This is a genomic window from Salinicola salarius (assembly GCF_002179555.1).
In the GTDB taxonomy this organism is placed as follows: domain Bacteria; phylum Pseudomonadota; class Gammaproteobacteria; order Pseudomonadales; family Halomonadaceae; genus Salinicola; species Salinicola salarius_A.
This window is the reverse complement of sequence record NZ_NHOU01000014.1, coordinates 1-57,402: the sequence shown is the minus strand read 5'-3', so window position 1 is coordinate 57,402 and position 57,402 is coordinate 1. Positions and strand designations below refer to the sequence as shown.

Below are 57,402 nucleotides of genomic sequence, written 5' to 3'. Positions count from 1 at the left end.
TTCGGCGGCGGCCTTCTTCGCGGCCGCTTCCGCGGCCTTTTTCTTTTCTGCCTCGGCTTTTGCCTTGGCTTCGGCCTTCGCCTTTTCCTCGGCCTGGCGTTTCTTCTCCGCCTCGGCTTTTGCCTTGGCTTCGGCTTTCGCCTTTTCCTCGGCCTGACGTTTCTTTTCCGCCTCGGCTTTGGCTTCGGCTTCAGCTTTCGCCTTTTCCTCGGCCTGACGTTTCTTTTCCGCCTCGGCTTTCGCCTCGGCTTTCGCCTCGGCTTTCGCCTCGGCTTTCGCTTCGGCTTCAGCCTTCGCCTTTTCCTCAGCCTGGCGTTTCTTCTCCGCCTCGGCTTTTGCCGCCGCTTCAACCTGACGCTTCTTCTCTGCGTCCGCTCTCGCCCTGGCTTCCGCCTGGCGTTTCGCCTCGGCCGCCTGTTGCTGCTTTTCCGCCGCGGCGCGTTCGGCCGCCGCCTGCTCGGCTGCCTGCTGACGACGCTGGGCCGCCGCTTCGGCCTGTGCCGCTGCCGCTTGCCGCCCGGCTTCCTCGGCCTGAGCTTCTTCCTGCGCCGCTGCCGCTTGCCGCCCGGCTTCCTCGGCCTGAGCTTCTTCCTGCGCTTGCTGCTCGGCTGCCTGCCGGGCCGCTTCCTGCGCCTCCTGTTCGGCCGCCGCCTGGGCGGCTTCTTCGGCCTGGCGCTGTGCAGTACGCGCGCGCGCTTCCTGAGCGTACTGGGCCTGATCCGTTGCCGTCACGTCACTGACCAGTGTCGCCTGCACCACGGACGAAGAGCTCGGCGTGGGCTCGCTGTCCGGCAGGCGCAGCATCGTCATCAGTAGCGCCACCACGTGAACGGCGATCGCCAGGACGACGGGCAAGCCGTAACCCACACGGCGGTTTCGCTTCGCCATGCTGACTCCTTACCCTTTGCCACTCGAAGACGACTCGCCTTGCGGCGGCTCGGAAATCAATCCGACATTCGCCACACCTGCCATCTGCAGCGTACTCATCAGCGTCACGACCTGGCCATACGAGGCATTCTTGTCGCCTCGGACCATGACCGGCGTGTTGGGCTTGCGTTCGAGAATCGCCACCACCTGGTCGCCGACGGTCTGCAACGTAACTGGCTTGTCCTGCTCGCCCAGAGAAATGTAGTACTCACCCTGGCTGTCCACGGAGACGATGATCGGCTCCTGCTCCTCGGTGTCGATCGGCTCCGACGTGACCTGAGGCAGATCGACCTGCACCCCTTGGGTCAGCATTGGCGCGGTGATCATGAAGATCACCAGCAGTACCAGCATGACGTCGATGAACGGGACGACGTTGATTTCGCCCATCGGCTTGCGCCGATGATGGCGGCTATAGGGTCCACCCATGTCGAACCTCCGGCTCAGGCCGCCTGGTTGCCGCCGCGACCTTGCAGGTTACGGTGCAGGATCGAATGGAACTCCTCGGCGAAGTCTTCGTACTCGCCGAGCAGGCGGCTGGCAATGGATGACAGGCGGTTGTAGAAAATGACCGCCGGTATTGCCGCGAACAGCCCCATGGCCGTTGCAACCAGCGCTTCGGCAATCCACGGCGCCACGGTGGAGAGCGTGGCCTGCTGTGCCATCGAGAGACTCTGGAAGGAACCCATGATGCCCCAGACGGTGCCGAACAGGCCGATGTATGGGCTGGCCGATGCCACGGTCGCCAGCAGTGTCAGATTGGCGTTGAGGCTATCTTCTTCGCGTGACAGAGCCACGCGCTGCGAGCGCTGGACGCCGTCGAGCACCGCTTCGCTGCTGCGCGTCTTGGGCATCAGGCGATTGAACTCGCGGAAACCGGCACGGAACACATGCTCGGAGCCCTGGGCCTCGTAGTTCTCCGGGACATCACGGTAGAGCTCGTTGAGATCGACACCCGACCAGAATCGCTCGTCGAACGCTTTCTGCGCCTTTCTGGCTCGGCTCAGCGCGAAACTGCGCTGGAAGATGACGATCCAGGAGGCCACGGAAGCCGCCAACAGCAGGAGCATGACCAGCTGGACCACCAGACTGGCATTCATGATCAGATGGGGGATGGACATGGAGTCGTTCACGAAAAACCTCGAATCACTGGCTTGGAATGTCGGACGTCAGGACCGCGCGTAGTTCGCTGGGCCAACGTATCGGTTTCAGGCGTTGCGCGTCGACACAGGCAATATCGACCGTTGCTTCGCATAATGTATCCCCGTCGTACCGAACTGCCTGCTCGAATTGTAACGAACAGGCAGCAACACGACTGACGCTGGCTGTTACCTCCAGTCGATCGTCGAGTCTGGCCGGACGTGCATAGCGACAGTTCAACGAATGGACGACCAACTGCACGCCCTGCTCGATCAACCCTCGCTGACCGAAACCTAGCGCGTTGAGCCATTCGCTACGCGCACGCTCCATGAATTTCAAATAGTTAACGTAGTACACGATACCGCCGGCGTCGGTATCTTCGATGTAGACTTTCACCGGCAGGGTGAACTCACGCATTGCCGGCTCCGTCGTCGCGGGACATGCCGGCTCGGGCTGCCGGCTCGCCCAGCACATGCTCGTGCGGGACGATGCCGAAATGGGTATAGGCGGAGCGAGTCACGATCCTGCCTCGGGCGGTACGCATCATGAACCCTTGCTGGATCAGATAGGGTTCGATGACGTCCTCGATCGTGTCGCGCTCCTCGCTGATGGCCGCCGCGAGACTGTCGACCCCGACCGGTCCGCCATCGAATTTCTCGATCATCGCCAGCAGCAGCCGGCGATCCATGTGATCGAGCCCGTGACTATCGACATTGAGCATGTTCAGCGCCTGGTCGGCGACGGGAGCGCTGACCTTGCCGTCGCCCTTGACCTCCGCGAAATCGCGCACCCGCCGCAGCAGGCGGTTGGCGATCCGCGGCGTGCCACGCGCGCGGCGTGCAATCTCTCGGGCCCCAGCGACATCCGCCTGAACGCCCAGCAGTCGCGCCGAGCGGGTGACGATCTCGGTCAGCTCGTCGATGGCATAGAACTCGAGACGCTGGACGATGCCGAATCGGTCGCGCAGCGGCGAGGTCAACAGCCCGGCGCGAGTGGTCGCCCCGACCAACGTGAAACGCGGCAGATCCAGCTTGATCGATCGCGCGGCCGGACCGTCGCCGATCATGATGTCGAGCTGGAAATCCTCCATCGCCGGATAGAGCACTTCCTCCACCGCCGCGGAGAGACGATGAATCTCGTCGATGAACAGCACATCTCCCGGCTGCAGGTTGGTGAGCATGGCGGCCAGGTCGCCGGCCCGCTCCAGTACCGGACCGGAGGTCGACTTGATGTCGACCTCCATTTCGGCGGCGATGATATTGGCGAGCGTGGTCTTGCCCAGCCCGGGCGGGCCGAAAACCAGAGTGTGATCGAGACTGTCGCCCCGCTGGCGCGCGGCGGAAATGAAGATATCGAGCTGCTCGCGCACTCGCGGCTGACCGATGTAGTCACCGAGTCGGCGCGGCCGAATCGCATGGTCGACCTGCTTCTCGCCCTGTTGCGGCGGTGCCGCGATCAGACGGTCGGGTTCAATCATGGGGGCGTTATCCAGCCAGCTGGCGTGACAGCGCCGCTTTGATCAGCGCTTCGGTCGGTAGGGTCTTGTCCAGGCCGGAAAGCATGCGTGACGCTTCCGTGGGTTTGTAGCCCAGCGTGACCAGCGCAGCCTCGGCATCCGCCTGCGGATCGGACGCGCGCCTGGTCATGGCGGAGTCACCCTCGAGCAGCGACCCCTGGCCTTCCTGCCAGTGGGGGAAACGATCGCGCATTTCGACGATCAGCCGGTCCGCCGTCTTCTTGCCGACGCCGGGCAGCTTGGTCAACGCCTTGCTGTCACCTTCCATCACGCAGTGTATGAAGGCGTCGGTATCCATCCCCGACAGAATGGCCAGTGCCAGCTTGGGCCCGACACCATTGACCTTGATCAGCGCCCGGAACAGTTGTCGTTCTTCGTCGCGGGCAAAGCCGTAGAGCAGGTGGGCGTCTTCCCGCACGCTGAGATGCGTGTAGAGTCGCACCTCTTCCCCCACGCCGGGCATCGAGACCAGTGTGGTCATCGAGGTTTCGAGCTCATAACCGACACCATGCACATCGATGACGATCCAGGGGGGATGTTTCTCCAGCAGCGTGCCGTGCAAACGTCCAATCATGCCATCCGTATCCTTACTCTGACGGCGTCCACTATACGCATCGCCGATTCAACTGACTAGCTACCTTCATTGCCTCTAATCATCGGGCCTGAAGTCTCGCCACCGCCCGCCTCGCGACGTCTTTCCGCGACGCTGGGGAGACACTGCCAACAATCCCTGACAGGCATATCCGTGGGTCAGCGCAATGGCCAGCGCATCGGCGGCGTCGGCAGGCGGTGGCGCTTCCAGGGAGAGTATCGCCATCACCATATGCTGGATCTGGGCTTTCTCGGCACCGCCATTGCCCGTGACCGCCTGCTTGACCTGACGGGCGGCGTATTCATGCACCGGGAGGCCATGATTGGCGGCGCAAACGATGGCACTGCCGCGGGCCTGGCCCAGCTTGAGCGCGGAGTCCGCGTTCTTGGCCATGAATACGCGCTCGATGGCGAACTCCGCCGGCCGATAGAGGCCGATCAACTCGCTGACGCCGGCATAGACCCGCGCCAGCTTCTGGGCGAGATCCGCGCCCTCGATGCGAATGCAGCCGCTGGCGACATAGCGCGGCTTGGCGGCGACATCGATCACGCCATAGCCGGTCACCCGTGAACCGGGGTCGATACCCAGCAGAATCACGTGTTGAACTCCCCGACCCTCCGGCCGTAAATCGTCATTGCCATGCTTCTCTCCGATCGATATCGATGAACCGCTCCGATCGACACCAAGGAATACATCGCCGAGCATGCCAGGATAGAACGCGCACCCAGCAATGCCCCTCGAAACGACGCCGGCGCCCCTGGGGGCGCCGGCATCTTTGACCACGAGACTCGTTATTCGCCGGCGCTGTCCGGCTTCGCCTTCTGGCGCAGGCGGATATGCAGCTCCCGGAGCTGCTGGCTGCTGACTTCGCCGGGGGCATCGGTCATCAGGTCGGCGGCGCTCTGCGTCTTGGGGAAGGCGATGACATCGCGGATGGTACGCGAGCCGGTCATCAGCATCACCAGACGATCGAGACCGAAGGCCAGGCCGCCGTGAGGCGGCGCACCAAACTGCAGCGCGTCGAGCAGGAAGCCGAATTTCTCCTCGGCTTCCTCCTTGCCGATGCCGAGCACTTCAAAGACGGCACGCTGCATGGCCTGGTCGTGGATACGAATCGACCCGCCACCCAGTTCGGTGCCGTTCAGTACCATATCGTAGGCGCGCGATAGCGCCGTGGCCGGCGAGGCCTGCAGTTCTTCCGGCGAACACGACGGCGCGGTGAACGGATGGTGCAACGCCGAAAGCCGGCCGTTATCGTCCGCTTCGAACATCGGGAAATCGACGACCCACAACGGCGCCCACTCGGCAGTATAGAGATCGAGATCTTCGCCCAGCTTCACGCGCAGCGCGCCGATCGCCTCGTTGACGATGCGGGCCTTGTCCGCGCCGAAGAAGATGATGTCGCCATCTTCCGCCCCGACGCGATCCAGCAGCTGCTCGACGATATCTTCCATGAACTTGACGATCGGCGACTGCAGACCCTCGAGCCCCTTGGCGCGCTCGTTGACCTTGATCCAGGCTAGCCCCTTGGCGCCGTAGATGCCGACGAACTTGGTGTAGTCGTCGATCTCCTTGCGTGACAGCTTGGCGCCGCCGCTGACCTTGAGCGCGGCCACACGACCGTCTTCCGCTTTCGCCGGGCCGGAGAAGACCTTGAAGTCCACCGACTGCATCAGGTCGTCGACATCCACCAGTTCAAGCGGGATGCGCAGATCCGGCTTGTCGGAGCCATAGCGCTGCATCGCTTCGCTGTAAGGCATGCGCGGGAACGTCGGCAACGCGACGTCCAGCACTTCCTGGAACAGCTGGCGCACCATCTGCTCGGTGGTGCCCATGATGTCCTGCTCGTCGATGAACGAGGCTTCGATGTCGATCTGGGTGAACTCGGGCTGACGATCCGCACGCAGATCTTCGTCGCGGAAGCACTTGGCGATCTGATAGTAGCGATCGAAACCGGACACCATCAGCAGCTGCTTGAACAGCTGCGGAGACTGCGGCAGCGCGAAGAAGTGACCGTCGTGAGTCCGGCTCGGCACCAGGTAATCACGCGCACCTTCCGGCGTGGCGCGGGTCAGAATCGGCGTCTCGATATCGAGAAAGCCCTGCTCCTCAAGATACGCCCGCACGCTGTGGGTGATCCGCGAACGCAGGCGCAGCTTCTCGATCATCTCCGGACGGCGCAGATCGATGTAGCGATACTTGAGCCGGACTTCCTCGCCCACCTTGCCATGCTCGTCGAGCTGGAAAGGCGGCGTGGCAGCGGTGTTCAGGACATCGACCTGCTTGGCCAGCACTTCGATCATGCCGGTGGGCATGTTGGGGTTCTGGGTGCCTTCCGGGCGCAGCCGAATACGGCCAACGATACGCAGCACGTATTCGCTACGCGCGCGGTCGGCATTGGCGAACGCTTCTGCGGTATCGGGATCCACCACCACCTGAGCGACACCGTCTCGATCGCGCATATCGAGGAAAATGACACCGCCATGGTCGCGGCGGCGATGCACCCACCCGCATAGCGTGACTTCGTGATCGATCAATGACTCGTTCAATTGGCCGCAATAATGACTGCGCATGCTGGATCCTAGATTGGTAAAGACTGTAACTCAGGCTGAGGCTTTGCTGTCGCCGCTCGACTTGCTGCCGCTATCGCCTGCCGGTGCGGGGCTGGCGCTATCGCCCACGAGATTTTTCTTGCTGCCCGATTTGAAATCGGTTTCGTACCAGCCGCCCCCGGCCAGCCGGAATCCGGCTGCCGACACCAGACGGGACAGCTCCGACTGCTCGCAGGCCGGACAGTCGGTCAGCGGCGCCGCGCTGAGCTTCTGGAGTTTTTCCAGGCGATGGCCGCAGGCCTTGCACTCATATTCGTAGATGGGCATGGTTTCATCACTCTATACGGGATAGCGCCGCTTCATGCTTCGGCACTGCCCTGCTATCGACGCGCCCCGTCACCGGAGCCTCTGCGCGTTGCCCTGCCACCACGACTGATGGGGGCGCCGCGTTTCAAACCGTTCTTGAAAATCGGGGCTACTTCCGCCTTTTCAAGCACGTCTTTGGGTCGATCTCGAAGGCGACCGAGGCGGCACCTAGCGTCGCGCTTTCCAAGCCGCGTTCGAAAGCCGCATAGTATAGCGCGCAGCAGCCGGTCGCGGGCAATATTACCGGCTGATAACGCCAATGTCGTCGTTCGCACGCCAGCGATTGTCATGCCATGCGATTCGAGACAGGAAAGAGACAAGGAAAAAGAAGCATGAAAGCCGTTCTTCTGGATGCCGCCTCACTGGGTGACGATGTCGATCTCACCCCGATTCGCGCCCTCGTCGAGAATCTCGATGTCCATCAGCTCACCTCGCCCGAGCAGACGCGGAAGCGCCTGACCGGTGCCACGATCGCCCTGACCAACAAGGTCGTCATCGATGCCGAACTGATCGATGCGCTGCCGGAACTTAAGCTGATCTGCGTACTTGCGACCGGCACCAACAATATCGACATGGCAGCCGCCGAGCGACGGGGAATCGTCGTGCGCAATGTCTCTGCCTATGGTACGGCGAGCGTTGCGCAGCATACTCTGATGTTGATGCTGGCGCTGGCCGCCCGGCTCCCGCTTTACCAGAACGAGGTCAAGGCTGGCGCCTGGCAGCGTAGCGACATTTTCTGCCTGCTGGATCAGCGTACGCTGCAGCTCGCCGGCAAGCATCTGGTCATCGTCGGCAGTGGCGTCCTCGGCACCGCCGTGGCCAGGCTGGGCGAAGCGTTCGGCATGCGGGTCACGTTCAGTGCCCGCCCCGGTAACGAGGCCAACGATTCCCGCCCGGCGCTTGCCTCGCTGCTCGACACCGCCGATGTTCTCAGCCTGCACTGCCCGCTGACCGACGAGACGCGCGGCCTCGTCGACAGCGCTACGCTGGCCGCCATGAAGCCCGATGCGCTGCTGATCAACTGCGCTCGCGGCGGTATCATCGATGAAGCCGCCGCCCTGGCCGCCCTGCGGGATCAGCGTCTCGGCGGCCTGGCCGTCGACAGCCTGCCCAGCGAGCCGCCGCGCGAAGGCCATGCGCTGCTCGACGCGCTCGTCGAGCCGCTCAATCTCATCGTGACCCCTCACAATGCCTGGATCACGCCGGAAGCGCGTCAGCGCGTCGTCGAGTTGACGGCAGACAATCTGCGCGGCTGGCTGGCTTGAGGAGCAACGAAATGGCACACGAAACACCGGCGGTCTACAACTACGGCTCCATCAATATCGATCATGTCTATCGGGTTCCCCACCTGGTTCGGCCCGGCGAGACGCTTTCCAGCACCAGCCTGCATCAGGTCCTGGGGGGCAAGGGAGCCAACCAGTCGTTGGCACTGGCACGTGCCGGCGGGCGCGTCGTCCATTGGGGCCGCCTCGGCGAGGCCGACCGCTGGGCGCTGGCCCCGCTGATCGAAACGGGCGTCGAGGTGAGCGATGTCGAACTGGTTGCCGGAGCCAGCGGTCATGCGCTGATTCAGGTCGATGACGCTGCCGAAAACGCGATCATCCTCCACCCCGGCGCCAATCACGGCTTCGAGGAGAGTCGTCTGAGCGCGCTGGTCGATGCTGCCGAATCCGGCGACTGGGTCCTGATGCAGAACGAGTGCAACGCCGCTGAGCGTATGCTGCGTCTCGCGGCAGAGCGCGGACTTTCCGTCGCCTTCAATCCCGCACCGCTCTCCCCCGATGTCGTCGACCTGCCGCTGGAGCTCTGCCGGATCCTGTTTCTCAACCGTGGCGAGGCGGCAGCGCTGGTGGCGCAGGACGAAAACGCCGATGCCGACACCCTGCTGGCAGCATTGACGACACGGCTGCCGGACGTCGAGATCGTGCTGACGCTGGGTAGCGAGGGCGTTTGCCATCAGTACCGTGGCGAGCGGGTGACGCTGGCCGCTCATCGCGTGGAGGCCGTCGACACGACCGCTGCCGGCGACACCTTCATCGGCTATTTCATGGCGGCCAGGCAACGGGGCGACGGCATCGAGCAGGCTCTTCGTCTGGCGACGACCGCATCGGCGCTGTGCGTCCAGCAGGCCGGCGCCGAGCCGAGCATCCCCATCGTCGCCGCCGTCGAAGAGGCGCTGACGACGCTGCCTGCCCTCACCCTCGAGCAACGGAGCGGCTGATCGAGGGCCGTCATCGATGATCATCAACCCTTCATGGCCAGCGCCTTGGCTGGCTTGCAACAAGATCGAACCCAGGAACTAGCATGCCCATACCCATCATTTTCGACACCGATCCCGGCGTCGACGACGCGCAAGCCATCGCCATCGCGTTGGCTCACCCCGAGATCGAACTGCTGGGGCTGACGACGACTTTCGGCAACGTCACGATAGAGGTCGCGACTCACAATGCGCTGCTGCTCGCCGAGCTGGCCGGTCAATCGATCCCGGTCGCTCAGGGCGCGGCGGGCCCCATGGTCAAGCGCAAGAATCCGCCGCCGGGTCACATCCATGGAGACAACGGCCTGGGTAATATCGCGCTACCCGAAATCACGACACAGGCGCTGAAACAGAGCGCCGCCCAGTTCATCGTCGACCAGGTCAATGCCCGCCCTGGTGAAGTCGTTCTGGTGGCCGTCGGGCCGCTGGGGAATCTCGCTGCTGCGCTGCAGCTCGACCCCGGTCTGGTCGACAAGGTCAAGCGAGTGGTGGTGATGGGGGGCTCGATTCGCGAAGGCGGCAACGTGACGCCGGTCGCGGAAGCCAACATCTTCAACGATCCTCACGCTGCCGCCAGGGTCCTGCAGGCGGACTGGCCGCTTACGCTGGTCGGGCTGGACGCGACGCATCGCTGCGTGCTGGACCCGCAGAGCATGGCGCGGATCGTCGAAGCCCAAGGGGCGCTGGGAAAGGTGCTGGATGAAAGCTATGCCTTCTACCGCCAGTTCTACCAGCAGGCGCTGGGCATCGATGGCTGCTGCCCCCACGACAGTTGCGCGCTGGTCTGGCTACTTCGACCCGATCTCTTCAGCGTCGAACGAGGCCATTTGAGCGTGGTTACCGATGGGCTGGCCGAAGGCCAGACGGTGATGGCGCCGGAGCAGCGCGAGTTCGTGGACACGCGTTGGTCGCAGGGTACGGCGGCTGAGGTCTGCCTGAGCGCCAACGGCCCGGGCGTGATCGACTGGATCGTCGAAACGCTCACGACCTACCCATCTCCCTGATGCGCGCTCGCCCGGTCGCTATTCGTGGCGATCGGGCGAGTTCGTTGCCGTTCGGCTTCAGCCCGTAGTGAAGCTCGCCGGCGCCGCGAACGTGGCTTCTTCCACGGCGACGTCGGTCACGTCGGCCGCTGGCGAACCTTCCCACAGCTGATCGATCAATTCGGCGATGGCGACAGCTTCACCGCAGGCAACCACTTCGACCCGGCCATCCTCGAGGTTGATCGCATGTCCGGTGATGCCCCAGCGTTCCGCATGGCGACGCACATGCTCACGATAGCTCACGCCTTGCACTCGCCCGCTCACCCGAGCCTTGATCGTCCGATGGGTCATGAGATGAATTCTCCTTTGTAATCACTTCATGGCGTATCACTACCGCCGTGTTGCGAGGCACGATATGACCGCCCTTGGCAAGGACATGCGTCCGGGTAAACGCGGCGCCAAACAGCAGAATCAGCGATGAGTAATACACCCATAGTAGAACCAGCACGACCGAGCCGGCCGCCCCATAGGTCGATGCCGTTGCGGTATGTGCCAGATAGGCGGCGATGGCATTGCGCCCGATGATGAACAGCACCGCCGTCACCAGAGCACCCAGCAGCACATCGCGATAGGAAAGCACGACATCTGGCAACACCTTGAAAATCGCGGCAAAAAACAGCGTCACGACCACGATGGACAGGACGAACTGGGCCGTGTCCAGCAGGAATACGCTGCCCGGCACCCAGTCACCCGCGTAGTCGAAGGTCACCCGCAGGATCACGCCCAACACCAGGGACACCATCAGCACGAAGCCAATGGCCAGTACCACCGCCATGGATAGCAGGCGCTTCTTGGCAAACAGTAGAACGCTGTTTCGGTCCGGGTTGGGCGCGACGCCCCAGATGGTATTGAGCGAGAACTGCATCTGGCCGAAAACCGTGGTCGCACCAATCAGCAGCGTCACGAAGCCGATGATGGTGGGCAGAATGCCTGAAGCCTCGATACTGGACTGCGCTACGGCATCCTCGATCGCGTTGGCTGCGGAAGGCCCCAGAGTATTCTGCAACCGCGCCACGATTTCCCCGCGGGCAGCATCTTCACCCAACCACAATCCGACCACGCTGACCGCAATGATCACCGTCGGTGCCAAGGAAAAGAGCGTGTAGAACGCCAGCGAACCGGCATAGCTGAAGGCATTACGATCGAGCCACAGCTTGACGGAATCGCGGACCACGGCGACCCAGTACTTGAAGAAGGAGATGGCGTTGGAATGGAGGGCTGTCACGTTGGTTCCTTGTTGTTGGCTGTCACCCGGCGAGGTGCAGACGAACTCCGGGAATCACTGGTCATGGGCTGTTTTGTCGATACATCAACAGTCTAGACGAGATCGCGGCCGTACCCAGCCCATAAGGCAAATCCCCGACGCTGGGCGCTTTCCCGACGTGGCTCGGCCTAGGCCCGCAAGACTCAGGCCCGCAAGAAGTCGCTCGGCAGCTTCATCATCCGCCGCCACAGCTTCTCCACGCCGGGCTTGTGTACCAGCGAGCAACGATAGAGGCGAATTTCCAGCGGGATATCCCAACTGTCCCCCGCTGCACGGACCAGCTTGCCGTTGGCCAGTTCGTCACGAATGCAGAAATCGGGTATCCATGCGAGACCGACACCCTGAAGCGCCATCCCTTTGAGCCCTTCTGCCATCGCGGTTTCATAGACCGTTTTCAATCGCATGCGCCCAGGCTCGTTCTTGAGTAGCATGCGTACGCTGCGGCCAAGAAAAGCGCCCTGAGTGTAAGAGAGAAACGGTATCGCACCTTCTTCATCGAAGGAAAATTTCGGCCCGCCGGTAGCGTCCGGCACGCTCACGGGAAGCATCTTGACCTGACCAATGGAGAACGAGGGAAATATCTCCGCGTCCAGCTGCATGGTGGCATAGGGATCGTGATACGCCAGCATCAGATCGCAATTGCCCTCGCGCAGCACGTGGATGGCATCGCCGACATTCATCGCCACCAGGCGCGTCGGCAGTTCACCTACCCCCTTCTGCAAGCGTGAAATCCAGGGTGGATAGAAGGCCAGTGCCAGCGAATGCGCGGCGACGATATCCAGCGCCTCGTTGTCCATTGCCAGGCCGCGAAGATGGGCCAGGCTATCGTTGAGCTGCTCGACGATGTTGCGCGCGGTGACCAGAAAGAGCTGGCCTTCCGGTGTCAGACTGACCGGTGTCGTCGAGCGGTCCACCAGAGTGGCCCCGATCGCCTGCTCCAGCGAGCGAATCCGACGGCTGAAAGCCGGTTGCGTGACATGTCGTTGACGCGCGGATCCCGAGAAACTGCGCGTATTGGCTACGGCAACGAAGTCTTCGAGCCATTTGGTTTCAAGATTCAATGAAGCCTCCGGCATCCATTCTGCTACACGGCTGCCAAGCCGGTAGTAAAGGCTGCGTCATCATTGTACGGGTGACAGTAAGTAAGTGGCCCGCGAGAGCAGCTTGCGCCAGAGCGGACGCTCGGCAAGCTCTCGCTGGCTGACTTGGCGGCTGTTGGAGAAATCCTTCTCGAGCATATCGAATACTGCAGCGGCAAAGATCTTATCGGATATGTAAGCAGTGACCTCGAAGTTCAGCCTAAAGGACCGATTGTCGAGATTGACCGTTCCTACCATTGATGTATGGTCATCCACGAGTAGGACTTTTTGGTGTAAGAAACCTGGTTGATAACGGTATATTTTAACACCGTTACGAATCATCTCCGGCAAGAAAGCAAACGCCGAGAGAAACACCAGCAGATGGTCCGGCCGCTCGGGTATCAGTACTCGCACATCGACTCCCCGCAACGCGGCCAACGTCAGTGCATCCTGAACGCCATGATCGGGAACGAAATACGGGCTGGTCACCCAAAGACGGTGCCGGGCCCCGTGGATGGCATGCTGCACCAGCAGGCTTGCCGTTTCGCGTCCATCGGCCGGCCCGGAAGGCACGACGGCAACGTGCTGGGACACGCCCGATACGGGCTGGGGTTTCCAGCCCAGTGCCAGAATATCGCCGGTTGCCCAGTACCAGTCTTCCCAGAAGGCTTCCTGCAATGCCAGCACGCTCGGTCCCTGGAGCTTGAGGTGCGTGTCGCGCCATTTGCCGTATCGCTCGACGCGTCCCAGGTATTCGTCGGCCACGTTGAGTCCGCCGGTCCACCCTTCGCGCCCGTCGACCACCACGATCTTGCGATGGTTGCGGAAATTGATCTGGAAACGATGCCGCCAACCGCGAGACGAATTGAAGGCCGAAACGCGGACGCCCGCCTCTTCGAGATCCCGTAGATAGCCACCGGATAGCCCTCGACTACCGATCTCGTCATAGAGAAAGTAGACGTTGACGCCACGCTCGGCCTGATGGATCAGCTTCCGCTTGAAGACCATGCCGATCTCGTCGGCGCGGACGATGAAGAACTGGACCAGAATGTAGGTTTCGGCACGATCGATGCCATCGAACAGGCTTTCGAAAGTCTCGTCGCCGTCGATCAGCAGCTCGGCCCGATTGCCCCGGGTCATCGGCATCCGTGCCAGCTCCTCGACGGCGCGAATGCGCCCGCTGACGGTCTCCGGCCGGGAAATGTAAGGTTCGGTCTGCGGACGATAGCGCTGCAGCACCTGGCGAAGCACGGTATCGCGTTCGCCCCGAGCGGAGACATAGCCGTAGAACCGCGGACGACCGAAAGTCCAGAAAATGGGCACGGCGATGTAAGGGAAGCTGATCAACGTGACGATCCATGCGACGGCGCCTTGAGAAGTGCGGCTCGACATCAGCGCCACCACTGCCGTAACGATGCCCGCAACATGGGAGACGAACAGCAGCATACCGATCAGCCAGGTCATGTCCGCCATCGTTCACCATATCGCATCATGTCATCGCTCCCGCCGAAATCGTCAAGCCAACCAGCATCATACCGAAAAAAGAAGAGAGCCCCACAGGGCTCTCTTCTTTCAGCGTTTCCCTCTCCGATTGACGCTTCGGCCAGGGTCCCGCGCAACCACGATGATGCCGTGCGTAGCCGTCAAACTCGCTCGGCGATGATCTCTTTCCACTTGGCAGGTCCGGTCTGGTGGACCGATGTTCCCAGGTGATCCACGGCGACCGTAACCGGCATGTCCTCGACCTCGAACTCGTAGATCGCTTCCATACCCAGGTCATCGAAAGCGATGACTTCCGCTTTCTTGATGGCCTGTGCCACCAGGTACGCCGCACCGCCGACAGCCATCAGGTACACCGCCTGATTATCGCGAATGGCTTCGATCGCCACTGGCCCGCGCTCCGCCTTGCCGACCATGCCAAGCAGGCCGGTCTGTTCGAGCATGGTACGCGTGAACTTGTCCATGCGGGTGGCGGTGGTCGGCCCTGCCGGCCCAACCACTTCATCACCCACCGGATCGACCGGCCCGACGTAGTAGATGAACCGGTTTTTCAGATCGACCGGCAGGCTCTCCCCCTTGGCCAGCATATCGACCATTCGCTTGTGGGCAGCGTCACGCCCGGTCAGCAATTTGCCCGACAGCAGCACGGTATCGCCAGGCTGCCACTCGCGCACGGCTTCGGGAGTGATCTCGTCGAGGTTGACGCGGCGCACGCCCTCGCCCACCTCCCAGGTGATTTCCGGCCAGTCGTCGAGCTTCGGCGCCGGCAGTTCGGCAGCACCGCTGCCATCGAGAGTGAAATGGACGTGGCGCGTCGCCGCGCAGTTGGGAATGATGGCGACCGGCTTGTTGGCGGCGTGGGTCGGGTAATCCTTGACCTTGATGTCGAGCACCGTCGTCAGACCGCCCAGCCCCTGGGCACCGATACCGCTCTGATTGACCTTCTCGAACAGCTCGAGACGCAGCTCCTCGGCCCGATTGCTGGCGCCACGAGCCTGCAGTGCCTGAATATCGACGGGATCCAGCAGCGCTTCCTTCGCCAGTTCCATCGCCTTTTCCGCGGTTCCGCCAATGCCGATACCCAGCATGCCCGGCGGACACCAGCCTGCCCCCATCTTGGGCAGCTGTTCCATGACCCAGTCGACGACGCTATCCGACGGATTGAGCATGGCGAACTTGGATTTCGCTTCACTGCCGCCGCCCTTGGCGGCGACATGAATTTCCACCGTATCGCCCGGCACCAGCTTGTGATGGATGATCGCCGGCGTGTTGTCGCCGGTGTTCCGGCGCTTGCCATCGGGATCGGCCAACACTGACGCGCGAAGGACGTTATCCGGCAGTGTATAGGCACGCCGCACGCCTTCGTTGACCATGTCGTCGAGGCTCATGTCCGCTTCCCAGCGAACATTCATGCCGACGTGAACGAATACCGTGACGATGCCCGTGTCCTGGCAGATCGGACGGTGGCCGGTGGCACACATCCTCGAGTTGATCAGGATTTGTGCGATGGCATCGCGCGCGGCGGGATTCTCTTCCCGCTGGTACGCCGCGTGCATGGCATCGATGAAATCCTTGGGATGGTAATAGGAGATGTACTGCAGCGCATCGGCCACGCTTTGGATGAGATCCTCCTGGCGGATCATGGTCATCAAGGTACTCCTGGCTGGTCACGGTAACTGCCCGACGGGTTCATCGCCCGTGAGTCGGTGATTTCAAGCGCGGGAATTATACCTGAGCAACTGGAAATTGGCAGTTTGTTACAAGGTGTCAGTATAAAAGATAACGGTATAATCTTTTACTTCATCTGATTCTCTAATACGACCCCATGCGATTTCTTCAGCCCTGCTGGCAAACAGCACAATAATAGAACCGGCGAGACGCGACAGACTCACGCTGGATAGTGGCGCCGCAGGCGTGGCAAGGCTTTCCATCACGATCGAAAACGGCGAATCGCCACTGGGCGCGACGCTCACCGGCTTGCTGCATTCGCTTTCGCCAGACCGGCCGATTGGTCACGCCCGCTTCGCGATACGCCTGGTGAATCGTCGTCAGGATGCTGTTCGCGAGTTTTTCCCGCTGGGTATCAGACAGATCCTTGGGCCGCTTCATGGGCCTGAGCCCGGCATAGAACAGGATCTCCGAGCGCAGGTAATTGCCGATGCCTGCGTAGAACCCTTGATCGAGCAACAAGCTGCCCAGGCCTCGGCTCGCGAACCGACGCTCGCCCAGTCTCGCGACGATATCCCCTGTCGAGACATCATGCGTCAGCAGGTCCGGGCCTAGTCGCGCCAGAAATGGCTGCCGCTCCAGGGTTTCTGTGGTCCACAACGAGATATCGGAAGCGCTGTAGAGGCTCGCCGTATGCCGAGAGGTCGACAACCGGGCGCGCAGGATGCGATTTGTCCGAGGCGGCTGGTCGCTCCGATGGAGACGCCAGACGCCATAGAGCTGGTTATGGGAATAGAGCACGTGACCGTCGGCAAATATCACAAGCAGCGCCTTGCCCCAGCAATCGACCGCGGTCACGTGAGTCTGCCGCAAGCGCCCTGCCATCGCTTCAAGCTCAGGGAAGGCAAACCAGACCTGCGTCAGCGGCACACCAACCAATACCTTGCCTAATCGATCCGCGACGCGACGGATTTCTGGGCCTTCCGGCATAAAACAACGCTACCTCGATGCAGATTCGTCTATCCCGACGTCGATTTATCCCAGTTCCAGCAGACGCGCCTTCAAGGTCTGCAACTGATCACGCAGCTTCGCGGCCTGCTCGAACTCCAGGTTCTGTGCAGCCTCGTGCATACGATCCTCGAGCTTGCCGATTTCCTTGGTCAACTGCGGCGCGTTCATCGCGCTCAGAGCTTCGCGGGTATAGTCGCCCGGGGCTTCCGCCACCAGCTGCTCGGTACGCTTGCGGCCGCCCTTGCGGCTGCCCGGCGCTTGCGCGCCTTCCATGATATCGGCGACGGACTTGGTCACCGTCATCGGCGTGATTCCGTGCCGCTCGTTGTGCTCGATCTGCTTGTTGCGGCGGCGTTCGGTTTCATCCATGGCTCGACGCATCGAGTCGGTAATGCGATCGCCATAGAGAATCGCCTTGCCATGGGCGTTACGGGCGGCGCGGCCGATCGTCTGGATCAACGAACGTTCGGCGCGCAGGAAGCCTTCCTTGTCGGCATCCAGAATCGCGACCAACGAGACTTCCGGAATATCGAGCCCCTCGCGCAGCAGGTTGATGCCGACCAGCACGTCGAACTTGCCCAGCCGAAGGTCACGGATGATCTCGACCCGTTCGACGGTATCGATATCCGAATGGAGGTAGCGGACGCGAATATCGTGCTCGTCGAAATACTCGGTCAGGTCTTCCGCCATCCGCTTGGTCAAGGTCGTCACCAGCACGCGCTCTCCGACGTCGACGCGCAACCGAATCTCCGAGAGCAGATCGTCGACTTGCGTGCTCGCCGGGCGCACCTCGATGTCGGGGTCGACCAGCCCCGTCGGACGCACCACCTGCTCGACCACCTGGCCGGCGTGCTCTGCCTCATACGGTCCGGGCGTCGCCGAGACGAATACCGTCTGCGGGACGATGCCCTCCCACTCTTCGAAGGTCATGGGGCGGTTGTCCAGCGCCGAGGGCAGGCGGAAGCCATATTCTACCAGGGTTTCCTTGCGCGAACGGTCGCCCCGATACATACCGCCGACCTGGGGCACGCTGACGTGCGATTCGTCGATGAACAGCAGCGCGTCATCCGGCAGGTAGTCGAAGAATGTCGGCGGCGCCTGCCCCGGCGCTCGCCCCGACAGATAGCGCGAGTAATTCTCGATACCGTTGCAGTAGCCCAGCTCCAGCATCATCTCGATGTCGTAGAGCGTGCGCTGCTCGAGACGCTGCGCCTCGACCAGACGTTCGTGCTTTCTGAGATATTCGAGCCGGTCCGCCAGCTCCTGCTTGATCGACTCGATCGCGCCGAGGATCGTGTCGCGGGGCGTCACGTAGTGGCTCTTAGGGTAGATCGTCATGCGCGGTACCTGCCCGCGCACTTCTCCCGTCAGCGGATCGAACAGTCGAATCGAGTCGATTTCGTCGTCGAACAGCTCGATGCGCACGCCTTCGTCCTCGGCATCCGCCGGGAAGACATCGATGACATCGCCGCGCACACGATACGTCCCGCGCCGGAAGTCCGAATCGTTACGCGTATATTGCAGCTCAGCCAGCCGGCGCAGAAAGCTGCGCTGGTCGATCTGCTCGCCCCGATTGAAATGCAGGCGCATCTTCATGTACTGCTCGGGATCGCCGAGACCGTAGATCGCGGAGACCGATACCACGATCAAGGCGTCTCGACGTTCCAGCAACGCCTTGGTCGCCGACAACCGCATCTGCTCGATGTGATCGTTGATCGAGGCGTCCTTCTCGATGAAGGTGTCGGAAGAAGGCACGTACGCTTCCGGCTGGTAGTAGTCGTAGTAGGAGACGAAATACTCGACCGCGTTGTCCGGGAAGAAGCTCTTGAATTCGCCGTAGAGCTGGGCCGCCAGCGTCTTGTTGGGCGCGAGCACGATCGTCGGCCGCTGCAGCGTCTCGACGACGTTAGCCATCGTGAAGGTCTTGCCGGAGCCGGTGACGCCGAGCAGTGTCTGGTGCGACAAGCCGGCACCGAGGCCGCGAACCAGCCCTTCGATGGCGGCCGGCTGGTCCCCGGCCGGACGATACTTGGATTGAATCTTGAAGGGTTTGTTCATGATCACTAATTAGGGGTCAAAGTATCTACGTTCAAGGGCAAGCCGGTTCATTCGACCATTGTCGCGTTGCGGACTAACGTCTCACTGCGCCGTTGAATCAATCATTGTGCGGTGAAACCCGCCTTCAACGAGGCAACGGCCTTGATCAGCGCGTCGCGGGTGACACGCCCCTCGACTTCGGCCCATTCTCTTCCGATATCGACGCTTTCGACGCCCTCCACCATCATCAGGGCCGTGGTAACGCGGTTGAGATCTTCAGGGGTGGATACCCCTTTCAGCGTCAGGTTGATCCGGGACATGCAAGGTTCTCCACTGCGGTCTTTTTACGATGGCCTTTCTACAACTCAGGTAATGAGACTCAGATAAGGTTCAGACAACTTTCAGGCCAGCAGCATAGCGTAGCACGTCGTTTTCGGGACCGACGTTGCAATGCAAGGGAATCGACGCCATCTTGACGCCAGACTTGTACCGACATCCAGGCACTGGATATCCCGGTACGCCACCAGCATTGTTACGGGAGAGTTTGGATGGACGATTGGCTGGCACATCTCACGGCCGCAGGCGGACGCCAGTTGAACGATCACGACTGGCACTTCCCGGAAGGCAGCCATCGGCTTACCGAGGGTAACGGCCTGATACCGCTGACGCATTTCCGCATTCTGGAATGCGAAGGTCCCGATGCCGCCCGCTTTCTGCAAGGCCAGACCAGTGCCAACATCGATCACGCCGATGGTGCGTTTGGCCCGCTGACGGCCTTCTGCACGCCCAAGGGCAGAATGATCGCCAATGCCGAGATACTCAAGGTCTCTGCCGAACGCTACTGGCTGCTGCTGGATGCCTCCCTGGCGGGACCGCTGGCCACACAGCTGGGAAAATACGCCCCTTTCTACAAGATGACGCTGCGCCATCGCGAGGACCTGGCAATCATCGGCATGGTCGGCGAGCCCGAGTCATGGGCCGAGGCCGATCTTCCCGATCTGCCCCGCCTCGACTGGCATATGGCACAGCAGGACGACGTTCTTGCCTTGCGTCACCCTGCCAGCCGATCACGCTTCGTATTGATCCTGCCCACGTCTCAGGCTGCTGCCCGTTGGGATACGTTGCGTCGCCATGCCGATCCCGCCGATACGGCCCTGTGGCGGCGCGCGGACATCGGTGCCGGCGTCGCCTGGCTAACCGCCGAACACAGCGATGCGTTCCTGCCGCAGATGATCAACTGGGAAGCGTTGGGCGGCATCAGTTTCCGCAAGGGCTGTTACACCGGGCAGGAGGTCGTGGCGCGGGCGCATTTTCGCGGGCAGGTCAAACGACGCTTGCAGATCGCCACCCTGGAAGGCGCTTCGGTACCGGCCATCGGCGACGAGATCCGTAGCGCGGAAGACAAGCGCGTGGGCGAAATCTTCCAGGCCACGGCCGGTGACGACACCAAACACTGCGACATCCTCGCTGTCATCAATACCAGTGTGGATGGCGAATCGGCGCTGTTCGTGGGGGATCGCAAGCTGACCCTGCGTGACTTGCCTTATCCGCTGGAGCGTCTCGACCCTGAGCGGATCGTGGGCGACTGACACACGGACCGAAGCTCACCCGTCAGCATCGAGACCGAACAGTCGATGCGTGTTGACCCACGCGTTGGCGATCACAGATTCCCGTGTCTGGCCTCGCAGACGGGCAACCGACTCGGCTGTCTCCATCAGGTGGACAGGTTCGTTACGTTGCCCCTGGCGCCCGGATAGCGGCATGTCCGGGCTGTCGCTTTCCAGCACGAAGCCGTCGTCGGGAATCGACTGCACCGCCCGATGCAGTCGTTTAGCCCGATCGTAAGTCACCGCGCCTCCCAACCCGAGACTATAGCCGAGATCCAGAAATCTCCCGGCCTGCTGCGGGCTACCTCCGAAAGCATGAATCAATCCCCGTGCCGGCAGATCGAGCTGCCTGAGCCGCTTGGCCACCTGGTCGTCGGCATGGACGCAGTGAATGATGATGGGTAGCCGATGCCGTTTGGCCAGTTGAAGCTGCGCCTCGAACAGCGACCACTGCTGCTCCAGCGTATCCTCGAATCTGGCATCGATGCCGCATTCACCGATACCGACCAGAGATTCGTGACGCCCGATTTCATCCGCCAGCGCTTCCAGATCGCTGTCGGCATGCTCGTCGGTGAAATAGGGATGCAGCCCCAGCGACGCGACGACGTCATCGCGTCGGCTCAGCTCGAGCACGTGGTTCCAGCGCTGGCGCGTCGTTCCCGGCACCATGAAACGCGAAACGCCGGCCGCATGGGCGCGGTCAAAAGCGGCCTCGCGGTCGGCGTCGAAACGGTCGAAATCCAGATGACAGTGAGCGTCGAACAGCATCGATCAGCTCGCAATGCCATTTTCCGGTGGAAGATCGGCCGTGCAGTGGCCACACTTGGTCGCTTTGATGGGTATCGTCATGAAACAGTGCGGGCACGCCTTGTCCGACGGCGCCTGGGGAGCGACCGCCTCCTCGCGCTTCAAGCGATTGATGGTGCGTACCAGCAGGAAGACGACGAAGGCAACGATGACGAAACTGATCACCGCATTCAGGAACAGCCCGTAGTCCAGCGTGACGGCGCCGGCCTCCTGCGCAGCCGACAACGTCGCATATGGTCCCGGTATGCCGCCTTCCTTGAGCACGACGAAGAAATTCGCGAAGTCGACGCCACCGATGAGCAACCCGAGCACCGGATTGAAGATATTCTTCACCAGGCTCTGCACAATCAACGTGAACGCACCACCGATGATGATGCCCACCGCCATATCGACGACGTTACCCTTGACGGCAAACTCTCGAAACTCTTTCAAGAATTTGGAAGCCATCGTCATTCTCCTTTTTCTGGTCGACCGAATAGCCGAGCACAAACCAACGGCGCCTTCTGACGCATGGAGTGAACTTCGTCAGCATGGCGCAAGCACTACGGAGCGGCAAGATCGACGCGACCGCTCCTGTCGGACGACAGCGGGTTCAGTGCTCGCGGGTGGCCCTGAACTCGATTTCCGGCCAGCGTTCCTGGGTCATCTGCAGGTTGACTCGGGTCGGCGCCAGATAGGTCAGGTAGTCCCCGCCATCCAGGGCCAGGTTAGTGCTGGCCTTTCGCTTGAACTCGTCGAGCTTCTTGGCATCCTTGCTGTAGATCCAGCGCGCCGTATTGACATTGACGGGCTCATAAATGCAGTCGACCTTGTACTCTTCCTTGAGCCGGTGCGCGACCACATCGAACTGCAACGTGCCAACCGCACCGACGATCAGGTCGTTATTGTCCAGCGGCAGGAAGACCTGCGTCGCGCCCTCCTCGGAGAGCTGCTGGAGCCCTTTCTGCAGCGCCTTCATCTTGAGCGGGTCACGGAGCCGGACGCGGCGGAACAGTTCCGGGGCAAAGTGCGGGATCCCGAGGAAGCGCATGTCCTCGCCGGCCGTGAAGGTATCCCCGATCTGGATCGTGCCGTGATTGTGCAGACCGATGATATCGCCGGGCCAGGCCTCTTCGACGTGAGACCGATCGGACGCCATGAACGTCAACGCGTCCGCGATCTTGACGTCCTTGCCGATACGCACGTGGCGCATCTTCATGTTGCGTTCGTACTTGCCGGAGCAGATGCGCAGAAACGCCACCCGGTCCCGGTGCTTGGGATCCATGTTGGCCTGGATCTTGAAAACGAAGCCGGAAAAACGCCCATCGTCGGCCACCACTTCACGGGTATCGGTCTCCCGCGCCTGGGGCGTCGGCGCGAATTCGACGAAGCCGTTGAGCATTTCGCGCACGCCGAAGTTGCCCATCGCGGTACCGAAATAGACCGGAGACAGCTCCCCGCGACGATAGGCTTCCAGGTCGAAGGGGTGGGATGCGCCACGGACCAGCTCGACCTCCATGCGCAGTTCTTCAGCTGCACTCTCGCCGAGTACCCGGTCGACCTCTTCGCTGTCCAGCCCTTCGATGCGCTTGTCTTCCGGAATCCGATTGCCCTGCCCCTGGGTGTAGAGATGGATCACATCGTCATAAAGGTGATAGACGCCCTTGAACTGTCGGCCCATGCCGATCGGCCAGGTCATCGGGGCACACTGCATGTTGAGGACCGTCTCGATCTCGTCCATTACCTCGATCGGATCGCGCGTCTCCCGATCCATCTTGTTGATGAAGGTCAGGATCGGCGTGGTTCGCAGCCGGCAGACCTCCATCAGCTTGATGGTACGGTCCTCGACGCCCTTGGCGGCATCGATGACCATCAAGGCAGAGTCCACGGCGGTGAGGGTGCGATAGGTATCTTCGGAGAAATCCTCGTGGCCAGGCGTGTCGAGCAGGTTGACGATGCGCCCGTTGTAGGGAAACTGCATCACCGAGGTAGTGACCGAGATGCCCCGCTCCTGCTCCATTTTCATCCAGTCGGAGGTCGCGTGGCGCTCGGCCCGCTTGCTCTTGACCGAACCGGCGAGCTGAATGGCGTTCCCGAACAGCAGCATTTTTTCGGTAATCGTGGTCTTGCCCGCGTCCGGGTGACTGATGATGGCAAAAGTGCGGCGAAGGGCCGCTTCCTGCGCAAGCTGAGAATCTGACATGAGTGGTTTCACTGACTGAAGGCGACTCACACGGCATCGATCGATGGTGCAGAGTTCGCGGGGACTCGAAGATGGCGGCGATTGTACGCGTTGAGCCGCAAGAGTTGTAGCCGCCTCGATGCCAGACTTCCTGAGTTCAAAAAGCGCTTAATCTCATCTTACAGCACTAAAAAAAGCGCTATTAAGCCGCCTTTTCTCGACAGGTTAGAAGCATGGCGGCGTGTTAGCCTGATTGTGAAAAGCCCCGGCATCCACGCCGAGACATTCCCAAGACTTCCTGCGCAGAGACTCCGAGATGAAGCCAATCCTAGGGCATGACGCCGACGACAAACCGCTCCGCGAGGGCGATACCGTAACGATGGATTCCCCTCAGGCTTCTCCGGACGCGCCGTCGATAGGCATCGTTGCCGGTCTGGCGCCACACAACAACCCCGACGATGCGGTACAGAGCTTGCGCATGACCGACGGCAGCGTGGTCTATGACGTTCATTGCCGCCAGACGGATGCCACCACTTCCTCTCATTGACAGCGGTAAACCATCCTCTCAGCCGTTGCTGGTCGACGAATCCTGACCAGCCGGCACCTCCTCGCCGGCTAGACCTGCCTGCGACAAACGGGCGCCCCTCTTTCTCCCTCTCGACGGCCTGAACACACTCACGCCGCCCCTCGGCATGCGTTACCATAAGGCAGGCTTGGGCAGCGATATCGAGTCAGCCGCCCCGCCCCGTCAATCGATCGCCGACTCGACTCCGGAGAGACCATGCTGCAGCCGCTTCCGCTCTCAACGCCGAACCGCAACCTGGTTCGCTTGACGATCGTCCGCGGTATCACCTGGACCGGCTTTCTCGCCGCGATCATTTTCGGTATCGAAGTACTGGGATTCCAGCTGCATGTGCTGCCGGTCATCAGCGTCATCGTCGCCATGGGATTGTTCAACGTCGCGACATGGTGGCGCCTTGGCAGACCCCGGGCGGTTACCGATACCGAATATCTGCTGCACTGGCTGGTCGACATTGCCGGACTGAGTCTGCTGTTTTACTACACTGGCGGCTCGACCAATCCTTTCATCACCTATCTGCTGGTTCCACTGGGCATCGCCGCCGCCACGCTTCCCTGGCTCTATGCCTGGATCATTGCCATGGCAGCCACCGCCAGCTACACCACGATGATGCTGGTCTACCAGCCGGTCCCACAGTTGACCAACAGCACCATCGTCTTTGGTGTGCAACTACACACCCTGGGCATGTGGCTGAACTTCATTCTGTCCGGCAGCCTGCTGACGTTCTTCATTTTCAAGATGGCGCATACGCTGCGCCGCCGCGACATGACGCTGTCTCGCACCCGTGAAGCGGCATTGCGCAACGAGCAGATCCTGGCGGTGGCCACCCAGGCCGCAGGTACCGCCCACGAGCTTGGTTCGCCGCTCTCGACGATGGCGGTGCTGCTCAATGAGATGCGCCACGAAGCCAGTGAGCAGCCGGCATTGATCGAGGATATCGACATGCTGCGCAAGCAGGTCGATACCTGCAAGCAGCGCCTGCAGACTCTCGTCGCCAATGCCGACCGCCGCCGCCTAGAAAAGCCCGAGATACGCCGGGCAACCCCCTGGCTCGAGAATTTGATCCAGCGCTGGCTGGTACTGCGACCGGACGTCCATCACCGGCTGGAAGTGCTCGGCAAGCGGGGGCAACCCAGCATTGCCGTGGACGCGACACTGGAGCAGGCATTGATCAACTTGCTCAATAACGCGGCCGATGCCAGCCCTGATGCCATCGTGACCAGTCTCGACTGGGATGCCGAAGAGGTGGTCATCGATATCCGCGATCACGGCCCGGGCGTGCCGATGTCGATCGCGGATCAGCTGGGCGACACCTTCATCTCGACCAAGAGCAAGGGCATGGGCATCGGCCTGTTTCTGACTCACGCCACCGTCAACCGATTCGGCGGCGGCGTCAGTCTCTACAACCATGAAGAAGGCGGTACGTTGACCGAGGTCAAGCTTCCCCGCGTCAAGGCTGGCGATAGCCTGTGATGCCACTTCGGTCCGCCATCCACCGATGAGGAGTCAGCGATGAGTGAACAGGAACGGACGAATCAGCAGGAACGTCTGCTGATCGTCGACGACGACGAACAGCTCTGTTTCGTCATGGAGCGCGCCATGCGCCGCCGTGGCTACGACGTGGTCGTCGCTCATACCCACGACCAAGCTCTCGCGGCAGCGCGGGAAGCACCGCCCGCGCTGGCGACGCTGGACCTCAAGCTGGAGTCCGACTCCGGCCTGAAACTGCTGCCCGCGCTACTGGAGGTGGCTCCGGCGTGTCGCATCGTCGTGCTGACCGGTTACTCGAGCATCGCTACTGCCGTGGAAGCGATGAAACTGGGCGCAGTCAACTATCTTTGCAAGCCCGCCGACGCGGACGAGATCCTGCTGTCGCTGGAGCGCGAAAGCGGCGATGTCGATGTGGAAATCGCCGACAACCCTCCATCGGTCAACCGCGTGACCTGGGAGCATATCCAGAAGGTCCTGCATGAGCACGACGGCAATATCTCGGCCACGGCCCGAGCGCTGGGCATGCACCGCCGCACCCTGCAACGTAAACTGCAGAAACGTCCGGTAAGACACTGACGACTCACTTTCCCTTCCCAACAGGAGCCCAACGTGAATCACCCCCAACGCCTCGAGCAGATGATCCGCATCGCCCGCCGGGCTGGCGACATGATCGTCCAGGCGCGTCAGAAGCAGAACTTTTCCCACGATTACAAAGGGGGAGACGAACTGGTGACCGAGGTGGATGTGGCCGTCGATCAGATGATCGCCGACGAACTCGAAGCCCTCTTCCCCGGCGAAGCCAGGCTGACCGAAGAGCTGGCGCCGGATCGCAGTCAGCTCGAGCAGCGCGGCCCGCTCTGGGTCGTCGATCCCATCGATGGCACCGTCAACTTTGCCTATGGGCACGCTCACGTTGCCGTATCGATCGCCTGGGCAGTGGATGGGGAAGTTCAGCTCGGTGTGGTTCACGCACCGTTCCTCGGCGAAACCTTCACCGCCACGCGCGGCCAGGGGGCGCAGCTCAACGAGGAATCGATGCACTGCAGTCGACCGACCACACTGGAGCGAAGTCTGGTCGCGACGGGTTTTCCGTACGCCCGCGACAAGCGTGGCCCGCTGATCAGGCGTCTCAACCACGTCGTCCATGCCTGCCGCGACGTGCGGCGTAACGGCTCCGCAGCCCTCGACCTCTGCCATGTCGGCTGCGGCCAGCTGGATGCCTACTATGAAAGCGTCTCTCCGTGGGACTTCGCCGCCGGGCTGCTCATCGCGCGGGAGGCCGGCGCCAGCACGAGCCACCTCTACGAATGTCCGGATGGACTCCCCGTCGAGCTCTACGGCGAGAACCTGCTGGTCAGCGCTCCCGATATTCACGGCGCGCTAGGGGACCTGCTGCGTGATGCCGATGCGGGGCGCCCTCTCGCACCCTGATCCCGCTGCTCAGCCATGACTCCGTGCCGGCATTGTTGAAGATATCATCTACCCTGACGATCTTCATGGCGGCGGGCACCATGAAGCTTATAGTGGCGCGCAATGATGCACGTAGAAAGACTCTATTGGGCCGACGGGGTTTAATACGAAAGAATAACCCCCATCTCGTTTTCAGGCCTTTTCATAATCCGATACAGGAGAATCACCGATGCTGACCGTCATTTTCGGCCGTCCCGGTTGCCCGTTTTGCGTTCGCGCCAAAGATCTGGCCGAAAAGCTGAAGGAAGCTCGCGAAGACTTCGATTATCGTTATATCGACATCCACGCTGAAGGCATCACCAAGGCCGACATGGAAAAGACGATCGGCAAGCCGGTGGAAACCGTGCCACAGATCTTTGTCGACCAGACGCATATCGGCGGCTTCACCGAATTCGACCAGTACGTGCAGGACAAGGCACTGATGCCGGAAAGCGCCTGATCGAGACAGGCGGAAGCGAAGATCCAAAAAAGCCGGCGCGGGCCGGCTTTTTGTCGTTCGTGGGATGTTTTTCGTTACGTTTATCGGCTGTCGTCGGCCGACATGACCGCAGCGGAACCGCGCCTTCTCTGCGGCCGTTCTCCTCAGGCCGGCTGAGCCGATGGCTCCTCGGGCACCAGGTCCGGCTCGCCCTCCAGATCCAGCTCATACTGATAAGGCCCGTGTCGTGGGTCCAGTTCGTTGATGTAGTGCGTCGACTCCACCATTGGCACCAACGGGGTGTAAGGCTCCTGCTCCTCGGGCGCCATGACCGGTTCGCGTCGCCACAACCGATAGACGATGAACAGAGCCAGGCCCAACGCCGCTGCGCCCAGGAACAGCCAGAGACCGTCCGGCCCCATCCCTTGCATCAACAGGGACGCGCTGAACGGACCGACGATCGAGCCTACCCCGTAGCACATCAGAATTTTGGCATTGGCCTGGATCGTCTCCTCGGGCTCTAGCCAGTCGTGGGTGTGCGCCAGACTCAGCGAGTAGAGCGTATGCAGCATCGCGGTGTGGAAGCTGGCCACGAAAACCAGCAGCCAGTAGCTGGATCGTGCAGCAAACACGATCAGAATGCCCGAGATGGTCATCACCAGCGCCATGCACAGGATGACCTTGCGTCTGTCGAAACGGTCCGAAATCCGCCCGAGCGTCCATTGGGCAATGAGAGCCACCAGGGTCGTGATCGACATGAACTTTGCCGTCTGCGCGGTCGTCAGTCCGATCTCCTGGCCGTAGTACGGCGTCATGGCGAAGAAGGCCTGCACCATCAGCCCCGCCACGAACGCACCGACCAGGCCCACCGGTGCGCGCGCCAGCAATGTTCGCATCGAGATCTTCGCCGACACGTCGTGGCTGCTGCGCAATGGTCCCTGGATACGGTGAATCGACAGCGGCACCAGTGACAGCGCGAACAGGATACCGGCCACCGAAAACAGCACGAATGTGCCCGGGTCGGCCATGTTGAGCATCCACTGCCCTCCCGCCAGCGACAAAGTCGAGATCACCAGATACCATCCCAGAACTCGCCCCCGGTTTTCGTTGGTCGACTCGCCGGATACCCACGACTCCATCACCATCAGCAGCCCCGCTGTCGCCGCACCGCCGAACAGTCGCCAGACCAACCATGCCCATGGATCGACCCAGAGTCCGTGCAGAATGGCCGTGGCCGCCAGCAGCGCTGCACAGGCGGCGAACACGCGGATATGGCCCACGCTACGTATGCGCTTTTCCAGCCAGTAGCTGCCGGCGACAAAACCGAGCGAGAAGCAGGACATGAGCAGACCCGCCATCTGCGACGGGAACGCCTCCAGCGACATGCGCACACCCAGCAGCGTCATGATCAACCCGTGCCCGAGAAGGAAGCTGATTTCGCAAAGAAACAGAATCGGTAGAGTCGCGGGGAGTGAACGCAACAGAGTTCTCCAGACAGCAGCGGTTGAGGAATCCGTTCGACGAATGGCACCGATCCGGGTCGATGAACGGCACCTCACAGTGAACGGAGGCGAAAGCGGCGGCAGTCTATCAATTTAGAGGCGATCTTGCCGAGATTCAGCGATATCCGTGACCATCAGATACTGACATGAATTATTCACATCTTCTGTGGATAACGCTGTGCATTTCCGGTGACGGATAGCAACGGTCGTCCTCCCTACCCATGCTGACCTTAAATTGGTCAGTTTTTCGACAATGGCAAAACCCAGTCTTTGCCTCGAGACACGTCATCGCCCACCCGCATCTTTCCCCGACCATGAACCGAAGGTCGGCGCGCTGTGCAGTCCGAGGACATTCCAGTAACATTGAGCCAAGTCATTGATGGAGAATGGCATGTCGACCCTGAAAGGGTGCATCAGCGTCCTGCTGCTGGTCATCAACACGCTTTTCTGGGGAATCCCGCTGATCGTGCTGACAGCAGTAAAACTGGTAATACCAATTCGGCGCTGGCGCCTGCGGGTACTCGGCGGACTGCACTGGGTCGCTCTCGCCTGGGTGAGAACCAACAACGTCTGCATCCGTTACTGGATTCACCCGCGGATTCGGGCCGACATTCCCGAGTCCCTCTCGCCGAACCAGTGGTGGCTGGTCATGGCCAACCATCAGAGCTGGACCGACATCATCGTCATGCTCTACGTATTGACCGGCCGCCTGGCCATGCCGAAATTCTTCCTCAAACGGGAGTTGATCCTGGTTCCCATCGTCGGTCTGGCCTGGTGGGCCCTCGAATTTCCGTTCATGCGTCGCTACAGCCGTGAAAAGCTCGCGCGCCATCCCGGGCTGGCCGAGCGGGACCGTCGAGCGACGCAACGGATGTGCGAGCATGCCCGGGAGATGCCGATGACGATCTACAACTTCGTCGAGGGGACCCGATTCACGCCGGAGAAGCAACGCCAGCAGCAAAGTCCCTATCGGCATCTGCTGCGACCCAAGGCCGGAGGGGTAGCCCAGGTCATCGGGCTGTTGGGATCGCGCCTGGACGGCATCATCGACGTGACGCTGCACTATCGTCGTGGCACGCCCAATTTCTGGGATTTCCTCTGCGGCCGCGAGCGGGATATCGCGATGGTCGCGAAACGTCTCGACAGGCCGGACTGGATGCTGGAGGGGAGCTACGACGATGCCCATTACAAGGAACGTTTCTACACATGGCTGAACGCAAGGTGGCAGGAAAAAGACACGGCGCTCTCCTCCTACTGCTGGGACTGATTCTGCTGCTCGGCGGCTGTGCGAGCGGTGGCGGAGTCAGCATCTCCGACGGAGGCGGCTGGGTGACGGTGCAGCGCGGAGATACCCTGGGCAAGATCGCCGATCAGGCCGGCATCCCGCTACTTCGCCTGCAGCGCTTCAACCCGGGCGTGGACTCACGGCGGCTGGCGATCGGTCAACGTCTGATGCTGCCATCACGGCAGGAACGTGCGCCGGGCGGTGGCCCCTACCGTTATCAGGTGAGGCGCGGCGATTCGCTCTATTCGATTGCGCGCTATTTCGGTGCCAACCCGCAGCGCGTACAGGCTGCCAACACCGGTATCGATCCCTCCCGGCTGGCCGTCGGACAGTTGATCCAGGTACCGCTCGGCGGCGGTTCGAGCGGCAACGGTGGCAGTCGTGCCGCGTCAGCGCCGGCAGCCTCGCGCTCGCTTCCGGATCCCGGCCCGCTCCCCGCTTCGGCGCGCCAATGGCAATGGCCATTGGCGAACTATGCCGTCGAGCGTCGTTTTGGCCGTGACGCCCACGGCACCCTGCAGCCCATGATGCTGACGACACCCTCCCCGGCAGTCGCCAAGGCCACCGCGCCGGGCAAGGTGCGGTTTGCCAGCGGCATGCGCCAACTGGGTCAGGTGGTCATCCTCCACCATGCCGACAACATGCAGAGCGTCTACGCCTTCTGCGACAAGCTGATGGTCTCCGAAGGAGACTCCGTCTCCAGCGGGGCACCGCTATGCGACATAGGCCAGGAAAGCGGCAGCAGCCGCTATCACCTGCTGTTCGATCTTCGTCATGGCGGAAAGCCCGTGGATCCCGCGCGCGTGCTACGCTAAACGGCGTGTCATGCATTCGTCATCGCCTTGACACATTGACGTCATCGGTACCCTGCAGGATCGGAAACCAGATCGATTACGTTCGATTACGGTTGACGGCGAGTCGGGAATCCGGACAGCTTCGCTGGCGTGGAAGGAGTCATCAAAATGCGCATAGCCCTGGTCAGTGAAACCTGGGCGCCGGAAGTCAACGGCGTCGCTCACACCCTGAGCCAACTTGCCAGCCATCTGGTCTCCAAAGGCGTCACGCTGCAGCTGATCCGACCCGATCCGGCGGGCGGCGAGCGAGACACGCTGGCGGAGCGGGATGTCCACGTCCGCGGCGTGTCGCTACCGATCTACGCCGACGTCCACGTCGGCTGGCCGTGCCGGCGTCGGCTGGTGCGGCTCTGGCGCCAGGAACGTCCCGACGCTATCTACATCGCCACCGAAGGTCCTCTCGGCTGGTCAGCCTTGAATGCGGCAAGGCACTTGCAGATACCGGTCGTCAGCGGATTCCACACCAACTTCGATCAGTACGCCAGTAATTACCACCTCGGCTGGAGCATTCCGATTGCCCGCCGCGGTCTGCGATACTTCCACAATCGCTGCGACGCGACGCTGGTGCCCACGGCGGCACAGCGTCAGGCCCTGGAGGATAGCGGCTACCGGCGCGTCTCGGTGCTGGCGCGTGGGGTGGACGCCGAGCGCTATCACCCCTCACGGCGGGATGCGGAACTGAGACGCCAATGGGGCGCCAGCCCGCACGATCCGGTGGCGCTTTATGTCGGCCGGCTCGCCAGCGAGAAGAATATCGAACTGCTGGCCACCACCATGGCGGCCATGCAGCGGGCCAACCCGTCGCTGGTACAGGTGCTGGTGGGCGACGGCCCCGCTCGCAGGAGCATTGCCCAGCGACTGCCCGACGCCGTATTCACGGGCTTCCAGAAAGGAGAAGCCTTGGCGCGCCATTACGCCAGCGCGGACATGTTCATCTTTCCTTCGCTCTCGGAAACCTTCGGCAATGTAGTGCCGGAGGCGATGGCGAGCGGACTCGCCGTGGTGGCATTCGATCATGCCGCAGCGAAGGAACTGATCACCGATGACGTCGATGGGCGGCTGGTCTCGCCGGACGATAGCGATGGCTTCATCCAGGCAGCGAGCGAGCTTTGCCAGCAGCCCGCTCTCTACGCCCGCCTGGGTCGCCAGGCACGCCAGCGCGCTTCGGGGCTGAGCTGGGCCCATATCGGCGACCGTTTTCTTGCCCATCTCATTCAGGTCCAGGGAACACAGCATGCCGCCACGCACTCAACGTCTCAGGTTTGAACAGCTGGATCGCGCCGAGAGCCGGCTCAGCCACTGGCTGGCGGAATTCTCTCGCCACGCGCCGACCCTCTGGCTATTCCGTCTGGTCAGCCGTCTCGGCGACTGGCCGGCCTGGGTCGCAGTCGCCCTGCTGCAACCTCTCCTGCTGGGCCGGGAGGGATGGCTGACCGCGGCGCACTGGGGGCTGACAGCCAGCGTTGCCGCTCTCGTGTATCGCCTGCTCAAGACCCGGCTGTGCCGGGAACGCCCCTACATCACCTTCGATACGATCCGCTGCACGATGCCGCCGGTCGACCGTTACAGCTTCCCCAGCGGCCACACCCTGCACGCGGTGATGTTCAGCTGTCTGACCGCCGCGAGCACTCCGCGGCTACTGCCGATCGTGATTCCGCTTGCCGTCCTGATCGCGATCTCGCGCGTGGTGCTGGGTCTGCACTATGTCAGCGACGTCATCGTGGGGGCGCTGCTGGGATTCGCTCTGGCCTGGGGCAGCGGCCTGGCCGCCCTGTTCTTCTGGGGCGGGTAACGCTGCCATGTCCGAGCCGGACAGCAACGATTGGCAACGCATCGAAGAGTCGCCGATGCTGGCTCTGCTACCGAATTTTCTCGACGAAGAAGAGGCTTCCCGGCTCTGTCTCGCGCTCGATCATCAAATCGAATGGACCTCCCCAACCCTTCAACTTTACGGACGCCGGCACGTCATTCCGCGCTCCCAGTGCTGGATGGGTGACCGTGATGCGCACTATCGCTACTCCGGGCGTGCGTTCCAGCCACAGCCGTGGCATCCGCAAGTCGAGAGGTTGAGGGATCGGGTCCAGCAGCTACTGCAGGCCCACGAGATGCCGTCGGCCGGTTTCAATAGCGTGCTGCTGAATCGCTACGCCAACGGCGAGCAGCGCATGGGCTGGCATAGCGACGATGAGCCGGAACTCGGCGAGGATCCGATCGTGGCTTCGGTATCGCTGGGTAGCGAGCGTCCTATTCGCTTTCGGGAGAAGACGGCCACACCTCGCCGCGCCTTCAACGTCTGGTTGCCCCACGGCAGCCTGTTACTAATGGGGCCCGGCGCCCAGGCCAGGTGGCAACACACATTAGCCCCGCGAGCGATCGACGGCGTTCGTATCAATCTCACTTTCCGACGGATTCTTTAGCGTCTCCACCCTTTCCAGCTTCAGCACCTCTGCCTGGAAACAAAAACGCCTCCCTGATTTGGGGAGGCGAATGAAGATAACGGTATAAATGGAACTCGGCGGCTTTGAATCCTGCGTCGATTATCCGCGATAGTAGTTGGCCGGCACAAATGGCATCGCGCTGAGAGTCATCGGCAACCGCTTGCCACGGACATCGGCATAGAGTGTCGTGCCTTTCTCGGCCGCCTCGATCGCCACGTACGCCATGGCGACCGGCGCCCCGATGCTGGGCCCGAAGCTTCCCGACGTGACCTGCCCGACCTCGTGGTCATCCGCGTCGAACAGCTTGGCGCCCTCTCGTACTGGGGCCCGGCCCTCGCCGATCAATCCGACGCGACGGCGACGGTGATCCTTGGCCTGCAGTTGATGCAGCACCATGTCGGCCCCGGGGAAACCGGCCTCCCGCTCGCCACCAACCCGGCGCGGCTTGCCCACAGCCCAGGAGAGGCTCGCCTCGACGGGCGTGGTCGTGGTGTCGATATCGTGACCGTAGAGGCAGAGGCCAGCCTCGAGACGCAACGAATCCCGCGCCCCCAGCCCGATGGGCTCGACTTCCGACTGTTCGAGGAACCAGCGCGCCAGCGCTTCGGTGGCCTCCGCAGGCACCGAAATCTCGAACCCATCCTCACCAGTGTACCCGCTGCGACTGATCCATAGCTCATGGCCCATCACCTCGAAACGGCCATGCTGCATGAACACCAGATCACAGGCAGCCGGACAGAGACGCTGCATGACGTCTCGAGCCTGCGGGCCTTGCACGGCCAGCAAGCCCCGATCCAGAACCTCCACATCATGGCCGGTACCGAGACCGGTACGCATCAGCGCTATGTCCTGATCCTTGCACGCCGCGTTGACGACCACGTACAGCGAATCGCCATGATTGACGATCATCAGGTCGTCCAGAATGCCGCCTTCGCTGTTGGTGAACAGGGCGTAGCGCTGCCCGCCTTCGGCCAGCCCCACGACATCGGCAGTCACCAGGGTTTCCATCGCCGCGGCGGGTGAAGGCCCGGTCACTTTTACCTGGCCCATGTGAGAGACGTCGAACAGACCACAGGCCCGACGCGTGTGCTCGTGCTCTTTCTTGACGCCCAGTGGGTACTGTACGGGCATGCTGTAGCCGGCGAACGGCACCATCTTGCCACCGAGCTCCTGATGCAGGGCGAACAGCGGGGTCTGTTTCATAGTAGACATCGAAGTCTCCAGTTAAGCGCAGAGAGAAAGTTCTTGCTTATCGATCACGGTCTTCCAGCGCCTCTCCCGGCAGGACGGTCTTGCCGGCAAAGTAATCGCGTGTCAGCTTGAATACGACCGGGGACAATAGCGCCAGGGCGATCAGGTTCGGAATCGCCATCATCGCATTGAAGGTGTCCGCCACCAGCCAGATGAAATCCAGCTTTGCCATGGCGCCGACCGGCACTGCCAGCACGAACAGAATCCGATAGAGCAGAATCGCCCGATCGCCGAACAGGTATTGAAAGCACTTCTCGCCGTAGAACGACCAGCCCAGAATCGTGGTGAAGGCGAATATCGACAGCGCGATGGCGACGATATGCTGACCGATACCCGGCAGCGCGCTATCGAACGACAGCGAGGTCAATGCCGCGCCGCTTTCGCCATCCAGCCAGTGGGCCGAAGTCAGAATGACCAGCGCGGTCATGGTGCACACGACCAGCGTATCGATGAACGTCCCCAGCATGGCGATCAACCCCTGACGGACCGGGTTACGCGTCTGCGCGGCCGCATGCGCGATCGGCGCACTGCCCAGGCCTGCCTCGTTGGAGAAGATCCCTCGCGCCACACCGAAGCGAATGGCGGCAGCGACCGCAGCACCGGCGAAACCGCCGCTGGCGGCGATGGGCTGAAATGCGTGCGCGAAGATCGTGCCCAGGGCGCTACCGATCTGATCGGCATTGATGATCAGCACGACGACACCGGCTGCGAAGTAAGCCACGGCCATCAATGGCACCAGCTTGCCGGCAACGCTGGATATACGTTTGATGCCGCCCAGAATGACCGCGCCGGCAAGCGCCATGATGATGACCCCGGTCAACCAGGCAGGCACGCCGAAGGACGTCGTCAACGCGTCCGCCACGGAGTTGGCCTGCACGGTATTGCCGATACCGAAAGCCGCCACGGCGCCGAAGAAGGCGAACATTCCGCCCAGCCACGCCCAGCGCTTGCCCAGCCCGTTACGAATGTAATACATCGGCCCACCGACATGATCGCCCCGGGAATCGGTCTGCCGATACCGCACCGCCAGCACGGCTTCGGCAAACTTCGTTGCCATCCCGACCAGCGCGGTCAGCCACATCCAGAACACCGCCCCGGGGCCACCGAGCGCAATGGCCGTGGCCACACCGGCGATGTTTCCCGTTCCTATCGTGGCTGAAAGAGCCGTCATCAGCGCGTTGAACGGTGATATCTCGCCATCGTCACGACTGTCGGCATCGCTGCGGCGGCCACCCCACAGCAAGCTGAAACCGAGCCCAAGCTTGCGAATGGGCATCAACTTGAGCCCCAGTTGCAAGTAGATACCGACCCCGAACAGCAGGATCAGCATCAACGGGCCCCAGACCACGCCGTTGATGGCGCTGAATATCGTAGTGAGTTGATCCACGTCGAACTCCATTTATTGGGTTGTTGTCGCTGTCAAACAGGCCAGAGCGTGCCGGGATAGCCATGAACGCTCATTGATGGCCAAAACGTGGCAACGATAGAGGATTCCACTACGCATCCACAATGATCCCAAAGCCTTCATTCCTCTTTGCCATGGGCCTCAGCGTGTCCTTGGCTACCTTAGCGAAAAGCCCTTTCTGTTTCCAATAAGAAACACGTTACCCCGATCTCGACGGGAAGCGCCAAGTCGCCAAAAATGCAGATGCCATCCCTCGATGCCCTTGCTGTCACCGGCGCCCGGCCAAGCGCCCTCGTCACGAGGTCGCCACCACGCCGCAAGAGGCGGGAAACACCATTCCAGGACTGGACGTTTCCCGGATCTGGGCTCAATCTAGTAACGCGATTCCTGTTCAATTGAGCGGGAAGCAGGTGGGACTATGCCAATCGACGTCACATTGATGCATAATGCCCACCAAAATCACCCGACTCGAAATTTGTTTCGTATAGGAAACTCTCATGAGCGAAATCCCCAACAACCTGCTCTATACCGACAGCCACGAATGGGTGCTGGACAACGGCGACGGCACGGTGACCGTCGGCATTACCGATCACGCTCAGGAGGCACTGGGTGACGTGGTCTTCGTCGAATTGCCGGAAGCTGGCCGCGAACTGGATGCGGGCGACGAATTCGGCGTCATCGAGTCGGTCAAGGCCGCCTCCGACCTCTACTCGCCGCTGGCGGGTGAAATCGTCGAGGTCAACGAGGCGCTGGAGGACAGCCCCGAGACCGTCAACGACTCCCCTTACGGTGAAGGGTGGATACTCAAGCTGCAATTGGCGGATCAGGGCGATCTGGAATCGCTGATGTCGGCCGAGGCCTACTCTGAACTGGTCGCCGCCGAGGAAGATCAAGACGGCTGATCGGTTCCCCCCGCGTCCTCAAGCCATGACCGTTCGGTGGTGCACCATCGAACGGTCGACTCCCTCTCCCTGCCAACCTCCCCGGATAGATCATGCCCACCGAGACTCGACCGTTAACCGACCTGACCAATCACGCCGACTTCCTTCAGCGCCACAATGGCCCTGCGCCCGGCGATATCAGCGAAATGCTCAAGACGCTCGATATGCCATCGCTGAAGACGCTGATCGACCGCGCTATTCCCAAGGGAATTCGTCTCGAAGGCGATCTGGCTCTGGATGGCCCGCGCGGAGAGGCGGAGGCGCTGGACTACCTGCGGGGGCTGGCACGGCAGAACAAGGTGTTCAAGAGCTATATCGGCCAAGGCTACTATCCGACGCACCTGCCGGCGGTGATTCAGCGCAACGTGCTGGAGAACCCGGGCTGGTATACCGCCTATACCCCGTACCAGCCGGAAATTGCCCAGGGGCGTCTCGAGGGGCTTCTCAATTTCCAGCAGATGGTGATGGACCTGACCGGCATGGCCATCGCCAACGCCTCGCTGCTCGATGAAGCGACGGCAGCTGCCGAGGCGATGGCGCTGTGTCGGCGCGCGAACAAGAAGCACAAGAGCCAGCGCTTTTTCGTGGCGGACAACGTGCTTCCGCAGACCCTGGACGTCCTGCGTACGCGAGCGGCCTATCTTGGCTTCGAGCTGGTCGTGGCGCCGGCAGCCCAACTCGCCGAAGAAGACGTGTTCGGCGCCCTGCTGCAATATCCGGGCGTCGACGGCGATATCGGTGACATCGAAGGCATCGTTGCCGAGGCGCGCTCGCGTCAGATCATGACTTGCGTAGCGGCGGATCTGATGAGCCTGGTCATGCTCAAGGAGCCAGGCGCCATGGGCGTCGATATCGTACTGGGCAACTCCCAGCGCTTCGGCGTCCCCATGGGCTATGGCGGCCCACATGCAGCCTTCTTCGCAACCAGCGAGGCGCTCAAGCGTTCGCTGCCGGGCCGCGTCATCGGTGTCTCCAAGGATAGCCGTGGACGCCCGGCGCTGCGCATGGCGATGCAGACACGCGAGCAGCATATCCGCCGCGAAAAGGCCACGTCCAACATCTGTACCGCGCAGGCGCTGCTGGCGAACATTGCGGGCTTCTACGCCGTCTACCACGGTGCCGAGGGTCTCCGCACCATCGCCGGCCGCATCCATCGCCTGACGACGCTGCTGGCGTCGGGCCTCGAACGCCATGGCATCGCCCTCAAGCACGACAGCTGGTTCGATACCCTGACATTGACCGGAGTGGACAGCCATCGCATTCAGGGGCGCGCCCTGACCCACGAGATCAATCTTCGTTACCCCGCCGACGGCGAGGTCGGCGTGAGTCTCAACGAAACCACCACCGCCGCCGACCTGGCGGCGCTGTTCGACGTGCTGATCGGCGAAGAACATGGCTTGTCGGTGAGCGAGCTCGATCGGGAAGCCATCGAGCGTGGCACCAGCGGAATTCCGACCGCCTACCGTCGCGACAGCGATTTTCTCCAGCATCCCAATTTCCAGCGCTTCCGCAGCGAGACCGAAATGCTGCGTTATCTCAAGCGGCTGGAAAATCGCGACCTGTCGCTCACGCACGCGATGATCCCGCTGGGCTCATGCACCATGAAGCTGAACGCCACCAGCGAAATGATTCCGATCACCTGGCCCGAATTCGCCAACATTCATCCGTTCGCCCCCAGCGAACAGACGTCCGGCTATCGTCAGATGATCACCGAGCTCAGCGATTTCCTGATCGAGATCACCGGCTACGACAACATCTCGATGCAGCCGAACTCCGGCGCCCAGGGCGAATATGCTGGGCTGGTCGCCATTCGTCGCTACCAGGCCGCTGTCGGCGAAGGTCATCGCGATATCTGTCTGATTCCCAGCTCGGCGCATGGTACCAACCCCGCCTCCGCCGCCATGGCGCAGATGAAAGTCGTCGTCGTCGAATGCGACCGGGACGGCAATATCGACATGGCCGATCTCGAGGCCAAGGCTGCCAAGCACCGCGACAATCTTTCCGCGATCATGCTGACCTATCCGTCGACCCATGGCGTCTTCGAGGAGAATGTCCGCCAGGCCTGTCAGCTCATCCACGACAATGGCGGCCAGGTCTACATCGACGGTGCCAACATGAACGCCCAGGTCGGCCTTTGCCGCCCGGGAGACTATGGTGGCGACGTCTCGCACCTCAACCTGCACAAGACGTTCTGCATTCCGCATGGCGGCGGCGGCCCGGGCATGGGCCCGATCGGCGTCAAGGCGCATCTGGCCCCCTACTTGCCCAACCATGTCGTGACCCCGCAGGAAGGCATCGAGAAGAACTCGGGCGCCGTCTCGGCTGCCGCCTTCGGTAGCGCTTCGATCCTGCCGATCTCCTGGGCCTACATCAAGATGATGGGCGCTCGTGGTCTGCGCGAAGCGACCGAGCTGGCTATCCTCAATGCCAACTACATCGCCAAGCGGCTGGCGCCGCACTATCCGGTGCTCTACCAGGCCGCCAACGGCACGGTCGCTCACGAGTGCATCCTAGACATGCGTCCGCTCAAGGCGACTTCGGGTGTCAGCGAGGAGGATATCGCCAAGCGCCTGATGGACTACGGCTTCCACGCTCCGACGATGTCCTTCCCGGTCGCCGGGACGCTGATGGTCGAGCCGACCGAGTCCGAATCCCGCTACGAACTCGATCGCTTCTGCGATGCGATGATCGCCATCCGTGAGGAGATCGCGCGAATCGAATCCGGCGAATGGCCGAAGGATTCGAACCCGCTGGTGATGGCGCCCCATACCATGGCGGATATCACCGAGGAAAGCTGGGAGCGCCCCTACTCCCGCGAGCAGGCGGTCTTCCCCTCGGAAGCCGTGCGCGATGCCAAGTACTGGCCGGCCGTCAATCGTGTCGACAACGTCTTCGGCGACCGCAACCTGATCTGCAGCTGCCCGCCGATCGATGCCTACCGCGATGCGTCATAGGTTGGTGCTGCATTAGCAAAAACCAGAACGGCCGCTCGATGAGCGGCCGTTCTCGATTCCAACGAGTATCCGGTAGACGACGCACCGAGTAAGCGTGTCGCGGGCTATCGGGCTTCCTCGCTTTCCGTCGTTTCCAGCGTGGGAAGCTCGCTGTAGCCGTAGAGAGCGTTGAGACGCTGCTGACGAAACGACTCCAACAACTGGCGATAGCGTTTGGGCAGCTCGACGTCCGTCCGCGATACCAGGTGCAGTGTCTCGTAGACCGGCTGCGCCAATGTCATCTCCTTGACCTGACGCTGCCATGGCGAGGTTTCCAGTACAGGCCGGGAAACCACAGTGAATCCCAGCCCGCGGGCCACCGCATCCAGCACTTGGCCCACCTCGTTGGTGAAACCCTGGCGCGGGAAATGGCTCATGCTGCGAAATTCGCTGCCGAAGTTGCTCCGCAGCAGGAGACTGGCATTGGTATTGCCGTCGTTGTAATTGACGAACCCCAGCGCCAGTAGCTCGCTGAGGGTGGTTCCCGTGAAATCCGCCGGCACCACCAGACACAGGGGTTCCTGATGCCATGCCTCGAAGGTTAGATCGGGCTGCTTGCTGATTTCGGTGACGATGCCAACGTCGTAGCGCCCCGCCACCACGTCATGCGCAATTTCATGGTTGAACGCAAAACTGTAGTTGACCGTCAGCCCAGGATGCATCTGCTGATAACCCAACAGGAACGGATAGAACATCAACCCGACACTACCCGGTGAGGCGATGCGACACTCGCCGCTGTCCGGAGAGTCGTCATCCAGCGAATGACGGAAATGTTCGTGCTCGGCAAATAGCTTGACCGCATAGTCATAGGCCCGACGGCCGGGATCGGTCAACGAGAAACGACGGCCGTGACGATTGAGCAGGGAGCGGCCGAGATACTCCTCGAGCTTGCGCACGTGCTGGCTGACGCCTGGCTGGGTCATATCGAGTTTGCGCGCGGTCTGGGTAAAGCTACCCGTCTCGACGAGCATCATGTAAGTACGGAAATACTGGGCGTTGAACATGGGAATTCGAACCACTCAAGCTGTACGGCAGTTGAAAGCGCTTCGACCCGGAATGCGCCGCAGACCGCATTTCGATAACGCCTCGTTGTCAGATACGAACGTTACAATCATAACAATTTATAGGAAAAACCGCACCTGTTAGCACCCTCAGACATGGCCCGATCAAGGCCATCGGCGCGTAGCATGGCTTGGCAGCCGCTTCCAACATATCCAGCCCCACTGCGACGACCAGCCGCTCATGTTAGCATTGGCAAGCTCTCACTCAGGATTGAAGAACCCTATGTCTGATCCCTTTGCGCAGCGCGCCAAGGCCGTGCAGCAAACGCTACTTGTGATGGAAGAAAATGCCGATGACAGCGAGCTTTTCGCCCTAGGCTACATGATTCCGCAAATCGGCCTGGTACAGGAAATGGCCGAATACGATCCGGCCGAAGTCGAGGCCGAAGATTTCGATGCGACCTACTGGCAGTGGCTGGAGAGCACGTTCGCCCAGGACAACATGAGCGATGCCGACCAAGAGCAGATCGCCTCTCTCTGGCAGACCGCCGCCGAACGCGCCGATCTTTGAATGACCGATATCTACTTCCATGAGGATGCCGTCCATGCCTGAGACGCTATCAACCATCGTTTCCCCCGAGGGTAGTCTCGAGGTGCTGTCTCAATCCGAGGTCAATCGACTGCGAGACACGTCGACGAGCGGCCTTCACGATCTGGTCAGACGCTGTGCACTGGCGATTCTCAATTGCGACACCCCCACCGACGATGGCCTGGCGGTGATGGAAGCCTATCAGGATTTCGACATCGAGGTTCTGCAGCAGGATCGCGGCATCCGACTCAAGCTATCCAATGCCCCAGCCTGCGCGTTCGTCGACGGACGCATGATTCGTGGCGTGCGGGAACAGCTTTCCGCGGTACTGAGAGACATCGTCTACGTCTACAACGAGATCCAGAACAACCCCAAGTTCGACCTGGAAACCAACGAAGGGTCGACCAACGCGGTCTTTCACATCCTCCGCAACGCCAGCACCCTGCGCACGGCGCAGGAACCGAGCATGGTGGTGTGCTGGGGCGGGCACTCGATTACCCGCGAAGAGTATGACTACACCAAGGCCGTGGGTTATCACATGGGCCTGCGCGGGCTGGATATCTGCACCGGCTGCGGCCCGGGGGCCATGAAAGGCCCGATGAAAGGCGCCAACCTCGCCCACGCCAAGCAGCGCCGCAAGGACAGCCGCTACCTGGGCATATCCGAACCCGGCATCATTGCCGCCGAATCGCCCAACCCAATCGTCAATGAACTGGTCATCATGCCGGACATCGAGAAGCGTCTCGAAGCTTTCGTGCGCATCGGCCACGGCATCGTCGTGTTTCCGGGCGGTGTGGGCACGGCGGAAGAGATCCTCTATCTGCTCGGCATTCTGATGCACCCGAAGAACCGCGATATCCCGTTCCCGGTCATCTTTACCGGCCCGGAAAGCGCACAGGCCTATTTCCAGCGTATCGACGAATTCCTGCGCTACACCTTGGGCGAAGACGTGGGCCGGTACTATCGTATCGTGATCGACGATCCGATCACGGTGTCTCGCCTGATGCGCGACGGCATTCAGGAGGTTGCCGAATTTCGTCGCGAGCAGAATGATGCGTTCTACTTCAACTGGCGGCTGAATATCGAGCGCGGATTCCAGGAGCCCTTCGAACCGACTCACGAGGCCATGGCAGCGCTGGCGCTTCACCATGACCAGCCCAACCACCTGCTGGCAGCCAATCTGCGTCGTGCGTTCTCGGGAATCGTCGCCGGCAACGTCAAGGAACCCGGCATCCGCGCCATCGCGGCCCGTGGCCCCTTCCGACTGCATGCAGAGCCTGAACTCATGTCCCGTCTGGATGCATTGTTGACGTCATTCGTCGCCCAGGGCCGCATGAAGCTGCCCGGTAGCGAATACGTGCCGTGCTATACCCTTGGCTAAGCGCAACAATTCTCTGAGCCGCCGACGCAAATCGCGACGTTCCGAACGTGGAATATCGTAGACCTTGGAGACAAAAACGGCGGACCAATTGGCCCGCCGTCTTCGTTGATCGAGAAGTCCAGAGCAAGAACGCCTGTTGGGCTTTACGCATATACCAAGCAGACGAACTTGGCATTGGACGCACTGGATTTTCAATGACGCCGCCGCCAGACCCGGCTGACCACGTGCAGCAGCAGGCCCAGCGCCGTACCTTGCGACAGAATCACGGACCAGTGATCGGCCGCGGCGTCAATCCAGTGCCAGGCGCCAATCAACAGGCAGCCGATCCACAGACATCCGCCCAGATGCTTGATCGCGGCGGGACAACGCTCCCGCTGTGCTGAAGCCATCAATCGCCAGAACGCAACCAATGCCACGGCGATCGCAATCATCAGAATCGCGAGCAAGGCCAGACGCGTCATATCGTGCTGCAACCAGTAACGTGGCAGCGATACCAGCATGACCAGCCACAAGCCCAGCAGCGTACTCCAGCGCGTGGCGGTCAACGTTCGCGCAGCAGCCAATGATTGCGGCTCCTTCACGTCGCGAGACCTTCGTCTTCGATCCATGTCTCCACCCAGGGCACGGCAGCGTCGTCGGCCATGAACGTTTCCATGGCATCGATTTCGAGACGTTCGCCAAGACGCTGCCCGCCCAGATCGGCAAGCAGCTCGTCAAGCGCTCTCCCGGAACCACAGAAGGTATCGCCGTAAGAGCTGTCTCCCAAGGCGATCAGACCGTAACGCAGAGCAACGAGACTCGGCGGTTGCGACTTCAGTTCATGCACGAAAGGGACAAAGTCACCAGGGAAATCGCCGCTCCCCGTGGTGGAGACGCAGAACAACGCCAGGTCCGGCATGTCCTCGGTCAAGTCGCTCAGACTCGGTTGCTCGATCACGGACACCTCGTAACCCGCCTGCTCGAACAACGGCGAAACCTGTTCCGCGACATCCAGCGCACCACCATAGACGGTGCCGACGAAAATCTTCAGCTTGGGCATAACACTCGGTCAGCAATGGATTTGCGCGGGAGCTTAGCACAGCTCGCCCTTCGGCCTCACGCCGCGTGGCCTCAAACGCGACCGCCTGCCAGCTTGCGCTGGCAGGCGGTCGATGGATCACGGGCTCGGCTCAGTCTTCTTGCAGCTCGCCGTCGAAGCTTTCCACCCTGGCCTTGAGCTTCTGTCCAGGGCGGAAGGTAACGACTCGTCGGGCGGAGATCGGAATCTCCTCGCCCGTCTTGGGGTTACGTCCGGGCCGCTCCCGCTTGTCCCGCAGATCGAAATTGCCGAAGCCGGACAGCTTCACCTGCTCGTTCTCGCGCAGACAGCCGCGAATTTCCTCGAAGAACGTCTCCACCATGTACTTGGCCTCCCGCTTGGAAAAACCCAGTTCGGCATGAAGATGCTCCGCAAGCTCAGCTTTCGTCAGCGCTCCCATGATCGCTCCCTTCGCGCAGGATGACAGATCAACTCCGCAGCTTGGCACCGAAGCGCACTTGCGCGACTTCCACCACGTCTGCGATTAACTGATTGATTTCTTCATCATTGAGAGTGCGCGAAGGATGCTGCCAGGTCAAGCCCAGGGCCACGCTCTTGTCACCATCGTCCACCCCTTTGCCGCGGTACACATCGAATAGCTGCCACTGTGTCAGCCAGTCGCCGGCCCGACTTCGAATGGCATCGATCAACGGGGCGATCTCGACCTCTTCCTTGACCACGAATGCCAGATCCCGACGCACCTCCGGATACCGGGACAGCGGCTTGAATTGCGGTATCGATCCCTGGACCAGCGCTGCTTGCTCCACTTCGAAGACGTAAACCTCGGGCTTGATATCGAGCTGGGCACGGATGCCGGGGTGCAAGGCCCCCAACCAGCCGACGACCTTGCCATCACGACAGAGCTGTGCGGAACGCCCCGGATGTAATGCAGGATGCGTTGCGGCGACGAAAGTCCACTCATCGGCCTGTCCACCCAACGCGATCAAGCTTTCCAGATCGCCCTTCAGATCGTAGAAATCGACCGTGTCACGATGGGCGGACCAACCTTCCACGTCTCGGGAACCGCAAATCAGGCCACCGAACATCGGCGTCTGGACCAGTTCGTCCAGCTCGCCCTGGAATACCAGTCCAGCCTCGAACAGCCGCACGCGGTGCTGCTGACGGTTGAGGTTATGCATTAGCGCCTTGAGTAACCCCGGAAACAGACTATACCGCATCACCGACATGTCGCTGGAGATCGGGTTGGCCAGCGCCGGCGAGACTGCGTCCGGCGTAATCAACGCCTGGAGATCCGGCGATACGAAGCTGTAGGTGACGGCCTCCTGATAGCCGCGAGACACCATGTGGCGGCGCAGATGTCGCAACGGCAGAGACGCTTCGTCGTCTGTCGTCAGGCCGAGACGCGCCTGCGGGCGACGTACCGGCAGCCGGTTGTAACCGTGAATGCGAGCGACTTCTTCGATCAAGTCCTCTTCGATGGAGACATCGAAACGCCAGCTCGGGATCTGCACGTGCCAGCTCTGATCCGCCGCCGTGCTGGCCATTCCCAGCGACTGAAAGATGCGATGAATCTCCTCGTCGGACAGACGGACGCCCAGGCAAGCGGACAGCCGCTCGCGACGAAGCTCGACATCCGGACGCCGAGGCAGATGCGCCGGCTGTGTTACCTCGGTAATGGGTCCCGGGGAACCTCCAACGATGGCGATCAGCAGCTCGGTGGCCCGCTCCATGGCCGAACGAGTGATCTCGGGATCCACGCCGCGCTCGAAACGGTGCGAGGCATCCGTATGCAACCCGAAATTGCGCGCCTTGCCCGCCACCGCGAGCGGTGAAAAGTAAGCGGCTTCCAAAAACAGATTACGCGTCTCGCCGGTCACCCCGGTCGCCTCGCCTCCCATCACACCCGCGATGGCCAACGCACGATCCTGGTCGGCGATGACGAGCGTATCCTCGTTCAGCACCACTTCCTGACCATCCAGCAGCGTGAGACGCTCGTCGGCATTTGCCCGGCGTACCTCAATTCCGCCCTTCAGGGCATCGAGATCGAAGGCATGCATGGGCTGCCCCAGCTCGAGCATGACGTAGTTGGTCACATCGACCGCCGGATCGATGCTGCGAATCCCGCTACGACGCAGGCGCTCCTGCATCCACAGTGGCGTACTTACCGTGACGTCGACATCACGGATGATGCGGCCCAGGTAGCGCGGGCACCGCTCTTCGTCACTCACGGCGACCGGGAACTGCGCATCATGGCCCGCCTCGACCGGGGCGATGCTCGGTTCGACGACCTCTGTTCCGGTCGCGCAACCGACTTCCCGCGCCATGCCCCGCAGGCTGAGGCAGTCGCCGCGATTGGGGGTCAGATCCACCTCGATGGTGTAGTCATCCAACTGCAACCAGGCCCGAAAATCCTCACCGACAGGTGCGTCTTGCGGCAGGACATAAATTCCCTCCGAACGCCCTTCTTCCAGACCGAGTTCGGAAGCAGAACAGATCATCCCGCGAGATTCGACGCCACGCAGCTTGGCTTTCTTGATCTTGAAATTCTCGGGGAGCACTGCACCGACGCGCGCGAAAGGCACCTTCTGGCCAATATCGACGTTAGGCGCACCGCAGACGACCTGAACCGGTTCCCCGGAACCATCTTCGACCTGGCAGACATTGAGCTTGTCCGCATCGGGATGCTGGGATTTGGCGACGACCTCGGCTACGACCACGCCCTGAAAAACCGCACCAACCGGCTCGACGGCATCGACTTCCAGGCCCGCCATGGTAATGGCGTCTGCCAGGGCCTGCGTATCGAGCGCCGGTGAAACCCATTCGCGCAGCCACGCTTCGGAAAACTTCATCTTGATACTCCTTGACTGGGCGACGGATTCAGTTGAACTGACTCAGGAAACGCAGATCGTTGTCAAAAAACAGCCGCAGGTCATTCACCCCGTAGCGCAGCATGGCCAGCCGCTCCGCCCCCATGCCGAAGGCAAAACCGGTATAACGCTCGGCATCGACGCCCGAATGGCGAAATACCGCCGGATGAACCATCCCGCATCCCATCACCTCGAGCCATCCGCTATGTGAGCAGACACGACAGCCATCGCCTTGGCACATCACGCACTGAATATCGACCTCGGCCGAGGGCTCGGTGAACGGAAAATAGGATGGCCGGAAGCGCACCTCCAGATCGTCTCGCTCGAAGAACGCCTGCAGGAAGTCGGCGATCGTCCCCTTCAGGTCGGCAAAACTGACGCCTTCGTCGACCAGCAGACCCTCGACCTGATGGAACATCGGCGTGTGGGTCAGGTCGGAATCACTGCGATAGACCCGCCCCGGGCAGACGATGCGAATAGGGGGCTCCTGCGACTGCATGGTACGCACCTGCACCGGCGAGGTGTGCGTCCGCAAAAGACGGGTGGCGTCGAAATAGAAAGTATCTGCCATGCCGCGCGCAGGATGATGCGCGGGAATGTTCAGCGCTTCGAAATTATGAAAATCGTCCTCGATTTCCGGACCGACGGCGACCTCGAAGCCAATGTGTTGAAACAGGGATTCGATACGCTCCAGCGTCTTGGTCACGGGGTGCAGGCCACCATTGGCTTCGCCCCGTCCCGGCAGGGTGACATCGATGCGCTCCGCCTCGAGCCGAGCCTGCATGGCGGCTTGTTCGATCACCTGCTTGCGATGCTCGAGCTCCTGCTGCAACGCCTGCTTGGCTTCGTTGATGCGTTCACCGGCAGCCGGTCGCTCTTCGGGTGATAATTGCCCCAGCCCCTTGAGCAACGCTGTAATCTCGCCTTTCTTGCCCAGAAAACGCACACGCACCTGGTCGAGAGCCTGGGCGTCTTCGGCCGCGGCAATGGCCGCTTTCGCCTCGTTGACCAGGGCAGGAAGATGATCCATCCGTCGAGCTCCGCTTATCGTTCGTTACGCAGCGCCGTCGGTCACGAACGACGCGGCGATGCAGTATAAAAAAACAGGGGAAGAGCAGCTGCTCTTCCCCTGGATAGGTCACATGACTCATCGCCCTCGCAGGGCAAAATGACCTGTTATGCAGCTTTGGCTTTCTCGACGATTGCGGCGAACGTCGCTTTCTCGTGAACGGCCAGATCAGCCAGCACCTTACGGTCGATTTCAATACCGGCCTTTTTCAGACCTGCCACGAAACGGCTGTAGGACATGCCATTGACACGAGCTGCCGCGTTGATACGCGTGATCCACAGAGCGCGGAACTGGCGCTTACGCTGGCGGCGGTCACGATAGGCATACTGACCGGCTTTGATGACGGCCTGCTTGGCTACGCGGAAAACACGCGAACGCGCACCATAGTAACCCTTGGCCTGCTTCATGATCTTCTTGTGACGACGACGTGCGACGACACCACGCTTGACGCGAGACATAGTACTCTCCTGACGTTAAAAACTGACGACCAAGTGTTACAGGTTGGGCAGCATGCGGGTAACGAGCTGCTTGTCGGCAGCGTGTACCTGCTTCATCCCGCGCAACTGACGCTTACGCTTGGTAGACTTTTTGGTCAGGATGTGACTACGAAAAGACTGCTTGTGCTTGAAGCCGTTACCAGTCTTCTTGAAGCGCTTGGCAGCGCCACTGTTACTCTTGATTTTCGGCATGGGAAAACTCCACTCCGCTCTTTTTTAGAAAACCCGAGGCCGAAAACGACGAGCGATGACGCTCGTCGTTTCCCGTTCGACTTGCCCGCGGATCACTTCTTCTTGGGCGCAAGAATCATGATCATCTGACGGCCTTCCATCTTGGGGAAGGACTCGACAGCAGCCAGCTCCTCCAGGTCGGCGGCAATCCGTTCCATCAGTCGGCGACCGATGTCCTGGTGTGCCATTTCACGACCACGGAAGCGCAGGGTGACCTTACCCTTGTCGCCACCTTCGAGGAAACGAATCAGGTTTTTCAACTTCACCTGATAATCGCCCTCGTCCGTGCCAGGACGGAATTTCACTTCCTTGACCTGGATCTGTTTGGTTTTCTTCTTCTGAGCAGACTTCTGCTTTTTCTGCTCGAAGAGGAACTTGCCGTAGTCCATGATTTTACAGACGATAGGATCGGCATTGGAAATCTGGACGAGATCCATACCGGCTTCCTCGGCGCGTTCGAGCGCCTCCTGCATGGGAACGACTCCCACCTGTTCACCCTCGGCATCGATAAGGCGAACTTCGTCTGCACGAATACGGTCGTTTATGGGCGCGCGCTTTTCCTGAGGGCGCCCGCGCTGATTATTACGCTTGATCGTTAGATCTCCATCTGGCGATTAACGTTGCTGCTCAGTGCTGACCCGGTTGGTCGGCCTGTTGAAGATGTCCTTTCAGATCATCGACGGACAGGGAACCCAGATCCTCGCCGGATCGAGTACGCACTGCAACGGCACCCGATTCGACTTCCTTATCGCCGACAACCAGCAGATAAGGAATCTTCTGCAGCGTATGCTCGCGAATTTTAAAGCCGATTTTCTCATTCCTCAAGTCCGACTCGACCCGGAAACCCGCTTCACGCAAGCTTTTGGAGAGATTTTCGGCATAATCACGCTGAGCATCCGTGATATTGAGCACTACAGCTTGGACCGGAGAGAGCCATAAAGGCAAGGCCCCGGCGTAATGTTCGATCAGGATGCCGATGAAACGCTCCATCGACCCCACGATCGCCCGATGCAACATCACGGGCGTCTGGCGGGATCCGTCCTCGGCGACGTACTGCGCCCCCAGACGACTGGGCATCATGAAATCGACCTGCATGGTACCGACCTGCCACTCCCGCCCCAGGCAGTCCTTCATGTGATACTCGATCTTGGGCCCGTAGAACGCCCCCTCGCCCGGCAGCTCCTGCCACTGAACATCGCAGTTGCCCAACGCAGCCCTCAGCGCCCCTTCGGCACGATCCCACGTTTCATCGCTGCCGAGGCGCTTGTCAGGCCGCAGCGCGATCTTCACGGCGATGTCCTCGAAACCGAAATCACCGTAAACCTGGAGCGCCTGACGGTGGAACGCCGTCACTTCAGATTCTATCTGCCCTTCGGTACAGAAGACGTGACCGTCATCCTGCGTGAATGCCCGGACCCGCATGATACCGTGTAGCGCGCCAGAAGGCTCGTTGCGATGACAGCCACCGAACTCCCCATAGCGAATCGGTAGCTCGCGGTAGCTGCGCAATCCGGAATTGAAGACCTGGACATGCCCCGGGCAATTCATCGGCTTTAGCGCATATTCACGCTTTTCCGACTCGGTGAAGAACATGTTCTCCGCGTAATTGTCCCAGTGCCCGGATTTTTTCCAGAGCGACACATCCATGATCTGCGGGCACTTGATCTCCTGATACCCGCTGCGCTTGTACACGTCACGCATGTACTGCTCGACAATCTGCCATAGCGTCCAGCCACGGGGATGCCAGAACACCATGCCGGGCGCTTCTTCCTGCATGTGGAAGAAGTCGAATCGCCGTGCTAATTTACGGTGATCACGCTTCTCGGCTTCCTCGAGGCGCAGCAGATATGCCTTGAGGGACTTCTTGTCAGCCCACGCCGTGCCGTAGATTCGCGTCAACATGGGCTTCGACGCATCACCACGCCAGTAGGCTCCAGCCAGCTTGGTCAGCTTGAATGCCTTGAGGTGCCGTGTATTGGGTACGTGAGGCCCGCGGCACATATCGATGTATTCCTGGTGATGGTAGAGACGAATCGCCTCTCCTTCAGGAATACCTTCGACGATCTCGCGCTTGTATGGCTCTTCCCTCGACGCAAATGTCGAGAGCGCCTTTGCCTGATCGACGTACTCGCGAACGACGTCGTACTCCTGGTCGATCAACGATTTCATTCGCGCTTCGATGGCTTCCAGATCTTCCGAAGAAATGGATTCTCCGAAGTCGACGTCGTAGTAGAAGCCATCATCGATGACCGGGCCGATCGCCATCTTGGCGTTCGGGTACAACTGCTTGATCGCGTGTCCCAGCAAATGAGCACAGGAATGGCGAATGATGGCCACCCCTTCCTCATCGCGGGCGGTCAAGATAGCCACTTCGGCGTCATGATCGATGATGTCGGCTGCGTCGACTTCAATGCCGTCTATCTTGCCGGCAACACACGCCTTGGCGAGCCCGGGTCCGATGGACTCGGCCAGTTGCATGACGGTAATAGGCTCTTCAAAGCTTCTCTGACTGCCATCAGGCAGCGTCACAATGGGCATGAAAACATCCTTACGTTCAGTGGTGGTCCACACCAAGGATCACATGAACTCGATTAATAGGCAGGAACATCTCCTTCGCGGCAGGTCTGCATACGGGCAGGCCAGCGGATGCGCATGAGATACGACCTTACGATCTCTATCGGTGATCGTGGGGGAAGTAGACTAGCAGCGAGAAAGGCACTTTGCCATCCATGGGCAGCGACTCGTGGCCGATGGCAAGCAAGTCTAAAAGACGTTCCAAGGCCACAAACAATGAGGGCGCCCGAAGGCGCCCTCATGATCACGTGAACAGCGTGTCGGGATAAAGCTTATTCCCACTCACCCAGTTCGACGCGACGGTTCTGAGCACGGCCTTCAGCGGTATCGTTGCTGGCAACCGGCTGCTCTTCACCGTAACCGATAGTGGTGATGTTATCCGCGGAGAAACCCTTGTTGACCAGGTAGGATTTCACGGAATCGGCACGACGCTGGGACAGTTCCTTATTGTAGGCAGCAGGACCGACGGAGTCGGTGTGGCCTTCAAGACGGATGCGCAGCTGGTCGTTGGTCATCAGCTTCTCGGATACGCCATCTAGGATAGCTTCGGCGTTGGCCGTCAGCTGAGCGGAGTCGAACTCAAAGTTGACGTCACGCAGGACGAGATCTTCCACGCAGCCCAAGGAGTTGACTTCGGCACCAGCCGGGGTATCCGGGCACTGGTCCTGATAGTCCGGCACGCCGTCACCGTCGGAATCCAGCGGGCAGCCCTGGGCGTTGACTTCAACACCGGCCGGCGTTCCCGGGCACTGGTCCATGTAGTCCGGCACGCCGTCACCGTCGGTGTCGAGCGGGCAGCCAACGGCATCAACCGCTACGCCAGCCGGCGTGTTCGGGCACTGGTCGCGATCGTCGGGCACGCCGTCGCCATCGCTGTCCATGACGTCCGAAGAGTAGTCGGCACACAGCAGCGCGCCGGCAGTCGCGCCAGCAACACCACCAATCGCGGCACCAGTGTCTTCATCGGAATCGCCGCTAGTAGCGTAACCGACACCACCACCGATCAGACCGCCGGCAATGCCGCAGACGAACGGAGACTGATACCAAGCCTGATCGGACGAGCTGCCAGTGGATTCCATACCGGAACTGGCACAGCCAGAAAGACCGACTACCAGAGCGGAACCCAGTAGCAAGCCAGTCGTTGATTTTTTCATGTAAGACTCCTTCTTAACACAGCGCTAGTCGTAACGGGCGTTACCCAGCGGCTTCGAGTATAGAAGCCGAATTCGTCAAGAGAAAGACGTTCCTTCTCCAACGACAAAGAAATCTCTCGGCGACCGTCATGCGCGTCGACTTGAGCAGTGGTCAATGTTCCCATTGTCCCTTTTCTTTGCAGCTCCATAACAGCATTATCGATTCCAGCCCGAGATGCAAACCCGTGTCGGGACACACTGTTCTTTTTTAGCACCATTTCCAAGATTGGCAAAGGGGATTAGCAAAAACTTCGCGTTCCTGACCCTATCCTTTAGCCAGACAAGCCTTGCCCTTTCTTCCACCCGGCGAACGACACCAGAACCTCTCAGCCCCTTCTCTCTTCTTCAATGAAAGGATGCTCGTGTTACTTCCTGGAGCTGACATGGGCGCTGGAGCTGGCACTGGTGGTCTGGGCCCAATCCAGGCAAAAGGCCTGAAGCTCGATCGCTGCGAGGTGGAGCCTGCCGTCGTGTCGCTGAGCGATCTCCTCACGAACGAGATCCTCGCGGTGGCGTTCGCGCGGCGACAGCTCACGACGCGCCTGGTGCGTATGCAGCGATTCCGCCTCGGACTGCACCTCGCCAAGCACTCGCCACGCATCCCGCTCCACCAGGCGGTTATCGATGATATCGAGCAGCACCTTGCAACGTAACGCCCCTTCCACCATATCCACCTGGCGCTCGACCATGGCCTGCGACAGAGCACTCAAGCTATCGATACAATTTTGATTGGCGCGAGCAATTTCAGCGGCCCGAAACGCCTTTCGCCGCTCGACCTCACGCCACAGGCGCCAGGCATAAGCAGCGAGAGAAACAATAATCAGGATGGCGAGGACGGAAAGCCCCGCCGCAAGAGACAACGACATGAAAGAGAAGCCGCCTTCTGGTGATGTAGAGGATGTATAGATAGCCAGGAGCTGTTGCCATTTCGGCGCAACCCGCAGGGTAACAGCATCCACGGGGCACACCTACTTTCTCGATCTCGACTGGCGTGTTTCTCGACCTCGGGCTGGCGCGGGCTCAGCATGCCCAGAAAGGTCGCCAGGCTCCGTCCAGGGAAGCGCATGCCACGAAGGCCGGGTTCAGCAAGCTGTCCTGAGTGTTGTAGCGCAGCGGTTCCCACGCTTCGCAGTCCACGAGATGACCGCCGGCCCCTTCGACGACGGCTTGGGCCGCGGCGGTATCCCACTCGCTGGTAGGGCCGAACCGGGGGTAGAGATCCGCAAGCCCTTCGGCCACGCGACAACACTTGAGCGAACTTCCCAACTCCTCGACTTCGACATCGGGCAGTGACTCGATCAGGCGACGGGTGCTCGCGCCGCGATGAAAACGGCTGACCACCAGACGCAACGGCAGGGAATCGCGAACCTGCAAGGTTTGCCAGGGCTCATCGACACCAGCCTGATACCAGGCTCCCCGAGCCGGCTCACCGATCCAGACCTCGCCAGTACGGGGCTTCTCGACGACGCCCAGCACGGGTTGGTTCCGGTCGATCAATGCCACATTGACGGTGTATTGATCGGAACCCCGAATGAATTCTTTGGTGCCGTCCAGCGGATCGACCAACCAGTAAGTGGACCAGTTCCGGCGCTCCGACCAGGGAATCGAGGCCGACTCCTCGGACAGAATTGGCCAATCGCGACAGCCGATCGATGGCAAACCCTGAACGATGACCTGATGAGCCGCCAGGTCAGCAGCCGTTACCGGGCTGTCATCCGCCTTGCGCTGGGTATCGAAGGCGTCTCGTCCGATCGCCTCGATCGCTGCCCCGGCTTCACGGGACAGCGACACGAGAGGCGCGATGAGTGAATGCAGAGATGTCGTCATGGACCTGCTCTTTACTGGGAAATTCAATGGCGAATTCGATAAACAAGCCGTCGCGCATGAGCGCGTTCAGAGGGCAAGTATCCCGCCCATGGCCCCATATTAGACCAAAGGCTAAGTCGCGGTCCTCTCAGGACGCTCTACGTCTTAAGTAGAATAGAAAGGGTTCAAGCCTCTCGAAAAAGGACGTCACGTGACGGAAACCTCGAATCAAGCGCCAAACGCGCCCTCGCTAGCCGCTCGAATCGGCCTCGTTCTCGGCCCCCTCTGGGTCATCGTGACGCAAGTCATGCCAGCGCCCGCCGGCATGGAGCCCGCCGCCTGGCACTGTGTCGGGCTCGCCCTGCTGCTGGCGACTTGGTGGGCCACCGAGGCCATTCCGATCCCGGCTACCTCGCTACTCCCCATCCCGCTGGCGCCCGCCCTCGGCATTGCCGACCTCAAGGGCACCGCTGCCAGTTATGCCAACCCGACGATCTTCCTGTTCCTGGGCGGCTTTTTACTGGGCATCGCCATGCAGCGCTGGAACCTGCATCGGCGAATTGCGCTGCGCATTCTGAACGTCGTCGGCCAGAAACCCAAGCAACAGATCGCCGGCTTCATGCTGGCAACCGGCTTCATCAGCATGTGGGTCTCCAACACCGCCACTGCCATCATGATGCTGCCCATCGGCATGTCGGTGGTTTCCCTCTTCGCCAATGCCGATTCCGGCGAGGTAAAGCGCTATGCCACTGCACTGCTGCTGGCCATCGCCTACTCGGCCAGTATCGGCGGTATCGCCACGCTCATCGGTACGCCTCCCAATGCCATTCTCGCGGGCTATCTCTCCAGCGAACAGAACATCGAGCTGGGCTTTGCGCAGTGGATGGTCGTCGGCCTGCCGGTGAGCATTGCCATGATGATCGTGGCCTGGTGGTGGCTGACGCGCGGCGGCTTCAAGCTCCGGCTCGACGACGGTAGCGGCAACGTCATCGGCGATGAGCTTGCCAAGCTTGGCAAGCTGAGCCCGGCGGAAGCACGAGTCGGAATCGTCTTCCTGCTCGCCGCCCTGGCCTGGGTAACGCGGCCTCTTCTGAACGACTGGGGAGTCGAATGGCTGTCCGACACTTCGATCGCGCTGCTCGCGGGTGTCGCGCTCTTTCTGATTCCCAGCGGCAACGAGCGGTATCGTCCGCTGCTGCTGTGGGAAGATGCTAAAGACCTGCCCTGGGGCATCCTGCTGCTGTTCGGCGGCGGTCTGGCCCTGGCCAGCACCATCAGCGGCTCCGGCCTGGCGGACTGGATCGCCAATCAGCTCAATGTCTTCGGCACGTTGCCGCTCATCCTGCTGATCGGCGCCATCGTGCTGGTCATCATCTTCCTCACCGAGCTGACCTCGAACACAGCGACCGCAGCAGCATTCCTGCCGCTACTCGGTGCACTGGCCATGTCACTCGGCGTCGACCCGTTACTGATTACCGTGCCGGCCGCGATTGCCGCCAGCTGCGCCTTCATGATGCCGGTGGCCACGCCGCCCAACGCCATTGTCTTCGCGACGGGCCACATGAATATCCAGTCGATGATTCGCGCCGGCTTCTTCCTCAACCTCACCGGCACGATCCTGGTCACGCTGATCTGCCTTGGATTGATCAAGCTGCTGTGGCTATAACAGCCCAGTCGGATCGACAGCCCCGCTGGCATCGGGACAACACTCTCACGCCAGCGCGCTTCGATGACGGTCTGGGGTTCCGCTTGGCAGCGGCATCGGTAGGCTTTCGCAAGCGATTGAAAAAAAAGCCTTAAGAAGCGCTTTTCATTTATCGAACTGCAAGGTAGTATACGCAGCGTTTCACAGGGACTGTCACTGACAGACCAGTGGGAACCGGAGCGTGGCGCAGCTTGGTAGCGCGCTGCAATGGGGTTGCAGAGGTCGCAGGTTCGAATCCTGTCGCTCCGACCAGAAAGATTAAGAAAAACCGCCACTTACGGATCATGCCGGGTGGCGGTTTTTCGTTGTGCCTTGCTTTAGGTAGCAAATAGGTAGCAAGCGTCAGCAACAAGCAGTCATTTCCATCCATCGTCATCCAACTTTTCTTACTCTACTGCCCACCCCATGCCCCCAAGCTGTAGACGCTTCCTGTAGTGGTCAACTAATTCCGGACAGTGAATTGAGTGTTGCTTCCGCTCGTGCGGGCGACATGCCGCCGTTGTACTGATGGGGTCGCTGTCGGTTGTAGCGCTCCATCAGATAGAAGCTGATATCTCGTAAAGCCTCTTGTGCTGACAGATAGCCGATCGCGGGCATCCACTCGCTCTTGTAGCTGCGGAACAGCCGCTCCATCGGTGCGTTATCCCAGCAGTTTCCACGACGGCTCATGCTCTGTTGTATCCGGTAGCGCCACAGTCGCTGACGGAAGACTCGGCTCGCATATTGACCGCCCTGATCTGAATGGAACAGCAGCCCCGGCGGCCTGCCTCGCTGCTCGAAGGCCCTGTCCAGCGCATTGATGACCAGGGCCGCGTCGGGGCGATTAGATAATGCCCATCCGACGACGCGTCGTGCATACAGATCCAGCACGACGGCCAGATAGTGCCAACGGTTCTGTACCCACACGTAGGTGATATCGCCACACCACACCTGATTGGGCGCGGTGACAGTAAACTGACGGTTCAGGCGGTTGGGAATATCGGGTCGCTCGACCGTCGCCCGTCGGTAGGCCGGTGGTCGCGGCTGTTGGCATATCAGATCCATCTCCTGCATCAGACGTCGGACCTTGAATCGTCCCACGTCGGCCCCGGATTCCCGCATCTGCATCATGATCGTTCGGCTACCCGCGGAACGCCGGCTCTGGTTGAACAGCTCTCTAACGGTTGCGCGCAACGTCAACCGCTCGATATCGACGCGAGATCGGCGAAGGCGATGTTCGTAATAGCTCGAACGTGCAATGCCAAAGGCGCTACAGACCATATTCACAGGCTCCTGCTCACTCAACTGGTCTATCAGCG

General features: G+C 61.1%; 56 protein-coding genes and 1 tRNA gene (1 of these 57 only partly in view). 20 read left to right on the top strand and 37 right to left on the bottom strand.

Annotated features, from left to right (window positions below):
* The 9 genes from tolA to CCD76_RS11855 all read right to left on the bottom strand — a co-directional run.
* Window positions 1–888, bottom strand: the 5' portion of a protein-coding gene (tolA, locus tag CCD76_RS11895) for a cell envelope integrity protein TolA (RefSeq protein WP_087719722.1). It extends 354 nt beyond the left edge of the window; 888 of the gene's 1,242 nt are visible here — the first part of the coding sequence; the start codon lies at window positions 886–888; the stop codon falls past the left edge of the window.
* 9 nt (window positions 889–897) lie between these two features.
* Window positions 898–1,353 (bottom strand): protein TolR, encoded by a 456-nt coding sequence (gene tolR, locus CCD76_RS11890; RefSeq protein ID WP_087719721.1) that lies wholly within the window; start codon window positions 1,351–1,353, stop codon window positions 898–900.
* 14 nt (window positions 1,354–1,367) lie between these two features.
* Window positions 1,368–2,057 carry a protein TolQ gene (tolQ, locus tag CCD76_RS11885; RefSeq protein ID WP_087719720.1) on the bottom strand — a complete coding sequence of 230 codons (690 nt, stop codon included), beginning with the start codon at window positions 2,055–2,057 and terminating at the stop codon, window positions 1,368–1,370.
* Window positions 2,058–2,070: 13 nt separating this feature from the next.
* Window positions 2,071–2,481 (bottom strand): tol-pal system-associated acyl-CoA thioesterase, encoded by a 411-nt coding sequence (gene ybgC, locus CCD76_RS11880; protein ID WP_087719719.1) that lies wholly within the window; start codon window positions 2,479–2,481, stop codon window positions 2,071–2,073.
* Window positions 2,474–3,541, bottom strand: a complete 1,068-nt coding sequence (ruvB, locus tag CCD76_RS11875; RefSeq protein WP_087719718.1) for a Holliday junction branch migration DNA helicase RuvB — start codon at window positions 3,539–3,541, stop codon at window positions 2,474–2,476. The genes ybgC and ruvB overlap by 8 nt, the downstream gene beginning before the upstream one ends.
* Window positions 3,542–3,548: 7 nt before the next feature.
* Window positions 3,549–4,154: a Holliday junction branch migration protein RuvA gene (ruvA, locus tag CCD76_RS11870; RefSeq protein ID WP_087719717.1), complete on the bottom strand. Its 606-nt coding sequence runs from the start codon at window positions 4,152–4,154 to the stop codon at window positions 3,549–3,551.
* A gap of 75 nt (window positions 4,155–4,229) precedes the next feature.
* Entirely contained in the window at window positions 4,230–4,769 is a 540-nt protein-coding gene (gene ruvC / locus CCD76_RS11865) for a crossover junction endodeoxyribonuclease RuvC (protein ID WP_256961289.1), read from the bottom strand.
* Between the two features lie 194 nt (window positions 4,770–4,963).
* Window positions 4,964–6,745 carry an aspartate--tRNA ligase gene (gene aspS / locus CCD76_RS11860; protein ID WP_087719715.1) on the bottom strand — a complete coding sequence of 594 codons (1,782 nt, stop codon included), beginning with the start codon at window positions 6,743–6,745 and terminating at the stop codon, window positions 4,964–4,966.
* A gap of 30 nt (window positions 6,746–6,775) precedes the next feature.
* Window positions 6,776–7,051, bottom strand: a complete 276-nt coding sequence (locus CCD76_RS11855) for an FmdB family zinc ribbon protein (protein WP_087719714.1) — start codon at window positions 7,049–7,051, stop codon at window positions 6,776–6,778.
* Between the two features lie 371 nt (window positions 7,052–7,422).
* Here CCD76_RS11855 and CCD76_RS11850 point away from each other — a divergent pair, with 371 nt between their 5' ends.
* The 3 genes from CCD76_RS11850 (at window position 7,423) to CCD76_RS11840 (ending at window position 10,351) form a co-directional block, all read left to right on the top strand.
* Window positions 7,423–8,355 (top strand): D-2-hydroxyacid dehydrogenase, encoded by a 933-nt coding sequence (locus tag CCD76_RS11850; RefSeq protein ID WP_087719713.1) that lies wholly within the window; start codon window positions 7,423–7,425, stop codon window positions 8,353–8,355.
* A gap of 11 nt (window positions 8,356–8,366) precedes the next feature.
* The gene (locus CCD76_RS11845) at window positions 8,367–9,311 is read left to right on the top strand and encodes a ribokinase (protein ID WP_087719712.1); all 945 of its coding nucleotides are present in this window, start codon (window positions 8,367–8,369) and stop codon (window positions 9,309–9,311) included.
* 83 nt (window positions 9,312–9,394) lie between these two features.
* On the top strand, window positions 9,395–10,351 hold the full coding sequence (locus CCD76_RS11840) for a nucleoside hydrolase (RefSeq protein WP_087719711.1): 957 nt from the start codon (window positions 9,395–9,397) through the stop codon (window positions 10,349–10,351).
* 57 nt (window positions 10,352–10,408) lie between these two features.
* Here CCD76_RS11840 and CCD76_RS11835 read toward each other — a convergent pair whose 3' ends face one another.
* The 8 genes from CCD76_RS11835 to CCD76_RS11800 all read right to left on the bottom strand — a co-directional run bounded on the left by CCD76_RS11835 (window position 10,409) and on the right by CCD76_RS11800 (window position 19,269).
* Window positions 10,409–10,633, bottom strand: a complete 225-nt coding sequence (locus CCD76_RS11835; RefSeq protein WP_256961288.1) for an acylphosphatase — start codon at window positions 10,631–10,633, stop codon at window positions 10,409–10,411.
* Window positions 10,620–11,615: a YihY/virulence factor BrkB family protein gene (locus CCD76_RS11830; RefSeq protein WP_256961287.1), complete on the bottom strand. Its 996-nt coding sequence runs from the start codon at window positions 11,613–11,615 to the stop codon at window positions 10,620–10,622. The genes CCD76_RS11835 and CCD76_RS11830 overlap by 14 nt, the downstream gene beginning before the upstream one ends.
* Window positions 11,616–11,797: 182 nt before the next feature.
* A complete protein-coding gene (locus CCD76_RS11825) occupies window positions 11,798–12,715 on the bottom strand; it encodes a LysR substrate-binding domain-containing protein (RefSeq protein ID WP_087719709.1) in 918 nt (305 codons plus the stop codon).
* Window positions 12,716–12,775: 60 nt separating this feature from the next.
* On the bottom strand, window positions 12,776–14,206 hold the full coding sequence (gene cls / locus CCD76_RS11820) for a cardiolipin synthase (protein ID WP_373419418.1): 1,431 nt from the start codon (window positions 14,204–14,206) through the stop codon (window positions 12,776–12,778).
* 170 nt (window positions 14,207–14,376) lie between these two features.
* Window positions 14,377–15,882, bottom strand: coding sequence for a fumarate hydratase (locus CCD76_RS11815; RefSeq protein ID WP_087719707.1), 1,506 nt, complete (start codon window positions 15,880–15,882; stop codon window positions 14,377–14,379).
* A 187-nt stretch (window positions 15,883–16,069) separates the two neighbouring features.
* On the bottom strand, window positions 16,070–16,891 hold the full coding sequence (nei, locus tag CCD76_RS11810; RefSeq protein ID WP_087719706.1) for an endonuclease VIII: 822 nt from the start codon (window positions 16,889–16,891) through the stop codon (window positions 16,070–16,072).
* A gap of 45 nt (window positions 16,892–16,936) precedes the next feature.
* Window positions 16,937–18,970, bottom strand: coding sequence for an excinuclease ABC subunit UvrB (uvrB, locus tag CCD76_RS11805; RefSeq protein ID WP_087719705.1), 2,034 nt, complete (start codon window positions 18,968–18,970; stop codon window positions 16,937–16,939).
* Between the two features lie 101 nt (window positions 18,971–19,071).
* Window positions 19,072–19,269 (bottom strand): heavy-metal-associated domain-containing protein, encoded by a 198-nt coding sequence (locus CCD76_RS11800; RefSeq protein WP_087719704.1) that lies wholly within the window; start codon window positions 19,267–19,269, stop codon window positions 19,072–19,074.
* 228 nt (window positions 19,270–19,497) lie between these two features.
* Between CCD76_RS11800 and ygfZ the strand changes: the two genes are divergently transcribed.
* Window positions 19,498–20,538: a CAF17-like 4Fe-4S cluster assembly/insertion protein YgfZ gene (ygfZ, locus tag CCD76_RS11795; RefSeq protein ID WP_087719703.1), complete on the top strand. Its 1,041-nt coding sequence runs from the start codon at window positions 19,498–19,500 to the stop codon at window positions 20,536–20,538.
* A 15-nt stretch (window positions 20,539–20,553) separates the two neighbouring features.
* Here ygfZ and CCD76_RS11790 read toward each other — a convergent pair whose 3' ends face one another.
* From CCD76_RS11790 to CCD76_RS11780, 3 genes are all read right to left on the bottom strand, one after another.
* Window positions 20,554–21,324, bottom strand: coding sequence for a TatD family hydrolase (locus tag CCD76_RS11790; RefSeq protein ID WP_087719702.1), 771 nt, complete (start codon window positions 21,322–21,324; stop codon window positions 20,554–20,556).
* Between the two features lie 3 nt (window positions 21,325–21,327).
* On the bottom strand, window positions 21,328–21,810 hold the full coding sequence (gene mscL, locus CCD76_RS11785; RefSeq protein WP_087719701.1) for a large-conductance mechanosensitive channel protein MscL: 483 nt from the start codon (window positions 21,808–21,810) through the stop codon (window positions 21,328–21,330).
* A gap of 145 nt (window positions 21,811–21,955) precedes the next feature.
* Complete coding sequence (locus CCD76_RS11780; RefSeq protein ID WP_087719700.1) at window positions 21,956–23,545, bottom strand: peptide chain release factor 3; 1,590 nt, start codon at window positions 23,543–23,545, stop codon at window positions 21,956–21,958.
* A gap of 295 nt (window positions 23,546–23,840) precedes the next feature.
* Between CCD76_RS11780 and CCD76_RS19770 the strand changes: the two genes are divergently transcribed.
* From CCD76_RS19770 to CCD76_RS11755, 5 genes are all read left to right on the top strand, one after another.
* Window positions 23,841–24,071 carry a hypothetical protein gene (locus CCD76_RS19770; protein ID WP_143543281.1) on the top strand — a complete coding sequence of 77 codons (231 nt, stop codon included), beginning with the start codon at window positions 23,841–23,843 and terminating at the stop codon, window positions 24,069–24,071.
* 234 nt (window positions 24,072–24,305) lie between these two features.
* Complete coding sequence (locus CCD76_RS11770; protein ID WP_087719698.1) at window positions 24,306–25,577, top strand: ATP-binding protein; 1,272 nt, start codon at window positions 24,306–24,308, stop codon at window positions 25,575–25,577.
* 39 nt (window positions 25,578–25,616) lie between these two features.
* Entirely contained in the window at window positions 25,617–26,171 is a 555-nt protein-coding gene (locus CCD76_RS11765; protein WP_087719697.1) for a response regulator transcription factor, read from the top strand.
* Between the two features lie 33 nt (window positions 26,172–26,204).
* Complete coding sequence (locus CCD76_RS11760; RefSeq protein ID WP_256961286.1) at window positions 26,205–27,026, top strand: inositol monophosphatase family protein; 822 nt, start codon at window positions 26,205–26,207, stop codon at window positions 27,024–27,026.
* A gap of 208 nt (window positions 27,027–27,234) precedes the next feature.
* Window positions 27,235–27,504, top strand: a complete 270-nt coding sequence (locus CCD76_RS11755) for a GrxA family glutaredoxin (RefSeq protein WP_087719696.1) — start codon at window positions 27,235–27,237, stop codon at window positions 27,502–27,504.
* A gap of 143 nt (window positions 27,505–27,647) precedes the next feature.
* Here CCD76_RS11755 and CCD76_RS11750 read toward each other — a convergent pair whose 3' ends face one another.
* Window positions 27,648–28,964 (bottom strand): MFS transporter, encoded by a 1,317-nt coding sequence (locus tag CCD76_RS11750; RefSeq protein WP_087719695.1) that lies wholly within the window; start codon window positions 28,962–28,964, stop codon window positions 27,648–27,650.
* Between the two features lie 412 nt (window positions 28,965–29,376).
* Here CCD76_RS11750 and CCD76_RS11745 point away from each other — a divergent pair, with 412 nt between their 5' ends.
* The 5 genes from CCD76_RS11745 (at window position 29,377) to CCD76_RS11725 (ending at window position 33,541) form a co-directional block, all read left to right on the top strand.
* Window positions 29,377–30,252 carry an acyltransferase gene (locus tag CCD76_RS11745; RefSeq protein ID WP_087719694.1) on the top strand — a complete coding sequence of 292 codons (876 nt, stop codon included), beginning with the start codon at window positions 29,377–29,379 and terminating at the stop codon, window positions 30,250–30,252.
* Entirely contained in the window at window positions 30,192–31,085 is an 894-nt protein-coding gene (locus CCD76_RS11740) for a murein hydrolase activator EnvC family protein (RefSeq protein WP_087719693.1), read from the top strand. The genes CCD76_RS11745 and CCD76_RS11740 overlap by 61 nt, the downstream gene beginning before the upstream one ends.
* 147 nt (window positions 31,086–31,232) lie before the next feature.
* A complete protein-coding gene (locus CCD76_RS11735; RefSeq protein ID WP_087719692.1) occupies window positions 31,233–32,390 on the top strand; it encodes a glycosyltransferase family 4 protein in 1,158 nt (385 codons plus the stop codon).
* Entirely contained in the window at window positions 32,359–32,916 is a 558-nt protein-coding gene (locus CCD76_RS11730; RefSeq protein WP_087719691.1) for a phosphatase PAP2 family protein, read from the top strand. The genes CCD76_RS11735 and CCD76_RS11730 overlap by 32 nt, the downstream gene beginning before the upstream one ends.
* Window positions 32,917–32,923: 7 nt before the next feature.
* Complete coding sequence (locus CCD76_RS11725; RefSeq protein ID WP_179208910.1) at window positions 32,924–33,541, top strand: alpha-ketoglutarate-dependent dioxygenase AlkB family protein; 618 nt, start codon at window positions 32,924–32,926, stop codon at window positions 33,539–33,541.
* Between the two features lie 120 nt (window positions 33,542–33,661).
* Here the strand turns inward: CCD76_RS11725 and gcvT are convergent, their stop codons facing one another.
* Window positions 33,662–34,774, bottom strand: a complete 1,113-nt coding sequence (gcvT, locus tag CCD76_RS11720) for a glycine cleavage system aminomethyltransferase GcvT (RefSeq protein ID WP_087719690.1) — start codon at window positions 34,772–34,774, stop codon at window positions 33,662–33,664.
* A 37-nt stretch (window positions 34,775–34,811) separates the two neighbouring features.
* Window positions 34,812–36,200 carry an alanine/glycine:cation symporter family protein gene (locus CCD76_RS11715; RefSeq protein ID WP_087719750.1) on the bottom strand — a complete coding sequence of 463 codons (1,389 nt, stop codon included), beginning with the start codon at window positions 36,198–36,200 and terminating at the stop codon, window positions 34,812–34,814.
* Between the two features lie 515 nt (window positions 36,201–36,715).
* Between CCD76_RS11715 and gcvH the strand changes: the two genes are divergently transcribed.
* Together gcvH and gcvP are read left to right on the top strand one after the other, a co-directional pair.
* Window positions 36,716–37,120, top strand: coding sequence for a glycine cleavage system protein GcvH (gene gcvH, locus CCD76_RS11710; protein ID WP_087719689.1), 405 nt, complete (start codon window positions 36,716–36,718; stop codon window positions 37,118–37,120).
* A 92-nt stretch (window positions 37,121–37,212) separates the two neighbouring features.
* Entirely contained in the window at window positions 37,213–40,113 is a 2,901-nt protein-coding gene (gene gcvP, locus CCD76_RS11705; protein ID WP_087719688.1) for an aminomethyl-transferring glycine dehydrogenase, read from the top strand.
* 104 nt (window positions 40,114–40,217) lie between these two features.
* Here gcvP and CCD76_RS11700 read toward each other — a convergent pair whose 3' ends face one another.
* The gene (locus CCD76_RS11700; RefSeq protein WP_087719687.1) at window positions 40,218–41,156 is read right to left on the bottom strand and encodes a LysR family transcriptional regulator; all 939 of its coding nucleotides are present in this window, start codon (window positions 41,154–41,156) and stop codon (window positions 40,218–40,220) included.
* Window positions 41,157–41,436: 280 nt separating this feature from the next.
* On the opposite strand from CCD76_RS11700, the gene CCD76_RS11695 reads away from it, so the two are divergent.
* Both CCD76_RS11695 and ppnN read left to right on the top strand, forming a co-directional pair.
* Window positions 41,437–41,724, top strand: a complete 288-nt coding sequence (locus CCD76_RS11695) for a YfcL family protein (protein WP_179208909.1) — start codon at window positions 41,437–41,439, stop codon at window positions 41,722–41,724.
* A gap of 34 nt (window positions 41,725–41,758) precedes the next feature.
* Entirely contained in the window at window positions 41,759–43,123 is a 1,365-nt protein-coding gene (gene ppnN, locus CCD76_RS11690; protein ID WP_087719685.1) for a nucleotide 5'-monophosphate nucleosidase PpnN, read from the top strand.
* Window positions 43,124–43,314: 191 nt separating this feature from the next.
* Here ppnN and CCD76_RS11685 read toward each other — a convergent pair whose 3' ends face one another.
* The 12 genes from CCD76_RS11685 to cysQ form a co-directional block, all read right to left on the bottom strand.
* A complete protein-coding gene (locus CCD76_RS11685; protein WP_143543280.1) occupies window positions 43,315–43,686 on the bottom strand; it encodes a hypothetical protein in 372 nt (123 codons plus the stop codon).
* Window positions 43,687–43,700: 14 nt separating this feature from the next.
* Window positions 43,701–44,162, bottom strand: coding sequence for a flavodoxin domain-containing protein (locus CCD76_RS11680; protein WP_087719683.1), 462 nt, complete (start codon window positions 44,160–44,162; stop codon window positions 43,701–43,703).
* Window positions 44,163–44,292: 130 nt separating this feature from the next.
* Window positions 44,293–44,601, bottom strand: coding sequence for an integration host factor subunit alpha (gene ihfA / locus CCD76_RS11675; protein ID WP_087719682.1), 309 nt, complete (start codon window positions 44,599–44,601; stop codon window positions 44,293–44,295).
* 28 nt (window positions 44,602–44,629) lie between these two features.
* Entirely contained in the window at window positions 44,630–47,011 is a 2,382-nt protein-coding gene (gene pheT / locus CCD76_RS11670; protein ID WP_087719681.1) for a phenylalanine--tRNA ligase subunit beta, read from the bottom strand.
* 28 nt (window positions 47,012–47,039) lie between these two features.
* The gene (pheS, locus tag CCD76_RS11665) at window positions 47,040–48,059 is read right to left on the bottom strand and encodes a phenylalanine--tRNA ligase subunit alpha (RefSeq protein ID WP_087719680.1); all 1,020 of its coding nucleotides are present in this window, start codon (window positions 48,057–48,059) and stop codon (window positions 47,040–47,042) included.
* Between the two features lie 146 nt (window positions 48,060–48,205).
* Entirely contained in the window at window positions 48,206–48,556 is a 351-nt protein-coding gene (gene rplT, locus CCD76_RS11660; protein ID WP_071230087.1) for a 50S ribosomal protein L20, read from the bottom strand.
* A 36-nt stretch (window positions 48,557–48,592) separates the two neighbouring features.
* Window positions 48,593–48,787 (bottom strand): 50S ribosomal protein L35, encoded by a 195-nt coding sequence (gene rpmI / locus CCD76_RS11655; protein WP_071230088.1) that lies wholly within the window; start codon window positions 48,785–48,787, stop codon window positions 48,593–48,595.
* A gap of 92 nt (window positions 48,788–48,879) precedes the next feature.
* Window positions 48,880–49,419: a translation initiation factor IF-3 gene (gene infC / locus CCD76_RS11650; RefSeq protein WP_083387150.1), complete on the bottom strand. Its 540-nt coding sequence runs from the start codon at window positions 49,417–49,419 to the stop codon at window positions 48,880–48,882.
* A gap of 34 nt (window positions 49,420–49,453) precedes the next feature.
* The gene (gene thrS / locus CCD76_RS11645; protein WP_087719679.1) at window positions 49,454–51,364 is read right to left on the bottom strand and encodes a threonine--tRNA ligase; all 1,911 of its coding nucleotides are present in this window, start codon (window positions 51,362–51,364) and stop codon (window positions 49,454–49,456) included.
* Window positions 51,365–51,672: 308 nt separating this feature from the next.
* The gene (locus CCD76_RS11640) at window positions 51,673–52,554 is read right to left on the bottom strand and encodes an OmpA family protein (protein WP_087719678.1); all 882 of its coding nucleotides are present in this window, start codon (window positions 52,552–52,554) and stop codon (window positions 51,673–51,675) included.
* A gap of 404 nt (window positions 52,555–52,958) precedes the next feature.
* On the bottom strand, window positions 52,959–53,552 hold the full coding sequence (locus tag CCD76_RS11635) for a DUF2489 domain-containing protein (protein WP_256961285.1): 594 nt from the start codon (window positions 53,550–53,552) through the stop codon (window positions 52,959–52,961).
* A gap of 61 nt (window positions 53,553–53,613) precedes the next feature.
* A complete protein-coding gene (cysQ, locus tag CCD76_RS11630; RefSeq protein WP_087719676.1) occupies window positions 53,614–54,420 on the bottom strand; it encodes a 3'(2'),5'-bisphosphate nucleotidase CysQ in 807 nt (268 codons plus the stop codon).
* Between the two features lie 190 nt (window positions 54,421–54,610).
* On the opposite strand from cysQ, the gene CCD76_RS11625 reads away from it, so the two are divergent.
* Both CCD76_RS11625 and CCD76_RS11620 read left to right on the top strand, forming a co-directional pair.
* Complete coding sequence (locus tag CCD76_RS11625) at window positions 54,611–56,065, top strand: SLC13 family permease (RefSeq protein WP_087719675.1); 1,455 nt, start codon at window positions 54,611–54,613, stop codon at window positions 56,063–56,065.
* A gap of 214 nt (window positions 56,066–56,279) precedes the next feature.
* A tRNA-Pro gene (locus CCD76_RS11620) sits at window positions 56,280–56,356 on the top strand.
* Window positions 56,357–56,542: 186 nt separating this feature from the next.
* Here the strand turns inward: CCD76_RS11620 and CCD76_RS11615 are convergent.
* On the bottom strand, window positions 56,543–57,402 hold an 860-nt coding region (locus CCD76_RS11615), incomplete at its 5' end, for an IS3 family transposase (protein ID WP_143543279.1).

Bases quoted from the DNA above. Each gene is read 5' to 3' on its own strand.
- tolR (WP_087719721.1), bottom strand. From the start codon at position 1,353: ATGGGTGGACCCTATAGCCGCCATCATCGGCGCAAGCCGATGGGCGAA.
- ybgC (WP_087719719.1), bottom strand. From the start codon at position 2,481: ATGCGTGAGTTCACCCTGCCGGTGAAAGTCTACATCGAAGATACCGAC.
- ruvB (WP_087719718.1), bottom strand. From the start codon at position 3,541: ATGATTGAACCCGACCGTCTGATCGCGGCACCGCCGCAACAGGGCGAG.
- ruvA (WP_087719717.1), bottom strand. From the start codon at position 4,154: ATGATTGGACGTTTGCACGGCACGCTGCTGGAGAAACATCCCCCCTGG.
- aspS (WP_087719715.1), bottom strand. From the start codon at position 6,745: ATGCGCAGTCATTATTGCGGCCAATTGAACGAGTCATTGATCGATCAC.
- CCD76_RS11855 (WP_087719714.1), bottom strand. From the start codon at position 7,051: ATGCCCATCTACGAATATGAGTGCAAGGCCTGCGGCCATCGCCTGGAA.
- CCD76_RS11850 (WP_087719713.1), top strand. From the start codon at position 7,423: ATGAAAGCCGTTCTTCTGGATGCCGCCTCACTGGGTGACGATGTCGAT.
- CCD76_RS11845 (WP_087719712.1), top strand. From the start codon at position 8,367: ATGGCACACGAAACACCGGCGGTCTACAACTACGGCTCCATCAATATC.
- CCD76_RS11840 (WP_087719711.1), top strand. From the start codon at position 9,395: ATGCCCATACCCATCATTTTCGACACCGATCCCGGCGTCGACGACGCG.
- cls (WP_373419418.1), bottom strand. From the start codon at position 14,206: ATGGCGGACATGACCTGGCTGATCGGTATGCTGCTGTTCGTCTCCCAT.
- CCD76_RS11815 (WP_087719707.1), bottom strand. From the start codon at position 15,882: ATGACCATGATCCGCCAGGAGGATCTCATCCAAAGCGTGGCCGATGCG.
- nei (WP_087719706.1), bottom strand. From the start codon at position 16,891: ATGCCGGAAGGCCCAGAAATCCGTCGCGTCGCGGATCGATTAGGCAAG.
- uvrB (WP_087719705.1), bottom strand. From the start codon at position 18,970: ATGAACAAACCCTTCAAGATTCAATCCAAGTATCGTCCGGCCGGGGAC.
- CCD76_RS11800 (WP_087719704.1), bottom strand. From the start codon at position 19,269: ATGTCCCGGATCAACCTGACGCTGAAAGGGGTATCCACCCCTGAAGAT.
- ygfZ (WP_087719703.1), top strand. From the start codon at position 19,498: ATGGACGATTGGCTGGCACATCTCACGGCCGCAGGCGGACGCCAGTTG.
- CCD76_RS11790 (WP_087719702.1), bottom strand. From the start codon at position 21,324: ATGCTGTTCGACGCTCACTGTCATCTGGATTTCGACCGTTTCGACGCC.
- mscL (WP_087719701.1), bottom strand. From the start codon at position 21,810: ATGGCTTCCAAATTCTTGAAAGAGTTTCGAGAGTTTGCCGTCAAGGGT.
- CCD76_RS11780 (WP_087719700.1), bottom strand. From the start codon at position 23,545: ATGTCAGATTCTCAGCTTGCGCAGGAAGCGGCCCTTCGCCGCACTTTT.
- CCD76_RS19770 (WP_143543281.1), top strand. From the start codon at position 23,841: ATGAAGCCAATCCTAGGGCATGACGCCGACGACAAACCGCTCCGCGAG.
- CCD76_RS11770 (WP_087719698.1), top strand. From the start codon at position 24,306: ATGCTGCAGCCGCTTCCGCTCTCAACGCCGAACCGCAACCTGGTTCGC.
- CCD76_RS11765 (WP_087719697.1), top strand. From the start codon at position 25,617: ATGAGTGAACAGGAACGGACGAATCAGCAGGAACGTCTGCTGATCGTC.
- CCD76_RS11755 (WP_087719696.1), top strand. From the start codon at position 27,235: ATGCTGACCGTCATTTTCGGCCGTCCCGGTTGCCCGTTTTGCGTTCGC.
- CCD76_RS11745 (WP_087719694.1), top strand. From the start codon at position 29,377: ATGTCGACCCTGAAAGGGTGCATCAGCGTCCTGCTGCTGGTCATCAAC.
- CCD76_RS11740 (WP_087719693.1), top strand. From the start codon at position 30,192: ATGGCTGAACGCAAGGTGGCAGGAAAAAGACACGGCGCTCTCCTCCTA.
- CCD76_RS11735 (WP_087719692.1), top strand. From the start codon at position 31,233: ATGCGCATAGCCCTGGTCAGTGAAACCTGGGCGCCGGAAGTCAACGGC.
- CCD76_RS11730 (WP_087719691.1), top strand. From the start codon at position 32,359: ATGCCGCCACGCACTCAACGTCTCAGGTTTGAACAGCTGGATCGCGCC.
- CCD76_RS11725 (WP_179208910.1), top strand. From the start codon at position 32,924: ATGTCCGAGCCGGACAGCAACGATTGGCAACGCATCGAAGAGTCGCCG.
- gcvT (WP_087719690.1), bottom strand. From the start codon at position 34,774: ATGTCTACTATGAAACAGACCCCGCTGTTCGCCCTGCATCAGGAGCTC.
- gcvH (WP_087719689.1), top strand. From the start codon at position 36,716: ATGAGCGAAATCCCCAACAACCTGCTCTATACCGACAGCCACGAATGG.
- gcvP (WP_087719688.1), top strand. From the start codon at position 37,213: ATGCCCACCGAGACTCGACCGTTAACCGACCTGACCAATCACGCCGAC.
- CCD76_RS11700 (WP_087719687.1), bottom strand. From the start codon at position 41,156: ATGTTCAACGCCCAGTATTTCCGTACTTACATGATGCTCGTCGAGACG.
- CCD76_RS11695 (WP_179208909.1), top strand. From the start codon at position 41,437: ATGTCTGATCCCTTTGCGCAGCGCGCCAAGGCCGTGCAGCAAACGCTA.
- ppnN (WP_087719685.1), top strand. From the start codon at position 41,759: ATGCCTGAGACGCTATCAACCATCGTTTCCCCCGAGGGTAGTCTCGAG.
- CCD76_RS11680 (WP_087719683.1), bottom strand. From the start codon at position 44,162: ATGCCCAAGCTGAAGATTTTCGTCGGCACCGTCTATGGTGGTGCGCTG.
- ihfA (WP_087719682.1), bottom strand. From the start codon at position 44,601: ATGGGAGCGCTGACGAAAGCTGAGCTTGCGGAGCATCTTCATGCCGAA.
- pheT (WP_087719681.1), bottom strand. From the start codon at position 47,011: ATGAAGTTTTCCGAAGCGTGGCTGCGCGAATGGGTTTCACCGGCGCTC.
- pheS (WP_087719680.1), bottom strand. From the start codon at position 48,059: ATGGATCATCTTCCTGCCCTGGTCAACGAGGCGAAAGCGGCCATTGCC.
- rplT (WP_071230087.1), bottom strand. From the start codon at position 48,556: ATGTCTCGCGTCAAGCGTGGTGTCGTCGCACGTCGTCGTCACAAGAAG.
- rpmI (WP_071230088.1), bottom strand. From the start codon at position 48,787: ATGCCGAAAATCAAGAGTAACAGTGGCGCTGCCAAGCGCTTCAAGAAG.
- thrS (WP_087719679.1), bottom strand. From the start codon at position 51,364: ATGCCCATTGTGACGCTGCCTGATGGCAGTCAGAGAAGCTTTGAAGAG.
- CCD76_RS11640 (WP_087719678.1), bottom strand. From the start codon at position 52,554: ATGAAAAAATCAACGACTGGCTTGCTACTGGGTTCCGCTCTGGTAGTC.
- cysQ (WP_087719676.1), bottom strand. From the start codon at position 54,420: ATGACGACATCTCTGCATTCACTCATCGCGCCTCTCGTGTCGCTGTCC.